The 57671-nt window shown below is 27.5% G+C and carries 47 protein-coding genes (2 of these 47 only partly in view); 30 read left to right on the top strand and 17 right to left on the bottom strand.

Annotated features, from left to right (window positions below; genetic code table 11):
* Positions 1-2322, top strand: the 3' portion of a protein-coding gene (locus AMRN_RS06540) for a M14 family zinc carboxypeptidase (protein WP_099311238.1). Its footprint begins 267 nt before the window's first position; only the last 2322 of its 2589 coding nucleotides appear in the window; its start codon lies beyond the left edge, outside the window; the stop codon is at positions 2320-2322.
* A 61-nt stretch (positions 2323-2383) separates the two neighbouring features.
* Entirely contained in the window at positions 2384-2884 is a 501-nt protein-coding gene (locus tag AMRN_RS06535) for a gamma carbonic anhydrase family protein (protein WP_099311239.1), read from the top strand.
* A 17-nt stretch (positions 2885-2901) separates the two neighbouring features.
* Here the strand turns inward: AMRN_RS06535 and AMRN_RS06530 are convergent, their stop codons facing one another.
* Both AMRN_RS06530 and AMRN_RS06525 read right to left on the bottom strand, forming a co-directional pair.
* Positions 2902-3483: a response regulator transcription factor gene (locus AMRN_RS06530; protein ID WP_099311240.1), complete on the bottom strand. Its 582-nt coding sequence runs from the start codon at positions 3481-3483 to the stop codon at positions 2902-2904.
* Between the two features lie 53 nt (positions 3484-3536).
* A complete protein-coding gene (locus AMRN_RS06525) occupies positions 3537-4292 on the bottom strand; it encodes a response regulator transcription factor (protein WP_165772842.1) in 756 nt (251 codons plus the stop codon).
* An 85-nt stretch (positions 4293-4377) separates the two neighbouring features.
* Here AMRN_RS06525 and AMRN_RS06520 point away from each other — a divergent pair, with 85 nt between their 5' ends.
* Positions 4378-5433 (top strand): PAS domain-containing sensor histidine kinase, encoded by a 1056-nt coding sequence (locus AMRN_RS06520; RefSeq protein ID WP_099311242.1) that lies wholly within the window; start codon positions 4378-4380, stop codon positions 5431-5433.
* On the opposite strand, the gene AMRN_RS06515 is transcribed toward AMRN_RS06520, so the two are convergent.
* Genes AMRN_RS06515 through AMRN_RS06495 form a run of 5 tightly spaced genes read right to left on the bottom strand, consistent with a single transcriptional unit; the run spans position 5423 to position 10479 of the window.
* Entirely contained in the window at positions 5423-6262 is an 840-nt protein-coding gene (locus tag AMRN_RS06515; RefSeq protein WP_099311243.1) for a GGDEF domain-containing protein, read from the bottom strand. The two genes, AMRN_RS06520 and AMRN_RS06515, sit on opposite strands and share 11 nt — an antisense overlap.
* Positions 6255-7793 (bottom strand): bifunctional GNAT family N-acetyltransferase/carbon-nitrogen hydrolase family protein, encoded by a 1539-nt coding sequence (locus AMRN_RS06510; RefSeq protein ID WP_099311244.1) that lies wholly within the window; start codon positions 7791-7793, stop codon positions 6255-6257. The genes AMRN_RS06515 and AMRN_RS06510 overlap by 8 nt, the downstream gene beginning before the upstream one ends.
* A gap of 39 nt (positions 7794-7832) precedes the next feature.
* On the bottom strand, positions 7833-8756 hold the full coding sequence (locus AMRN_RS06505) for a dUTP diphosphatase (RefSeq protein WP_099311245.1): 924 nt from the start codon (positions 8754-8756) through the stop codon (positions 7833-7835).
* Between the two features lie 10 nt (positions 8757-8766).
* Positions 8767-10266 carry a PAS domain-containing sensor histidine kinase gene (locus tag AMRN_RS06500; RefSeq protein WP_099311246.1) on the bottom strand — a complete coding sequence of 500 codons (1500 nt, stop codon included), beginning with the start codon at positions 10264-10266 and terminating at the stop codon, positions 8767-8769.
* A 42-nt stretch (positions 10267-10308) separates the two neighbouring features.
* Positions 10309-10479, bottom strand: a complete 171-nt coding sequence (locus AMRN_RS06495; protein WP_099311247.1) for a uracil-DNA glycosylase — start codon at positions 10477-10479, stop codon at positions 10309-10311.
* Between the two features lie 92 nt (positions 10480-10571).
* On the opposite strand from AMRN_RS06495, the gene AMRN_RS06490 reads away from it, so the two are divergent.
* Together AMRN_RS06490 and AMRN_RS06485 are read left to right on the top strand one after the other, a co-directional pair.
* A complete protein-coding gene (locus AMRN_RS06490; protein WP_118897388.1) occupies positions 10572-11969 on the top strand; it encodes a methyl-accepting chemotaxis protein in 1398 nt (465 codons plus the stop codon).
* An 11-nt stretch (positions 11970-11980) separates the two neighbouring features.
* Positions 11981-12379 (top strand): PAS domain-containing protein, encoded by a 399-nt coding sequence (locus tag AMRN_RS06485; protein WP_118897352.1) that lies wholly within the window; start codon positions 11981-11983, stop codon positions 12377-12379.
* A 138-nt stretch (positions 12380-12517) separates the two neighbouring features.
* Here AMRN_RS06485 and AMRN_RS06480 read toward each other — a convergent pair whose 3' ends face one another.
* Positions 12518-12907, bottom strand: a complete 390-nt coding sequence (locus AMRN_RS06480) for a winged helix-turn-helix transcriptional regulator (protein ID WP_099311885.1) — start codon at positions 12905-12907, stop codon at positions 12518-12520.
* A gap of 133 nt (positions 12908-13040) precedes the next feature.
* Between AMRN_RS06480 and AMRN_RS06475 the strand changes: the two genes are divergently transcribed.
* The 3 genes from AMRN_RS06475 to AMRN_RS06465 are packed head-to-tail and all read left to right on the top strand — an operon-like array spanning position 13041 to position 15828.
* The gene (locus tag AMRN_RS06475; protein ID WP_099311883.1) at positions 13041-13700 is read left to right on the top strand and encodes an NAD(P)H-dependent oxidoreductase; all 660 of its coding nucleotides are present in this window, start codon (positions 13041-13043) and stop codon (positions 13698-13700) included.
* Between the two features lie 9 nt (positions 13701-13709).
* Positions 13710-14699 carry an L-dopachrome tautomerase-related protein gene (locus AMRN_RS06470; RefSeq protein WP_099311881.1) on the top strand — a complete coding sequence of 330 codons (990 nt, stop codon included), beginning with the start codon at positions 13710-13712 and terminating at the stop codon, positions 14697-14699.
* A 28-nt stretch (positions 14700-14727) separates the two neighbouring features.
* Positions 14728-15828, top strand: coding sequence for an alkene reductase (locus AMRN_RS06465; protein ID WP_099311879.1), 1101 nt, complete (start codon positions 14728-14730; stop codon positions 15826-15828).
* A 142-nt stretch (positions 15829-15970) separates the two neighbouring features.
* On the opposite strand, the gene recR is transcribed toward AMRN_RS06465, so the two are convergent.
* Positions 15971-16543 (bottom strand): recombination mediator RecR, encoded by a 573-nt coding sequence (recR, locus tag AMRN_RS06460; RefSeq protein WP_099311878.1) that lies wholly within the window; start codon positions 16541-16543, stop codon positions 15971-15973.
* 71 nt (positions 16544-16614) lie between these two features.
* Here recR and dnaJ point away from each other — a divergent pair, with 71 nt between their 5' ends.
* Positions 16615-17742, top strand: coding sequence for a molecular chaperone DnaJ (dnaJ, locus tag AMRN_RS06455; RefSeq protein ID WP_099311877.1), 1128 nt, complete (start codon positions 16615-16617; stop codon positions 17740-17742).
* Between the two features lie 30 nt (positions 17743-17772).
* Here dnaJ and AMRN_RS06450 read toward each other — a convergent pair whose 3' ends face one another.
* The gene (locus tag AMRN_RS06450; RefSeq protein WP_099311876.1) at positions 17773-18294 is read right to left on the bottom strand and encodes a nucleoside/nucleotide kinase family protein; all 522 of its coding nucleotides are present in this window, start codon (positions 18292-18294) and stop codon (positions 17773-17775) included.
* A 153-nt stretch (positions 18295-18447) separates the two neighbouring features.
* Between AMRN_RS06450 and trpB the strand changes: the two genes are divergently transcribed.
* On the top strand, positions 18448-19665 hold the full coding sequence (trpB, locus tag AMRN_RS06445) for a tryptophan synthase subunit beta (RefSeq protein WP_099311875.1): 1218 nt from the start codon (positions 18448-18450) through the stop codon (positions 19663-19665).
* Positions 19666-19687: 22 nt separating this feature from the next.
* Here trpB and AMRN_RS06440 read toward each other — a convergent pair whose 3' ends face one another.
* A complete protein-coding gene (locus AMRN_RS06440) occupies positions 19688-20506 on the bottom strand; it encodes a ferritin-like domain-containing protein (protein WP_099311874.1) in 819 nt (272 codons plus the stop codon).
* A gap of 76 nt (positions 20507-20582) precedes the next feature.
* On the opposite strand from AMRN_RS06440, the gene AMRN_RS06435 reads away from it, so the two are divergent.
* Genes AMRN_RS06435 through AMRN_RS06425 form a run of 3 tightly spaced genes read left to right on the top strand, consistent with a single transcriptional unit; the run spans position 20583 to position 23133 of the window.
* Entirely contained in the window at positions 20583-21176 is a 594-nt protein-coding gene (locus tag AMRN_RS06435; RefSeq protein WP_099311873.1) for an MBL fold metallo-hydrolase, read from the top strand.
* A gap of 10 nt (positions 21177-21186) precedes the next feature.
* Complete coding sequence (locus tag AMRN_RS06430) at positions 21187-22149, top strand: GGDEF domain-containing protein (protein WP_099311872.1); 963 nt, start codon at positions 21187-21189, stop codon at positions 22147-22149.
* 9 nt (positions 22150-22158) lie between these two features.
* On the top strand, positions 22159-23133 hold the full coding sequence (locus AMRN_RS06425) for a GGDEF domain-containing protein (protein WP_099311871.1): 975 nt from the start codon (positions 22159-22161) through the stop codon (positions 23131-23133).
* Here the strand turns inward: AMRN_RS06425 and cmoB are convergent.
* The gene (gene cmoB, locus AMRN_RS06420; protein WP_099311870.1) at positions 23130-24044 is read right to left on the bottom strand and encodes a tRNA 5-methoxyuridine(34)/uridine 5-oxyacetic acid(34) synthase CmoB; all 915 of its coding nucleotides are present in this window, start codon (positions 24042-24044) and stop codon (positions 23130-23132) included. The two genes, AMRN_RS06425 and cmoB, sit on opposite strands and share 4 nt — an antisense overlap.
* A gap of 181 nt (positions 24045-24225) precedes the next feature.
* Between cmoB and ccsA the strand changes: the two genes are divergently transcribed.
* Positions 24226-26994: a cytochrome c biogenesis protein CcsA gene (ccsA, locus tag AMRN_RS06415; RefSeq protein WP_099311869.1), complete on the top strand. Its 2769-nt coding sequence runs from the start codon at positions 24226-24228 to the stop codon at positions 26992-26994.
* A 31-nt stretch (positions 26995-27025) separates the two neighbouring features.
* Here the strand turns inward: ccsA and AMRN_RS06410 are convergent, their stop codons facing one another.
* A complete protein-coding gene (locus tag AMRN_RS06410; RefSeq protein WP_099311868.1) occupies positions 27026-29797 on the bottom strand; it encodes a sensor domain-containing phosphodiesterase in 2772 nt (923 codons plus the stop codon).
* Positions 29798-29965: 168 nt separating this feature from the next.
* Here AMRN_RS06410 and AMRN_RS06405 point away from each other — a divergent pair, with 168 nt between their 5' ends.
* Positions 29966-31255: a M20/M25/M40 family metallo-hydrolase gene (locus AMRN_RS06405; protein ID WP_099311867.1), complete on the top strand. Its 1290-nt coding sequence runs from the start codon at positions 29966-29968 to the stop codon at positions 31253-31255.
* A 10-nt stretch (positions 31256-31265) separates the two neighbouring features.
* Here AMRN_RS06405 and AMRN_RS06400 read toward each other — a convergent pair whose 3' ends face one another.
* On the bottom strand, positions 31266-31994 hold the full coding sequence (locus tag AMRN_RS06400; protein WP_099311865.1) for an IclR family transcriptional regulator: 729 nt from the start codon (positions 31992-31994) through the stop codon (positions 31266-31268).
* Between the two features lie 431 nt (positions 31995-32425).
* Between AMRN_RS06400 and AMRN_RS06395 the strand changes: the two genes are divergently transcribed.
* From AMRN_RS06395 to AMRN_RS06360, 8 genes are all read left to right on the top strand, one after another.
* Positions 32426-33559: an HpcH/HpaI aldolase/citrate lyase family protein gene (locus AMRN_RS06395; RefSeq protein WP_099311863.1), complete on the top strand. Its 1134-nt coding sequence runs from the start codon at positions 32426-32428 to the stop codon at positions 33557-33559.
* A gap of 15 nt (positions 33560-33574) precedes the next feature.
* On the top strand, positions 33575-36094 hold the full coding sequence (locus AMRN_RS06390; RefSeq protein ID WP_099311861.1) for an aldolase/citrate lyase family protein: 2520 nt from the start codon (positions 33575-33577) through the stop codon (positions 36092-36094).
* Positions 36095-36104: 10 nt separating this feature from the next.
* Positions 36105-37163, top strand: a complete 1059-nt coding sequence (locus AMRN_RS06385) for a MaoC family dehydratase (RefSeq protein ID WP_099311859.1) — start codon at positions 36105-36107, stop codon at positions 37161-37163.
* A gap of 141 nt (positions 37164-37304) precedes the next feature.
* The gene (locus tag AMRN_RS06380; RefSeq protein WP_099311857.1) at positions 37305-38288 is read left to right on the top strand and encodes an HpcH/HpaI aldolase/citrate lyase family protein; all 984 of its coding nucleotides are present in this window, start codon (positions 37305-37307) and stop codon (positions 38286-38288) included.
* Positions 38289-38332: 44 nt separating this feature from the next.
* Positions 38333-39823, top strand: a complete 1491-nt coding sequence (locus AMRN_RS06375) for a fumarate hydratase (protein ID WP_118897386.1) — start codon at positions 38333-38335, stop codon at positions 39821-39823.
* 155 nt (positions 39824-39978) lie between these two features.
* A complete protein-coding gene (locus AMRN_RS06370) occupies positions 39979-40815 on the top strand; it encodes a DUF5718 family protein (RefSeq protein ID WP_099312441.1) in 837 nt (278 codons plus the stop codon).
* Positions 40816-40884: 69 nt separating this feature from the next.
* Entirely contained in the window at positions 40885-42282 is a 1398-nt protein-coding gene (gene fumC / locus AMRN_RS06365; RefSeq protein ID WP_099312443.1) for a class II fumarate hydratase, read from the top strand.
* 119 nt (positions 42283-42401) lie between these two features.
* Entirely contained in the window at positions 42402-44825 is a 2424-nt protein-coding gene (locus tag AMRN_RS06360) for a methyl-accepting chemotaxis protein (protein ID WP_165772870.1), read from the top strand.
* A gap of 42 nt (positions 44826-44867) precedes the next feature.
* Here the strand turns inward: AMRN_RS06360 and AMRN_RS06355 are convergent, their stop codons facing one another.
* Positions 44868-46874, bottom strand: a complete 2007-nt coding sequence (locus AMRN_RS06355; protein WP_191282179.1) for a BCCT family transporter — start codon at positions 46872-46874, stop codon at positions 44868-44870.
* 109 nt (positions 46875-46983) lie between these two features.
* Positions 46984-47547 (bottom strand): flavin reductase family protein, encoded by a 564-nt coding sequence (locus tag AMRN_RS06350; RefSeq protein ID WP_099312447.1) that lies wholly within the window; start codon positions 47545-47547, stop codon positions 46984-46986.
* A 133-nt stretch (positions 47548-47680) separates the two neighbouring features.
* On the opposite strand from AMRN_RS06350, the gene AMRN_RS06345 reads away from it, so the two are divergent.
* The 6 genes from AMRN_RS06345 (at position 47681) to AMRN_RS06320 (ending at position 53857) form a co-directional block, all read left to right on the top strand.
* The gene (locus AMRN_RS06345) at positions 47681-48385 is read left to right on the top strand and encodes a class I SAM-dependent methyltransferase (protein ID WP_099312449.1); all 705 of its coding nucleotides are present in this window, start codon (positions 47681-47683) and stop codon (positions 48383-48385) included.
* A gap of 59 nt (positions 48386-48444) precedes the next feature.
* Entirely contained in the window at positions 48445-50391 is a 1947-nt protein-coding gene (gene ligA / locus AMRN_RS06340) for an NAD-dependent DNA ligase LigA (RefSeq protein ID WP_099312498.1), read from the top strand.
* Between the two features lie 10 nt (positions 50392-50401).
* Positions 50402-50884 carry an acyl-CoA thioesterase gene (locus tag AMRN_RS06335; protein WP_099312451.1) on the top strand — a complete coding sequence of 161 codons (483 nt, stop codon included), beginning with the start codon at positions 50402-50404 and terminating at the stop codon, positions 50882-50884.
* A gap of 115 nt (positions 50885-50999) precedes the next feature.
* Positions 51000-51473: an acyl-CoA thioesterase gene (locus AMRN_RS06330; protein WP_099312453.1), complete on the top strand. Its 474-nt coding sequence runs from the start codon at positions 51000-51002 to the stop codon at positions 51471-51473.
* Positions 51474-51504: 31 nt separating this feature from the next.
* Complete coding sequence (locus AMRN_RS06325; RefSeq protein WP_099312455.1) at positions 51505-52338, top strand: alpha/beta hydrolase; 834 nt, start codon at positions 51505-51507, stop codon at positions 52336-52338.
* A 61-nt stretch (positions 52339-52399) separates the two neighbouring features.
* Positions 52400-53857, top strand: a complete 1458-nt coding sequence (locus tag AMRN_RS06320) for an autotransporter domain-containing protein (protein ID WP_118897384.1) — start codon at positions 52400-52402, stop codon at positions 53855-53857.
* A gap of 43 nt (positions 53858-53900) precedes the next feature.
* On the opposite strand, the gene AMRN_RS06315 is transcribed toward AMRN_RS06320, so the two are convergent.
* Positions 53901-55487 carry an ABC-F family ATP-binding cassette domain-containing protein gene (locus AMRN_RS06315; RefSeq protein ID WP_079578959.1) on the bottom strand — a complete coding sequence of 529 codons (1587 nt, stop codon included), beginning with the start codon at positions 55485-55487 and terminating at the stop codon, positions 53901-53903.
* A gap of 176 nt (positions 55488-55663) precedes the next feature.
* Here AMRN_RS06315 and AMRN_RS06310 point away from each other — a divergent pair, with 176 nt between their 5' ends.
* Positions 55664-57671, top strand: partial view of a response regulator gene (locus tag AMRN_RS06310; RefSeq protein WP_099312457.1) — the 5' portion only. The gene runs 1982 nt beyond the window's last position; 2008 of the gene's 3990 nt are visible here — the first part of the coding sequence; it begins with the start codon at positions 55664-55666; the stop codon falls past the right edge of the window.

The raw sequence follows: 57671 nt of genomic DNA, 5'->3' as shown, positions 1-57671 counted from the left end.
CCAACTTTAGAAGCATTTTTAGATAAAGCAACAGTTTATATGGTTCCTTGTGCAAATCCTGATGGTTTTGTTTACTCACAAACACATTTTAGTTTTTGGAGAAAAAACAGAAGAGTAAATATGGATGGAACTTATGGCGTTGATTTAAATAGAAATTTTAGTGTTGGTTTTACTAAATCAACTCTAAGCTCTTCAAATATATATTCTGGACCTGAACCTTTTAGTGAGCCTGAAACAAATGCATTGAAAAAGTTTATTCAAAATCACCCAAATATTACAATTGCATTAGATTATCATAGCCAAGGAAATGTATTTTTCCCTGCCCATGATTTTAGACATGAAGATAATATTGATACAACTGATTTAAATACACTTTGTGCAAATATGGCAGATAAAATAAAAAAAATATCAGATAGAGAATATGGTATTCATCAAGGGAAACCTCCAGCAAATCTAATTGGTGGAAGTGGTAGAGAGTTTTATTATTCAAAAGGTATTTTAGCTACTGTTGTAGAAGTAGGAACTAGAAATATAAGTGATTATTTAGATGATATGAATGAGCATATAAGAGAGCATATTCCAGCACTTATTGAAGCAATAAAAGAAGTTCCAAATTATAGTAAAGAAAATCCAGTTAAAAAAGTTGAGAATTTTGAAGTTGAAAGTATTGGTTCAAACCATGTAAAATTAAAATGGGAAGCAAAAACATCAAAGGATATCTCTTTTGAAATATATAGAAGTAAAAGAGATAAACTTTATTGTAAAGAAACAAATCTTATTGCTAGAACTCAAGCTTTAGAATTTACTGATATTAATCTTCAATCAAATACAAACTACTACTTTAATATAAGAGCTATAAACAAAAAAAAGAGATTAAAATCACCTTTTGCTGCTCAAATAAAAATAAGAACCAATGTTGAATATGATGAATACTCTAGAACTTACTATGCAAATGCAAATCAAACAGGATATATAGCTGAAAATCTAAATAATAATCATAAACATTTTGGTGTAAATTCTTTATTTGTTGGAGTAGATGAAAACAAGGGAGTTTCTTATTCTATTATTAGTATTGACTTAAAAACTATTCCAAAAAATGCTGTTATTAAATCTGCTTGTTTAAATTTATATCCCATAAATAGAGTTTCAACTACAATAGAAAAATTCGGAGAATGGAATGTAGGAATAGTTGAACAAGATTCAATAAGTGATATTACTGATTTTGATGAGGTAGATAATGCAAAAATAATTAGTTATATTGGTCAACCAACAAAAAGTGATCAATTAACACAAGGAATATGGAGAAAATGGGATTTTTCAGGAATGCAAGCTTCTGTACTTACAAAACAAATAGAAAAAGAAAAAGTTATATTAAGAGTTGAGGGACCAAAAGAATTAAAAGTAGGCAGAAAATCTCAAATGATGCAATGGGATATTGGTTATGGAAAATTTGGTTTTGGATTAACTTATAGACCAAGATTAGAATTAACTTATACTATTGAACCAACAATAGTAAGTTTATATGCAAAATCAATACATACAATTAGTAAAAATAAAGTTGTTAAAGATGAGATAAGTTCTGGTTTTGATGAAAGTGGGAAAAAGATATATAGTGCATTAGAGTTTAATTTATCATCATTGCCCTCTTATGAATATACTATAATTACTAATGCTTATGTAGAATTAAACTCTACAAAAACTTATTTAAAAGATGACATTAGATTCCATTTAGAGTTTGTTGATAATAATATCAAAAGAAATCATAAAGATTTTGAAAATAGAAAAATAATTCAAAATATAGGATATGATATAAGTGCAAATGATTTAAAAAATAATCAAACTCAATATTTTGTTTTTGATTCTTTTGCAAAAATAGAATTAAATGAAAAACTAAAAGATAAAACTGATATTTTACTTGCATTAAAACCCACTTCTTCTAAAAAAGCTATAAAAAATAAAAAAGTATTTTGGGAAGTAAAAGATAGTAAGCTTAGTGCAAAACTAATTATAGAATATATTTCTAAAAGAAGATTTGCATTACCACAAGTAACAAATGCCAAATTTGAGCTAGAAAATGGGAAGATTAGAATCTCATGGCAAAATCCAAAAGATGAAGATTTTGTTGGAGTAAAAGTAATTAAAAACCCTTTTAGAAAACCTTTAAGTTCACAAGATGGACAAAAACTTTATGCAGGAAAAGACAACTACACATATGATGATTTTGGAGCATTAGATAAAAATAAATATCTTGCAATATTTACATATGATGATGTACCAAACTATTCTAAGCCCGTTATTTTAGAGTATAAAGCACAAATTTAATATTTGCATTTTTTATTTTTTGAGGATATAATATTTTACTTTTAAATTAAAGGGGAGAGAAATGATTTTAAAGTTTAAAGAATTTTATCCAAGAATTCATAATAAAGCATGGATTGCTCCAAGTGCAGATTTAATAGGAGACATAAAAATAGGTAAAAACTCATCTGTATGGTTTGGATGCGTGTTAAGAGCAGATGTAAATAAAATAAGAATTGGTAAAAAAACAAATATACAAGATTTATCAATGATACACACAGATACAAATACTCAAACTATTATTGGAAATAATGTTACAATCGGACATAAAGTTATGCTTCATGGCTGTACTATTGAAGATAACTGTTTAATTGGTATGAGTGCTACAATATTAGATAATGCAGTAATTGGTGAGGGTTCAATAGTAGGAGCAAATTCACTTGTAACTCAAGGGAAAAAGTTTCCACCAAGAAGTTTAATCTTAGGAAGTCCAGCAAAAGTAGTAAAAGAGCTTAAACAAGAAGATGTAGAAGGTCTTATAAAACATGCAGGACATTATGTAGATTATAAAAACGATTATTCTTAGATTAGGATAGAAGAGTTTTATCTTCTATCTAACATCTGTATTATTTCACTAAAAAGGGTAAGTTTTGTTTTATAATCTTTATCTTCTTTTTCTAGTTCTTTTAACTCTAAAGGCTCAATATTAGAATTAAAAATTTTAGATAATTGCTCTATTTCTCTATTTCTTTGAGACAACTCTTTTACATAATAAGTTGACAAATAAGACTTCTCTACTTCTTTTAACAAAGTATCTATTTTAAAAGGTTTTAAAATATAGTGATTTACTCCATAATTAATAGAATCAAGTAAATACTGTTTATCTGAATATGCTGTTGTAATAAGACAAGCAACTTTTGGATTGATATTTTTGATTAATTTAATCATTTCTATTCCATCAATATTTGGCATATTAATATCAGTGATTACTATATCAATTTTCTCTTTATGTTTTTTAAACTTTTCAAAACCATCTTTACCATCTACAGCAACATATGTTTTTTTAAAAAGAGGTTCAAAGCAACTTAGAAGGTTTTTTCTTATAACAGAATCATCTTCAACATATAAAACAGTCAACTCTTCGATGAAGTTAATATTAAAACTACTATTTTCTAGCTTTTTCATAATAATCTCCTATAAGAAAATTATACTTATAAATAGTATTATAAAAGTGTTAATTATTCAAAATATCTAATATTTATTTTATATCCAAAACCATAAACATTTTCAATATCTAATTCTGGAACTTTTTTTCTTAATCTTGAAACGATATTTTTTAGGTTTGTTATATCTGCACTTGACTCATAATCACCTTCCCATAATATTGCTATTATTTCTTCAACAGGATGGGTTTTTTCAATTGTTTTTAAAAGTAACTCAATTAATAAAAACTCTTTTTTTGTTAATTTTATTGCTTGATTATTTCTTAATAATTGTTTAGTTTGTTTATCCCAAATTAAAATATTATTTAACACTATTTTTTCAGCTTTAAAATTATTTCGTAACTCATTTTGATCATGTATTTCTTTTGTAATATTAAATATTACAGTAATAAACTCATCATAATCTAAAGGTTTAACTAGAAAGTAAGAAATTCCAATATTAACAAATTCCAAAAGATATTTTGTTTCACTATGTGCTGATAAAACTATGATTTTTTGGTCAGGATTTTCTTTATATATAAGTTTTGTAAGTTCTAAACCATCGATTTTGGGCATTTTTATATCACTTAATACAATATCATAATGTTTTTGATTTATATTAAAATACTCTTTATATTTGTCTAAGCCCTCTTCTCCATTACTTGCAACATCGACACAAGTAAAAATCTCCTTTAAAAGCTCAGTTGTTTCTTTTTTTATAGACTCATCATCTTCTATAAAAAGTATAGATATATTTTGACAATACTCTTCAAGTAACACATAGTCAATCATAAGCCCTCCCATATCAATAGTAAATAAGAATAAAAATTATACAATACTAAAACTGCTTATAAGTTTAATTAATTTTGGAATTTACATGAAAAAACAAATAGATAATGACTCAGAAAATATAAATACAATATTAAACTCAACTATTGAAGGTATTTTAATAATTAAACAAGGATTTATTGTAAATGCAAATGATGCATTAGTTCAAATTTTGGAGTATAAAACAAAAGATGAATTAATAGGCAATTTAGCAACAGGTGTATTGATTCCATCAACAACACAGAAATTTTTAGAATTTAATAGACATCTATTTCAAGAAGTCACTCTAGTTTCAAATAATGGAGTTTTAATCCCAGCAATAATCAAAATAAGTGATATAAAATTAAGTGGTGAAAAATATAAAATAGTTTCTTTAATTGATTTAAGAGAGATAAAAGAGAATGAGAATTTACTTTTTAGACAATCAAAACTTGCAAGCTTAGGAGAAATGATTTCTATGATTGCCCACCAATGGAGACAACCTTTAGCTTCTGTTGGTTCAATTATGGCTAAACTTAGATTTAAAACAAAAAAAAATAGTGTAATAAAAAATGAAGATTTAATAAAAGATGTTTTAAGTGTGCAAGGCTATTTAAAATATATGTCAAAAACAATTGATGATTTTGCAAATTTTTTCAAAGATGATAAACAAAAAGAGTATATAGATATTATTAAAACAACTATACAGGCAAAAGAGCTTATTCAACCTAGTTTAGAAATTACAAATATAAATTTAGAAATAAATAAAATAGATATTGAAAAAATATATACTTATAAAAATGAGTATATTCAAATTATTTTAAATCTAATAAATAACAGCATTGATGCAATAACTGAAAGAGAAATTAAAAAAGGAAAGATAGATATAAGTTTTGTTAAAAGTGAGAATTATTTGAGAATCAAAGTAAGTGACAATGCAAAAGGCATACCACAAGATATTATAAATAGAGTTTTTGATCCTTATTTTTCTACAAAACATGAGAAAAATGGAACAGGATTAGGTCTTTATATGTGTAAGGTTATTCTTGAAAAACATTTTAGTGGAACAATTGATGTTAAAAATACATCACAAGGCGCTTGCTTTAGTATTGATATCAAAATTTGAATTTAACTACTTGATTTTTACCTTTTTCTTTTGCAAGATAAAGTGCTTTATCAGCACAAGAAACTATTTTTTCTGAATCTAATATTTTATCACTTGTTTGACTAAGTCCTATACTAACAGTTATAGAAAAACCATCAAACTTTAGATTTTCTATTTTTTTTCTAACTCTATTTGCTATTTTATAACCTTGTTCTAATTTTGTGTTAGGCATAACTATACTTAACTCTTCTCCTCCATATCTAGCAGCAAAATCCATTTGTCTTATTGAATCATTTAATATCTTTCCAATTTTTGATAATACTTCATCACCTTTTTGATGTCCAAAATTATCATTTACTTTTTTAAAATCATCAATATCAATTAGTGCTAAAGTTATAATAGTATTTTTTCTTTTAGCTAAATCTATCTCTTTTTTAAGAAAAACATCAAAAATATCTCTTAAATAAAGATTTGTTAAACCATCTTTTGTTGAAGAATCAGTTAAAAAATCACTTTTCTTTTCTTCCATTATTGTTGGTTTGTAAATTTCATTTTTTATATTATATAAATAATCTAAAGTAGCCAAACAAACTCCACCATCTCTATGTAGTCTCTTTTCTAAAAAAAATTTATGTTTAAATATCTCTTTACAAAATTGTTTTGCTTCTTTTTTATTAAAAGATTTATGGCTTAAGGTTAATAAAATAAGTGAGTATAACTCATCATTATATATTTCATAATAATATTTAAAATTCTGTCTATTTTTTATTAGTTTTTCAATATCAGAAATATATAACTGTGAATTTTTTATATCAATAGTATCTGATACTTGTGTTTGTTCTTCATTCATTTAAATTATTAGTTCTTTTTATATCATAAATATCTAAACGTCTATCTTTTAAATTATTTACACTACCAAAACTATGCAACTCTTTTAATAAGTCTAAATCAACATCAGCCACTAAAATCATTTCAGTATTAGGAGTTGATTCAGCTTTAACACCATTAATAGAAAATGCAAAATCACATGGAGTAAAAACAGCTGACTGAGCATATTGAATATCCATATTATGAACTTTTGGTAAGTTTCCAACACATCCAGCTATTGCTACATAACACTCATTTTCAATAGCTCTTGCTTGAGAACAAAGTCTCACTCTTGAATAACCATTTTGAGTATCAGTTAAAAATGGCACAAAAAGAATTTGCATCCCCTCATTTGCCAAAATTCTACTTAATTCAGGAAACTCTGAATCATAGCAAATTAAAACACCTATTTTCCCACAATCTGTATTAAATGTTCTAATTTCATTAGAACCATTTAATCCCCAAATTTTCTTTTCATCAGGAGTCACATGATTTTTTGCATACTTTTCAATAGTACCATCACGCTTACATAAAAAACCAACATTATATAAATGCCCATTTACTAGTTCAGGCATACTTCCAGTTATAATATTAATATTATAACTTATTGCAAGTTTTGAAAACTCTTCTTTAAATGTATGTGTATATTTAGCCAATTCTCTTATTGCATCAGCTTCATTTAAATGATTATATTTAGCCATTAAAGGAGCATTGAAAAACTCAGGAAAAAGTGCAAAATCACTTCTATAGTTTGAAACAGCTTTAATAAAATATTCTGCTTGTTCTAAAACTTCTTCTATATTTTTGTAAGGTCTAACTTGCCATTGTACTAAACCCAATCTTACAATTGATTTTTGTGTTAAAGGTTTCTTTTTTAATTTTGTATAATAAATATTGTTCCAAGCTAATAATGCTGCATATTCTTGACTTTCAACATCACCTTCAAGATAGTTTTTTAAAACTCTTTTTACATAAAAATCATTTGATAACTGAAAATTAAGAACTGGATCATTTATTTTTTTATATTTAACCTTTTGAATATACTCTTTAGGAGTTAATTTTTGTGCATATTTTCCATAATTTGGTAATCTACCTCCAAATATTATGCCTTTTAAATTTAAATCTTCACACAACTCTTTTCTATAATCATATAATCTTCTACCAAGTCTTAAACCTCTATATTTTTTGCTAATAAAAATATCTACACCATAAAGCATATCGCCTAATGGGTCATGTGTATCAAAAGTATAATCAGCTGTAATTTCTTTATAGTTATGATTATCATCAAAAAGTGAATAATCAACTATAATACTAAGTGCAAACCCAGCTAATTCTCCATCTATTTTTATTCCCACTTGACCTTTTGGAAACTTATCAAGTAAAGCACTTAACTCTTCATACTCCCAAGTAGAATCTTTAAGATGTTTATATTCATCTTTCATTAATTCACAAATGGCTAAATGATCCTCTTTTTGTAAAAAAGTAAGTTCAATTTTATCAATATTTTGTTTCATAAAAGCCCCTTTAAGCGATATGTGTAATCAAATAATATTTTAAGCTAAACTATTATAGAAATCCTTAAGTTTGTTATATAACTCATCAAAACTTACATTTTCCATAGAATCAAGAATATCAACCATAATTACATTATCTTCTTTACCATTCCATGTTTTTTTATAAGTTCCTTCTTTATAACCATTATCTTGTCTAAATTTATTTAAACAATTTTTACCAATATATAGTTTTTGTAGCCATGTAAAAGATAATCCAGAAATTTTACAACATCTAAAAAATTGATCAATAAATCTTTCAATTCCACTAAATGATGGCATATTATTTGTTTGAATTGCTAAAGCAATATAACCTAACTTCTCAGCTTCTTTTACCATAGCTTTTACATCAATTTGTTCATTTGCTTCATAAATACAATGAGTATTAACTAAAGATACAGCTTTTGGAACATTTGTTTCTTGTAAAATATAAGACATTAAAAAATGCCAAATATCTACTAACTCAACATGAATATTCTTCATATCAGGTTGTGAGTTAATATTTTTCCAATGTTTCCATGGAGTTGAATCAATTAACTCTGCAACTTCCATATGTATACATCTTAGCCAGTTAATATCTTTATCAAACTTATTTACACCAAGTTCCCAATTTTTACCATTAGTTGAGTCATTTAACTCTTTTTGTAATAAAAACATCTCTTCAAGCTTATGAGGGAAAGAAGAAGCTTCTTCTAAAAGTGTTGCCAAAGGTAAACACTCTTCAACTAAATTATCTAAAGTACTATTGTTTGGTAAAGATTTTTCACCTTTTAAAAGATGAATAATAAGTGAAATTGTATATGGTACTTCATCTTTTTCTTCCCATTTTAAAATATCTTTTGGTGTAACACCAATATATTTTGCGAAATCTTCTATTGTTAAAAATCCTAATGACTTTGTAACTATTTTTAAATCTTCATATAACAAATTTATTCTCCTAATTTATTGGTAATTCTATTTTAAATATTGCCCCTTTACCTGAGTTAGATGCACTTAATCGACCATTACTATGTTGTTCAATTATTGTCCTACTCATATAAAGACCTAATCCTGTACCATTTTTATTTTTTTTAGTTGAAAAATATGGTTCAAAAATTCTATTTATAATATTTTGAGGAATTCCTCCTGCGTTATCTTCTACTTCAATAATTGCAAAATCCTCATTTTTATAATATTTTATACTTAGTTCTCTTTGTTCTTTTTGCATACCATCATTTTTCTCAACCATAATATCTCTTGCATTTTTAATTATATTTATTAATACTTGCACTACTTCATTTATATGCACTTTAACTATACAATCATCAATTGCGTATTTATTTAATTTTATTGTATCAACTTTTAGCATATAAGCTAAAAAATCAATTGCTTTTTCAATTAATCTACTTAATTTTATCTCTTCTTTTTCTTTATCTGGTTTAAAAAAATCTCTAAAGTCATCAATCGTTTTAGACATGTATTCAAGTTGGTTTCCTATATCTTCAACAACTTGATTTAATATCTCATCGCTTATTTCACCTTCAATCATCTTCATTAAAGGAAGTTTTTGAATCAATATTGATACAGCTTGAAGTGGTTGTCTCCATTGGTGGGCAATCATTGAAATCATCTCACCCATTGCTGCTGATTTTGATTGCTCTACTAAAATATTTTGTTGTTCCTCTACTTCTTTTTTAGAGGTAATATCTTGTCTTATCGCATAAAAACCAGTAATTTCTCCCTTTGTATTAAAACTTGGTTCAATAGTTGCATAAACCCAATATGCATGTCCACTCTTTTTTTGATTTTTAATTTCACCTTGCCAAACTTTCTTATCAAGAATAGTTTCCCAAAGATTTTTAAAAACATATTGATTTGTATCTGGGTGTCTTACAATATTATGGGATTGTCCAATAAGTTCATCTCTACTAAAACCAGAAATATCACAAAAAGCATCAGAAACTTCTTTAATGATTCCTTTTTTATCAGTTTTAGACATAATCACATATTTATTAACTATTGCAACAGTTTTTCTTAATTTATTTTCAACATCTTTAACAGTTTTTGAATATTTATTAAGAACTGCAGCAAAGTTTCTTTCAAAAATATAATCAACTTCAGATATAACTTCAAAAGAATCTATTTTTAAATCATAAATATTTTTAACTAGTGCAATTTTAAAACCAGAGCATATTATAAAAAGCTCATCACTACTTAGATCTTTTGACTTCAAATAATCTAATAAATCATTTATTACAGGGCAATCACCAATCTCTTTTTTATCATCAATAACGTCAATATAATAATCAATTACAAAACTTGCATATTTTTTTACAAATGTAATTTTATCAAGTTTATAAGAGTCTAAAATTTCAACTACTCTTTTATTTGATAACCAATATTTTATTATAGTTTTTTTATTTTGTTTGAGTTGATCAACATAATTGTTTAATGTCATTATTACCCTAATTTAAATGATTAAGAGATATTTTACTATTAGTTATCTTTGTTTTGGATTATAAAATGAGCAAGGTTTTCCACTACTATTTTTTACAACAATAGAAGGAATTAATTGAGACTTAAAACCATAAGCCTTACATCCATGAGGTCGCTCTTTTTCCCATGTAACATAATAATAAAGACACTTTTGACATACGATTCTTTCTTCCATGAAATAATATTAGCAAAATAATATAAATATTCATATATAATTAAGAATAATTTCATTAGAATTTACTTTTAATGATAACAAAGGTTAGTACAATGTTTAAAAATATACACACTAAGTATAAAATACTTCTAAATATGATTGTTACGCAAATTGCATTTGCAATTATAAGTATTACTGCAATAGTGTCAGCTTCTGATATAATTGCAATTTTGTCAATAAATATCCTTTTTGGTATTATTGTAGCTTATACAAATTTTGCGGCTATGAAAAGAATTGTTGGAGGGATAGATAGACTAAGAGAATATCTTGATGATTTTATGCAATATGCCTTTATGAAATCTAATAAAATACGAAGAGCAGAATATATAAAGAAAGATGAAATAGGTCAAATTCTTGAAAGCTTCAATGAATATTTTGACTCATTTGATAAAATAAGAAAAGATGATATGCGAGTATTAGGAGAAATAGTACTTGTTATGAATAAAGTAGAACAAGGTATTTTTAGATGTAGAATTAATTCTAGTACTGAAAATCCAATGATTATGACTCTAAAAAAAACAATCAATAAAATGCTTGATACACAAGAAGATAATATGAAAGAGTTGGAAAATACACTAGAATCATACTCAAATGATGACTATACAAAACAAATATTAATATCACCAAAATTAAAAGAAAGAATGTTGTCAGTAATGAAAGGAGTAAATGCCTTAGGAGAAGCATTAACAACAACAGCAAAAACAAATCTATCAAATGGAACAATGCTAGAAAGAAACTCAGATACAATGAGAGGTTCAATGAATAACTTAGCAGCAAAAGCCAATGAACAAGCAGCAAGTTTAGAACAAACAGCAGCAGCAGTAGAAGAGATTACATCAATAACAAGAAATAATGCAGATAATGCAAATAAGATGGGAGAGCTAAGCTCAACTGTAAGAGGTTCAGTAACAAAAGGAAGAGATTTAGCAAGTAAAACAGCTGGATCAATGGATGAAATTAATACTCAAGTAAGTTCAATAAATGAAGCAATAAGTGTAATTGATCAAATAGCATTCCAAACAAATATACTTTCATTAAATGCAGCAGTAGAAGCAGCAACTGCTGGTGAAGCTGGAAAAGGCTTTGCAGTAGTAGCAGGAGAAGTGCGAAACTTAGCAAATAGAAGTGCCCAAGCTGCAAAAGAGATAAAAGATTTAGTAGAGGATGCGACAAGTAAAGCAAGTGAGGGAAAAGTAATATCAGATGATATGATAAAAGGTTATGAAGAGTTAAATAACCATATCAATGAAACAATACATATAATAGAAAATGTAAGTGCAGCCTCAAAAGAGCAAATGACAGGAATCGAACAGATAAATGATACAATAACAATGCTAGATAGAGTAACACAAGAGAATGCAAGTGAAGCAACACAAATATCAAATATAGCATCAGATGTATCAAAAATGGCAAAAGAGTTAGTAAATGATGCCAAAAGTAAACAATTTTAACGGAGCTAAATATGGCAGCAGGACAAGAAACAGTACTAGATGAATATGCATTTTTAGTAAGTGAAACAAATGAAAAAGGTATAATATCATTTGCAAATGACGATTTTTGTAAAATAGCAGAGTATAGCTTGGAAGAATTGATGGGACAACCACATAATATGGTAAGACATAAAGATATGCCAAGAAAAGCATTTAAAAGTTTGTGGGAGACTATACAAAGAGGAGATATTTGGACAGGATATGTAAAAAATGCGACAAAAACAGGAGGGTATTATTGGGTATTTGCCACAATATATCCATTTGAGAGTTGCGATGGTTCAAAGGGATATTTATCATGCAGAAGAAGAGCTTCTGAAGCTGAAATTAAATCTGCTCAAGAACTTTATGCAAAATGGAAAAATGAAGAGTAAAATTTTTTAATATCATTTTTCTATTTTTAAATACAAAATAGTTTGACTTTCACTTTTATTTTAAAATATTGAAGAATCTTGTGAAGATATTTTAAATATATCCAACAAAAATTCTTCTTATATTAAAATTAACTATTATTATTTAAAACCAATTTTTTCTGAAATGGCTACTTCACAACAAGCTTCGTCTTCTGTAATCTTTCCATGCTCTTGGGCATAAGAAATTCCCCATTCATACATCTCTTTTAATACAGGTCTTAATTTTTTTCCTGCTGATGTTAATGAATATACAACTTTGGGAGGAACTTCTGGAAAAACTTCTCTATTTATTATATTCTTTTCTTCTAACTCTTTTAGTTTTACTGTTAATGTCTTTTGAGTAATCTCTGGAATACTCTCATGCAAGTCTTTAAATCTTTTATCTTTTTCTAATAAGTGCCATATAATAGACAATTTCCATCTATCATTAAAAATATCTAAAGTTACTGCCACTGAACAGCTATATTCTTTATTATTTACTATATACATAAAATTAATCCTTTTGTAAAATTATTATACCATAAATATATTTAATTCCATTACTTACCTAAAGTAAAGTAAGATACATTTAAGTTTATAAAGTCTATAATTCTCAGTAATAAAAGTTTTTAGGAGTAAAAGAATGAAAGAGAGTTTTTTAAATGCAATGAAATTCAGACATGCTTGTAAAGTATTTGATGAAGATAAAAAAATTCCAGATGAGGATTTTGAGTACATATTAGAAACAGGAAGATTAAGTCCTAGTTCATTTGGTTTTGAACCTTGGCAGTTTTTAGTTGTTCAAAATAAAAATTTAAGAGAAAAATTAAAAGAATTTACATGGGGTGGCAAAAGTCAATTACCAACTTGTAGTCATTTTGTAATTATTCTTTCAAGAAAAAGAAATTCGATGATTTATGACAGTGAATATATTTCATATATGATGAAAGATATTCAAAATTTACCTGAAAATATCATTGAGTTAAAAGGTGGTTTTTATGAAAAATTTCAAAAAAGCGATTTTGATTTATTTAACAATGACAGAGCAATATTTGACTGGGCAACAAAACAAACATATATTGCCTTAGGAAATATGATGACAGCTGCTGCTTACATTGGTGTTGATTCATGTCCTATTGAAGGTTTTGATATGGAAAAAATGAGAATTTTCTTAGAAGAAGATTTAAATATTAATTCCCAAGAATTTGGTGTGTCTTGTATGCTTGCTTTTGGATATAGAAAAGAGAATCCAAGGGAAAAAACTAGACAAAATATTAATAATATATCAAAATGGTATAACTAAGGAAAATCAATGAAAAAAGTATTATTAACATCAATAATATTAGTATCAGCACTCTTTTCTAATAGTGTTGATGTAGTAAAAACTGTTGCAACTTTTGATGAAAGACCTGCAAATTTAACTATATCAAAAGAAGGTAGAATTTTTGTATCTATGCATCCTTTGATTAATCCTACTATTAAATTAATTGAATTAAGTGCAATGGGAAGTAAAAATGTATATCCAAATAAAGAATATTCATTGGGAAACAACTCAATTATTGGTGCAACTATTGCTGTAAAAGTAGATAGTAAAGGTAATCTTTGGGTATTAGATTTAGGAAAAAAACAGTTTATAATATGGGATACAATGAAAAATAAATTAAAAAATATTATTAAAATCCCTTCTAATGTTCTTACAAAAGCTAGTTTTTTACAAGACTTTGTTTTAGATGAGAAAAGAAATAGAGCAATTATTGCAGATATGACTCAAGGTGATTTAAAAAGTAAACCTGAACCTGCATTTGTAGTTGTTAATATAAAAACAGGTCTTTCAAAAAGATTTGCTCAAGGTCATAAATCTATGATGCCTGATTTTGATGGTGGTTTTGCATTAAATCCAATAGCAATCGATCCTGAATTTAATTGGGTCTATTATGGAGCAATTCATGGTAAGAAAATATATAGAATTCCTGCAAATAGTTTTGATAGTGAAAAAAATGTAATAAAAAATATCAAAGAATATGCACCAAAATCATATAGTGATGGAATTGCTGTTGATAAAAATCAAAATGTATATATAACTGATATCGAAAAACAAGCAATTGGGGTATCAAATAAAAATACTTATAAAATAATCGCTAAATTACCAGAAAATCAAACATGGCCTGATGGTTTAGCCATTGCAAATGATGGATATGTTTATGCAACTGTTAATCAACTTGATAAAACGGCAGCTTTAAATAATAAAAAAGAAGAAGGTGTTTCTCCATACTTAATAGTTAAAACTAAATTGGAAGACTAATTAAAATAAATATCTAAAGGGATAAATTATGAAAAATATTTTCGAATCATACAAAATGAATAATATTCATTTAAAAAATAGAGTTTTAATGGCACCAATGACAAGATCAAGAAGTGCTAAAGGTGAAGTTCCAACACAAATGAATGCAAACTACTATGCTCAAAGAGCAAGTGCAGGTATTATTATAACTGAGGCAACACAAATATCTAAGCAAGGACAAGGTTATGCAGATACTCCAGGTATTTATACAAAAGAGCAAATTGAAGGTTGGAAAAAAGTAACTAAAGCTGTGCATGATAAGGGTGGAAAGATTATTTTACAACTTTGGCATGTAGGAAGAGTTTCAAGTTCAAAAGTAAATAAACTGCAACCAATTGGTCCATCACCACTAATAGCAAAAGATACACAAGTATATATATTTGATACACCTGAAAGTAAAGATGCAACAATGATACCAGTTGAGCAACCAAGAGAAATGACTACAGAAGATATATCTCAAGTAATTGAAGAGTTTACAACTGCAGCAGAAAATGCAATTGAAGCAGGTTTTGATGGTGTTGAAATTCATGGTGCGAATGGATATTTAATTGATCAATTTCTAAGAAGTAACTCAAATATTAGAGATGATAAATATGGTGGAAGTAAAGAAAATAGAATAAATCTATTGCTTGAAATAACAAAAGCAGTAATTGCAAAAATAGGTTCTGAAAAAACAGGTGTAAGATTGTCTCCATTTATTAAGTTTAAGGATATGGATGATCCTGAGATGTTAGATACTTTTATGTTAGCAGCAAAAGAGTTAAATAAATTAGATATTTTGTATATTCACCTATGTGAAGCTGATTGGGATGATGCACCAAAGATTCCTGAAAGTTTTAGAAATGAACTTAGAAAAACTTTTAAAAATACAATAATTGCAACAGGTGGTTATACTTTACAAAGAGCTAATGATGTAATAAAAAAAGATTTAGTTGACTTAGTTGGTTTTGGAAGATATTTTATTCCAAATCCTGATTTAGTTAGTAGACTAGAAAATAATTACCCATTATCTGAAATCAAAGATTCACATACTCTTTTTGGTGGTAGAGATGAGTATGGTTATAGTGATTATTCTTCGTACAAAGATTAATTATTAAATAGTAGAGTAGTATAACTATTCTACTATTTTTTTAACAATGTTTTACACTTATGAGCATATAGTTTTATATTATAAAAGATAGAGTGAACTATTTTATAATAAAGAGTTATATATTCCCAATAAATAATCTAGTTTAAATAACAACTTTACTCTCAATTGCTTTTGAAAGAGAAATTAAATCAACATTTTCTAAACTAACACCTGTTGGTACACCTTGTGCGATTTTCATAAAATTAATATCGAAATTTTTTAATTTATCTTCAATAAATAGTATAAAAGCATCATTTGCAAGTGATGGAGTAATAGCAAAAAGTATATCACTTACTCTATTTTCTCTTACTAAATCTATTAATTTATCAATACTTTGTTCATCTAAATCTTCAATTACAAAATATAATCCATCAAATTTTTTAGACTCTTCGATTATAAAAATATCTTTTGCACTTTGAACTATACAAAGAATTTTTTCATTTCTACTATCATCTAAACAAAACTCACAAATTTCATGTTCACTCATAGAACCACATCTTGTACATTTAGTTATATTCTTTATAGCATTTTCAATGCTATGAGCTAATTTTATACCACAATAGTTATCATTCATTACTATATGATAAGCTAATCTTAAAGCTGATTTTTTTCCAATAGTAGGAAGAGACTCAAAAGCCTCAACTAATTCATAAAATTTTTCTAATCCTTTTTTCATAAGGCGGATTATATCAAAGATTTATCATAATTTAGTTAAAATCGCGTAAAATTAAGTTAGGAGTACTAATATTGACTGAATTAGATTATTATGAAGTATTAGAAATTAGCAAAAATGCTGATAAAAGTACAATAAAAAAAGCCTACAGAAAAATGGCGATGAAGTATCACCCTGACAAAAACCCTGATGACTCAGAAGCAGAAGATAGATTTAAAGCTGCTAATGAAGCTTATCAAGTTTTAAGTGATGATGAAAAAAGAGCTATTTATGATAGATATGGTAAAGCTGGCCTTGAAGGACATGGCCAAGGTGGAGGATTCTCAAGTGCAGGATTTGATGACTTAAGTTCAATTTTTGAAGAGATGTTTGGCTCTGCATTTGGTGGAGCTGATTTTGGTGGTGGAAGAAGACAAAGAAAATCATACAATTACAATTTGGATATTGGTATTGAAGTTGAAGTTGAATTCAATGAAGCTATCTTTGGTGTAACAAAAGATGTAACTTATAAATACAAAGATGCTTGCGATACTTGTAAAGGGACAGGAGCAAAAGATGGAAAATTATCTACTTGTTCTACTTGTCAAGGTCAAGGCCAAGTACACATAAGACAAGGATTTATGACTTTTGCACAAACTTGTCCGCATTGTCAAGGAACAGGAGAATCAAAAGCTCAAAACTGTAAAAAATGTAGTGGTACAGGATATCATGAAAAAGAAGATAGTTTTGAAGTAAGTATCCCTGAGGGTATTAATGATGGAAATAGAATTAGAGTTTCAAACAGAGGGAATATTGCACCTGATGGAACAAGAGGTGATTTATATATTCAAATTTCTGTAAAAGAGGATTCTCATTTTATTAGAAATGGAGATGATATTTATATTGAAGTTCCATTATTCTTTACTCAAGTTGCCCTTGGTGGGAATATTAAAATACCTAGTTTAAGAGGTGAAGTTGACTTAGAGATTCCTGCTGGAACTAAAGATAAAGAACAATTTAAATTTAGAGGTGAAGGTGTAAAGTCTGTACAAGGATATGGAAAAGGTGATTTAATTGTTCAAATTAAAATAACTTACCCAAAATCATTAAATGCAGAACAAAAAGAACTATTAACTAAACTTCAAGAGAGTTTTGGAATAGAGAGTAAACCACATGAATCAAGCTTTGAAAGTATGTTTGATAAAGTTAAAAAATGGTTTTAATTAAAGTTAGGGACTAACTCCCTTGCTTTATTACTTTAAACTTATTATTAACTCTTTTAACTTTTTTGCTGATTCATTTATACTCTTATCATTACAAAATTCCAATAAATTTTTAGCTTCTATTTTAGTATAAGTTCTATTTAATCTATTTTCTATTTGTGTTAATGTTTCTCTATTTCTTTTAATTAATCTTTTCTTTAAAGTATCTTTATCTAAAACTATATTTATAGTAAAAACATTTTCAAACTCTTTTTCAAATTCTTGAATTACTGCTCTTGAAATAGAAATTATATTAATACTATCATCTTTAATACAGTTTTTAGAAATTCCATAGAAATTTCCATGAGCACTCCAAGATGATATAAAAAAAGAGTTTTGTTTTAATATAATAAAAGCTTCTTTTGAAAGATAATAGTTTGTTTCATTAATATCTGGTATTCTTGTTATATACCTTTTTATAAAGTTTGCATCTAATATTTTTTTCAATTCATTTAATAAAGTATCTTTACCAACTCCGCTAGCACCAACTACTAAAACTATTTTTTTATTCATTTTTCATCTTTTTAAAAAACTATAGAATTATTTTATTTAGTTTTACTTTAAAAAATCATCATATTTTATAAAGACAAGTCCTATAACTAGCTTATAACAAATTTTTAAATATAATACTTTTAAAAATGCTATTTATTCAAAAGGAAAACATATATGCAAAAACCGTATTTAAAATCATATCCAGATGAAAATGGATATTTTGGAAAATTTGGAGGTTCGTTTATACCTCCACAACTTGAAAAACCTTTTTTAGAGATTATAAAAGCCTATGAAGAGATAAAAAATTCAGATAAATTTATTGAAGATTTAAAATATGTAAGAAAACATTATCAAGGAAGACCTACTCCTATAAGCTTTGCAAAAAATTTAACTAATTATTGTAATGGAGCAAAAATATATTTAAAAAGGGAAGATTTAAATCATACAGGAGCCCATAAATTAAACCACTGCATGGCAGAAGTTATTTTAGCAAAACATTTAGGTAAAAAAAAGGTTATTGCTGAAACAGGAGCGGGACAACATGGTGTTGCATTAGCTACTGCAGCTGCTTATTTTGGCTTAGAGTGTGAAATACATATGGGTGAAGTTGATATAGAAAAAGAGTATCCAAATGTCGTTAGAATGAAAATTTTAGGTGCAAATATTATCCCTGCAACACATGGATTAAAAACTTTAAAAGAAGCAGTTGATTCAGCATTTGAAGCATATTTAAATGATACAGATAATTCAATTTATTGTATTGGCTCTGTCGTAGGGCCACATCCTTTTCCTATGATGGTAAGAGATTTTCAAAGTATTATTGGACTTGAAGCAAAAGAGCAGTTTTTAGAACATGAGACTAATCTACCTAATAATGTTGTAGCATGTGTTGGTGGAGGAAGTAATGCAATGGGAATTTTTTCAGGATTTATTGATGAAGATAATGTAGAGTTATATGGAGTAGAGCCTATGGGAAAAGGCAATGTAATTGGTGAACACTCTGCTTCATTAACTTATGGGGAAGAAGGTATAATGCATGGATTTAACTCAATTATGTTAAAAGATAAAATGGGTGAACCTGCACCAGTTTATTCAATAGGAAGTGGTATTGATTATCCATCAGTTGGCCCTGAACACGCTTTTTTAAAAACACAAGGTAGAACAAAAGTAGGTTTATGTGATGATAAAGAAGCAGTTGATGCATTTTATAAATTATCTCAATTAGAAGGTATCATTCCTGCGCTTGAATCAGCTCATGCAGTTGGTTTTGCAATGAAACTAGCTAAAACTTTAGCAAAAGATGAAACAATACTTATAAATTTAAGTGGTAGAGGGGATAAGGATATAGATTTTGTTATAAAAAACCACCCTATTCCAAATAGTAAGTTTTAAAAGAATTTTCTTTTAAAACTTATCATTTACAATCACTTTTTTTTGATAAAAACTTTAACTCTTCACATGAGAAACCTGCTTGTTTTCTTGCTTCAAAATTAATAATATATTTTTTACTTGTACTTCCAGGGTATACTTCTTCTAAAATTTTAAAATAAGTTTTTTCTGGGGCTAAATTCAATCTTTTACATTCATATTTAAACCACTTATCACCCTTGGTTACATGATCAATCTCTTCATTTAAAATAGTGTCTAAAGCTAAGAGTATTTTTTTATTAAATTCATCAGGATTTGATTTTAATTTTTCCATTATTTTTGGATTTTGTTCTAAGCCATTTGCTTCTAAGTATCTTGGAACAACAGCCATTCTACTTAATAAAGTTTGAGTAATTTTCATTGCTTCAAAAAGATTTGTATGAACTTCTAAATCACCATACTTTGCATCTAGTTCATGTAAAAGACTCTCAATCATTTTAAAGTGTCTTATCTCATCTTCTGCAACTTCTAACCAATCTTCATAATATTCTCTTGGTAAATTCTCAAATCTTAAAGCTGCATCTAATGCTAAATCTATTGCACTATACTCTATATGTGCAATAGTATGAAGAAGTGATATTTTTCCTTCTTTTGTATCAAAATATTTTCTTATTTTTATATCTTTTGCAGGAACAATTTTCAAAAAATTCTCATAAGAAGGCTTAATTATCTCGCAAGCTTCATTATCATTTTTAAAAGAAAATTGTGACACTTTAAAACTTTCATAAAACTTTTGGAATAATTCAAATTTTTTATTTGGTTTTTTTTCAACGAATACCTCTTCTAAGCTTTTAAAATAATCCATTTTTTACCTCTGTATTGCTATAATGTATATATATTATAAAAAATTAATGAATTCTATCTAAGTAAGGTTTAAAATAATGGAAATACTTAAACAACCAATGGGTGATTATCAGACTAACTGTTATATTATTATAATTGATAACAAAGAATTAATCATTGATCCAGGAGTTAATGCAACAGCATGGGTAAAATATCATGTAAAAAACCCAATTGCTATTTTAAATACTCATGGTCATTTTGATCATGTTTGGTCAAATAAAGAGTTAAGTGATGATTTAAATATAAAAATTTATTGTCCTAAAGATGATAATTTTATGTTAGAAAAAGATCCATATGCTTTAGGGATGACTCCCTCATGTGCAGATGTTTTAGTAGAACCTGATCAAGAGTTTGAATTTGAAGGAATAAAAGTTAAATTTCATCATTTCCCAGGTCATACACCTGGATGTTCAGCAATTGAAATTGAAGATAACCTTTTTTCAGGAGATTTTATTTTCAATAACACAATTGGAAGATGTGACTTTCCTTTTTCAAGTCCACAAGATATGAAAAAAAGTATAAATAAAATTTTAGAATGGGATAGAAATATTAGAATTCATCCAGGACATGGACCAAAAACAACATTATTTCAAGAAAAAGATTCGTTAAAAACGTGGTTAAATTATCTATAAAAGGGTATTTATGAGTAATATAATGGTAAACTCATTCCGACAAATTTTAGAAGACCAACAAAAAAATATTGAGCATGCTGAATTTACAATTAATGAAGATAAAAAAATTGTAAAACTTTTTGTCGACTCATTAAGATATCTTGCTATATCACTAAGCAATAGCCACAATGTGAAAAATTTAAAAATTTTATTTAAAGATTCTATTAATAATTATAATGAAATTATTTTTGAAACAAAAAATGGTACTTTTAATCCAGACTTTAAGCTTACATATTTAATTAATTTAAGTCAAAATGTAATAATAACTTATGAAATATATTGTAATGACGAACAACACTATCATAATTTAGAGATAAATAATGACGCTTTAGTTACTACATTTGACATTATCTCTCAAACTCTTTATAATAAGTATTTAGAAGAGTGCATAAAAGAGCTTTCACTAAAGGATCAAATTACTGGACTTTATAATAGAAAGTATTTAGAAAACTACTTAGAAATGGTAATTTCTCTTTCAAAAAGAGAAAATAAAAAGATTGGTTTTTTAAAGATTGGTATTGATAAATTTAAAGCTGTGATTGATGAATTTGATTATAATATTGGAGATAATGTATTAATAACTTTAGCAGAGTTACTAAAAGATACAGTAAGAAGTTCTGATATTGTAGCAAGAATTGATGGAGATGAGTTTTTAGTAGTATTACAAAACGTAAGAAGTCAAGAAAATGCAATAATGATTGCAAAAAAAATAATTGAATCTTTTAGTAAAAAGGAGATTTTAGTAAATGAGAAAACAGGTCAAACTTTATTAAAGACAATTTGCATTGGTATTTCTTTATTTCCTGATAACGCAAAAACAATTGAAGAGATATTAAATAGCTCTGATAATGCTTTATATGAAGCAAAAAATAAAGGAAGAAATGAGTTTTTTGTCTATAATGATAGTCAAATGCATACAATAGATCTATTTTAGGATATTAATTTGAGACACAATATATTAAATTTAATAAAATCAGCTGGCACTAATGAAAGTGACTATAAGGCTTTAGAAGACATATTTACTCTGTATGACCAATTACAATTTGCTTCAGATATAAAACAAATGTCAGGAGATATTTTCAATTGGTTAAATGTAACTTTTAAAATAGATAATGTAAGTATTGCTTTATTTGATATTGAAAAAAACAATAGAGAAGATATTTTAATACATGGAGATCAATTTTTCTTAGATGATAGTTTATCATTCTTTTTTATTATAAATACCCATACAAACTTAAATGCAATTGTATCATTTTGTGCTACTTCTAAGGCACATTTTGACTTAATAAATAAAAATTACAATATTATTGAATCAGCTTTTTTCCAAATTTCACCAATTATTCAAAATGGTATAATTAAAAAGAACTTTATAGAATCACAATCATTAGATTCAGTAACTAATGTTTTTAATAGACATTATTTAGTAGAAAACTTGAATAAACAAATTTTATTATCAGGAAAAGAGTATAAACAAATTTACTTTTTAATGGTTGGTATTGATCACTTCAAGGCTGTAATTGATGAGTTTGATTATGATATTGGAGATAGAGTTTTAGTTGAACTTGCAAAAGTTATTCATGCAAATATTTCAGAGTTTGATATGGTAGCAAGACTTACAGGAGATGAGTTTTTAATCTCTGTTTTAAGTTCTTCAAACGAACATGATATTATTAATATTGCAAATAAAATAATTGAAGACTTTTCAAAAGTTGAGATTAAAGTTTCATTAATTCCTGAGCAAGTATTAAAAAAGACGGCTTGTATTGGATATGATGTTTATACATACAGTGATGAAAAATCAATTGATACAACCATAAAAAATGCAGATATTGCACTATATGAAGCAAAAAACAAAGGTAGAAGTCAGGTTTTTAATTTCAATGATATGAAAGAAGAAGATACTATAGATCTTTTTTAATTCTTCTTTCTAGCTTTAACATATACTCTTTTAGGTGCAGGATAACCTTCTACAGTTTTGTTTTTGTCATCTTTATCTAAAAAATCTTCTAAACTTTGATCAAAACTCCATTGTGTTTTTCTTTGTTCTTCTTTTGTAGTCGTAGTAACAGCTAATATTTCAATATTTTCAAAACCTGCACGACTTAACCAGTTTTTTAAAGCTGAAATTGTTGGTATAAAATAAATATTTGGTATTTTTGAATATCTTTTATTGGGAGTTAATGCAACTTCTTGCTCTCCATCAATCATAAAAGTATCAATTAAAACTTCTCCATTTTTGTTTAATCCTTTTGCTAAAGATTTTAAACACCCAACAGGATCAGCTCTATGATATAAAACTCCTAGCATAAAAATAAAATCGAATTTATGATTGTAAAGCTCAAGATGTTCAACTCCTAGTTTTTCATAAATAATATTAGTTTTTGCAAAATGGTTTATAAAATCAAACTGTAACATAGTTAGTGCACTTGGGTCAAAACCTATTAGTCTTTTTGGTTTATCTTCAAGCATTCTAAACATATAATAACCGTTGTTACAACCAATATCAGCCACAACTTTATCTTTTAAATTAAAGTGTGGTCTTATTAGGTTATATTTAATATTACTTTGCCATTCACTATCAATTTCTAAACCAAAAATTTTAAATGGTCCTTTTCTCCAAGGGATTAAAGTTTTTGCTGTTTTTTCAATTAGTTCAAACTCTTCCTTTGTTAAATCTTCTTTTTTACCAACACTAAACCAGTCACTATTTTCAATATTTATATTATCTTTTTTTATTGAATAAATCTGTTTTAATTGTTCATACCAAGGTTTTACATTTTTCCATTCAAGACATTTTTGTCTTTCTTTTTTCAACTCTTCTAATTTCATAACGCGATTATATTAAATATTTGTTAAAAAACTGTTTTAATAAATATTTGTTTAATAAAACTAAAATTGATTTTTGTTATACTTCAAACTTATGAATTTGCTAGTGTTTATATACTACTACACAAAAAATTCACATAAATTTAACTATAATATTTGGATATTATAAAATAAAGGATTAGCTTTGAAAAAAGTTATAGATGTCTTATTCTCCTTTAAGACTACATTAATACTATTTGCAATTCTTGCCATTGGTGCAGCAGTTGCAACATTTATCGAAAATGACTATGGAACTTCTACGGCTAGAGTTTTAATATACAATCACATATGGTATGAAACTATTTTAGTTTTAATTACACTTAATTTATGTGCAATTATATATAAATATAAAATGTGGAAACACCCTGCAAGATTTATATTTCACGCATCATTTGTAATTATACTAATTGGAGCTGGAGTTACTAGATATATCGGTTATGAAGGAATTGTTCATATTAGAGAGGGACAAACAGAAAATAGAATGATTTCACTTGAACCTTATTTACAAGTAAAAATCAAAAAACAAGATGCCACATATTATAAAGAGTATCAAAAAGAGTTTGCAAGTTTTTGGAATGACAAATTTAGTCATGATATTAAATTTGACAATGAAACATTAAACGTAAAATTTAATAATTATATGTTTGCAAAAAAAGGAAATGCCTCAATGGGTATTTTAACTGTTGATGTAACACTTGATGGTGAAACTAAAACTGTTAAATTACCAGGGAAAAGAGGTCAAAAAGGTGTAACGAAAATTGAAGATTTTGGAGATACAATTGTAACTTTAGAGTATGGTGCTAAAGTTTTAGAACTTCCATTTAATATTAAATTAAGAGATTTTCAACTTGAAAGATACCCAGGAAGTATGGCTCCATCTTCTTATGCTTCTGAAGTTACCGTTATAAAAAAAGATGGTAAAAGCTATGATTATAGAATTTTCATGAATAGAACTTTGCATGAAGGTAATTTTTTATTTTTCCAAAGCTCTTATGACCAAGATGAAAAAGGAACAATATTGTCTGTTAACAACGATCCTGGTAAATGGCCAACATATTTAGGTTATTTCTTATTATCTTTAGGATTAATTTGGAATTTATTTGATAAAAAAAGTAGATTTTGGAAATTGACTAAATTTTTAAAAAATAGAACCGCTGCATCATTTTTACTTGCCTGTCTTAGTACTTTTGCATTAACAACGGATGTAAAAGCAAATGAAAATATGCCTAATATTTCAACTACTCAAAACTCTATTGTTACTTATATGAATGGCTTTAAAGAAGATTCAAAAGCTACTGCTGAAAAATTTTCTTATTTAGTTACTCAAAGTAATGCTGGAAGGATGAAACCAGTAGCAACTTTAAACAAAGAAATTTTACATAAAATTTCTTCAAGAAGTGCAATGTTTGGTATGAATGCAGATCAAATCGTTCTTGGAATGCTTACAAGACCTGAGTTTTGGAGACATGTAAAGATGATAAAAATCAAAACTCCAAAACTAAAACAAGTTTTAGAAATTGATGAATCAAGAAAATATATCTCTTTTGCAGAAGTTTTTACAAAAGAAGGTAAATATAAACTTGAAGAAGAAGCTAAAAAAGCATTTAGAAAAAAACCTACAGAAAGAGGAACTTACGAAAAAGACATTTTAAAACTTGATGAGAAACTAAATATATCTTATATGGTTTACAATGCAAATCTTTTTAAAATCTTCCCTAGAATTCATGATGGTAGAATTGATGATAATCACAAATGGTATAATCCTTTAGATGCATTTAGATTTTTCCAAGGTAAAAATAAAGCTGCTGTTGAAACAATGATTCGAGGTTTTATTAACTCAGTTATTACAGAAGATTATGAAAATGCAAATAAATTTATTGATATGATTCAAATCTATCAAGAAAAAGTTGGTTCAAATATTATTCCAAGTAAATCTCAAATAGAGAATGAAATATTATTTAATAAACTAGATATCTTCTTTAAATTAACACTTGCCTATTTATTAACTGGTTTAGTAATGTTAATCGTAGCATTTATAGTAATTTTTAATCCTAAAATCAAACCAGAAAAAACAACAAAAGTATTTTTTGCAGTACTTGCTATACTATTTGCAGTTCATACATTTGGAATGGGCTTTAGATGGATTATTTCAGGACATGCACCATGGTCAGATACATATGAATCACTTCTTTATATCTCTTGGTCAGCAGTATTTGCAGGAGTAGTTTTCTTTAGAAGATCTTTACTTGCACTAAGTGCCTCTGTTATTGTTGCTGCTATTTTTATGTTTACAGCACATTTAACAAATATTGATCCGCAAATTACAAACTTAGTTCCTGTTCTTAAATCATATTGGTTAACAATACATGTTTCAGTATTAACAGCTTCATATGGATTCTTTGGATTAGCTGCTATATTGGGTTATATGGCACTAATTATGTTTATTTTTAGAAAAAATAGACCTCATTTAGATGATAATATTAAAAGTATAACTGCAATATCTGAAATAGCTTTAATTATTGGTTTAAGTGCAATTACTATTGGAAACTTCCTTGGTGGTGTTTGGGCAAATGAATCATGGGGTAGATATTGGGGATGGGATCCAAAAGAGACTTGGTCTTATATCTCAATTATTGTTTATGCATTTATTCTTCATATGAGATTTGTTAAAAGCTTAAATAACCCATTTACATTTAATGTTGCAAGCACAGTTGCATTTAGTACAATTTTAATGACATACTTTGGTGTAAACTTCTATCTATCAGGAATGCACTCATACGCTACAGGTGATCCTGTGCCAATTCCTATGTGGGTTTACTATACAATAGCAATTGTGACAATTACAATTGCCTTAGCTTATAAAAACAGAGATTTAAAAGATACTGTTTGTCATGCTAAAAGTCAAAAAGATTAAGAGTAACACTCTTAATCTTTTAATCTATTCTTTACAAAATATCTTCTAAAGCTTTTGGCTTATCTATGTAAAATCCTTGTGAATAATCAATATTAAGCTCATTTACTAAATCAAATATCTCTTTTGAAGAAACAAATTCAGCAACAGTTTTTAAACCTTCTTTTTTTGCAAAAACTATCATTGCTTCAACTATATTTCTACTAAAACTATCTTTTAAAATATTTTTAATTAGTGAGCCATCTATTTTTAAAATTGTTGGTTCAAAATCTAAAAGTCTTTCAAAGTTTGAATATCCAGAACCAAAATCATCAATTGCAATATTTCCATTAAGCTCTTTTACTTTTTTTATGAACTCTTTTACTATTGAAAAATCTTTAATGTTTTCATCTTCTAATAATTCAAAAGTTACTTTACTAGCTAAGGTTTTGCATTCATTTAACTTTGCAAAGATTTTATTTCTTATCATTTCATCTTCAATATCAATAATAGAAATATTTATAGTTACATCCATGTTAAGCTGCTTCATTGCTAAAAAAGAATTATCAATAACAATACTTGTAATTTGTTTATAATATCTTCCTTTTTTTGCAATATCTATAAAGAAAAAAGGTGATATAACTTTTTCATCATCTGATATAATTCTTACTAAAGACTCATATTTTTCTATTTTTTTTGTTTTGTTATTATATATTGGTTGATAATATGAAATAATTTTATTATCTTGAATTGCTGTTTTAATCATTTTGATAGTTTCAATATTACTTTTTGCAATTTCACTTAAATTTGAAGTGAGCCCTTGTGCATATATAAAATCTTTTTTTGTTCTATATAGTTGTTTCAATCCTTGTTTTGCCTCAGCATAACTTCTTTTTTTATCTGTACTTATACTTAAAACTACACTTATATCAAATTCAAATTTATCAAACTGTAAAGTACCTCTTTTTACATTTATTTGAAATTTTTTTAATAATAATATTTCATGCTCAATAATATCAGGGTTGAAATTTTCCAACTCTTTTAAGAAAGCATACTCCCCATCACCCAAAGAATAAAACTTTTTATATCCTGAATTTAAAGGAAAAAAATCTAAAATTTCAAATGAGAACTTATCTTCGATTTGATGAATAATCTCTTCTTCATAAAAATCTTTTAATATTTCAAAATCTTCAATTTTTACAATTGCTAAAAATGGATATTTGACAGTTTTAACTTCTGCTTTTAATTGAATTTTCTGATTAACAAAAGCTGTAATATCATGTCTTAATCCCAAATATTCAATAATATTGCCTTTTTTATCTAAAATTGGTTTTATTATTGTATCTACAAAATATGGTTTCTTATTTTTTGACATATTTTTTATCGTTCCTTGAAAAACCTCTTTTTTTTGTATAGTTTTCCACATTTTTCTAAAAATATCTTTTGATGCTTCTGGATGTCTTATAATATTGTGAGATTTCCCAATTAATTCTTCTTTGCTATAACCAGATATTTCACAAAATTTGCTATTTACTTCTGTAATTAAACCTTTTTTATTTGTTTTTGATACAATTGTATGCTTATCAATTGCATTTTTATATTGATTTAAATAATTTAAGTTTTCATCTAACTCATTTTGAACTGTATTTACTAAATTTATTAAAGCTGTTAAAGAAGAATACCTTTTACTTTTAATAGGACAAGAGCTAAATTTTCTTAAAATATCATTTTCAGATAAAGTAATAGCTGTTGTGGTAATATTCATATGTGTAAGTTTTTTACCAATTTGATAAAACTCTCCTTGTGTGAAAATTCCAATACTTGAAGCTACTTGTGAAATTGCATTTAACTCAACATCTAATTTATTTGATAAAAAGTGATCTCTTTTTTTGCATGAATAAAAGTATATAGCTTCAACAGGTTTAGATGCTAATTGATTTTGTAATTGAACAGAATCATCATATACTTCATCTAAATTTCCAATAGCAAATCTTACTTTATCTCCTTCATTTAAATTTCCAGCATAAGTAAAACTATTATCATCTTCAACTTTTATGATACTTCTTGCTATATCAACACCTAAAACAGTTTTTACTAAGGGAAAAGAGATTAGAGATTCATTTAGATTTAAGCTTAGTTTATCACCAAAATATTTTTTATAAAGCTTTAAAACAGGCATATTATCTATTTCATAAACTCTATTTTTATTTGATTTTGTAATAGTCATCTCTTTGCCAACTTTTGACCAGTTAAAAGTAAAGGTATTTGAAACAAGTAAATCTTTTGAATCAATTGCTACTAAAACAATTCCATTTTTATATATTTTTTGATCTTCTATTATAAAGGCTTGTTCATAATCAAAAGTTGTAGTTGAATTTCCTCCAACAAGTATTGAATTTTTTAAATTATAACTAATAGCTTCTAGAAAACTTTCAATATTATTTTTTGCATCACTATTAAATAAAATCAATACTTTAGAGTCATCTTTTATAAACTCTTGTGATAATTTTATTGAGTTTGATATACTTAGATTTTCAATATATTTTGTTCTTATAAAACTTTTTTGAAAGATTGAAAAACTAATAACAATCTTCTTATTTACTTTTTCATTATTTATACATACATTTTTAGAGCTAGAAGAACCTACAATTTTGCAATTTGGAAGTTGCTCTTTTATAACTTTAATAATACTTTTAATCTTATCTTTTTCATAAACCGTGGAAAAAAGTTGTATCAAAATATCGGATTTTTCTTGGGGAATAATTTTATTATCAATATATAATTTTAATTCATTTAAATCTTTATAAATATAGTTTTTTAATTGCAATTTTAACCTTTTTACATTTATACTAAAAGTAATTATTATATCTTTTTTAAATTATTTTTTCAAACTAATTTTATATTTTAATTTAAAAATATAAATATAAATTGCTTAAATAAAATATAAATACATAAATAGATATAATCTTCAAATTTTAATAAAAAAGGAACTATTTTGAGCCAAATAATAGAGATTTTCAAAAATATAACAAATATTCCTAGATGTAGTGGTACACATAAACCTTTTATAGATTATATTCAAAAGTTTGCAAAAGAGTATGAGTACTTGTGCTTAGTTGATAAAACAAATAATATTTTATGCAAAAAAAATAACTCAAAAGCAAAACTAAGTTTTCAAAGTCATTATGACATTGTATGTCTAAGCGAAAATTGTGTTCCAGAGATTATTCAAGAAGGTGATATTTTAAAAGCAAAAGATTCAACACTTGGAAGTGATAATGGCATTGGATGTTCTTATATGCTGTATCTTATGAGTCAAAATTATGATTGTGAATTTTTGTTTACAAGTGACGAAGAGATTGGACTTATTGGAACTAATAACTTAGATTTAGATTTACAATCAAAATATATGCTAAACCTTGATAGTGAAGAAGAAAGTGAAATATGTATTGGATGTGCGGGTGGAGTTGATATATTTGCAGAAAATTTCAATAAACAAATTATTGAAAACAAAGATAAATTAGAACTATATGAAATATCAATTACAAACTTACAAGGTGGACATAGTGGAGTTGATATTGATAAAAATATTCCAAATGCTATAAAACTACTTGCAAAAACAATAAAAGAGTGTAATGGAAAACTTCTTGATATTTACGCAGGTGAAAGAATAAATTCAATTCCTGCTAATGCAAAAGCTATAATTGCTACAAATCAAAAACCTATTGCTTCACATGTAAATATGCAAATTGATAGAATTGATACTGCTTCAGAACACTTAAATATTTTTGATGAAAAAATAGTTGATTTTTTATATACATTTGCAAATGGAGTTAGAGGATATGATAAAAATCTAGGTGTAGTCCTTAATTCAATAAATCTTGCAAAAATAGAGACTTCAATTGATAGTATAAAAATTGAGTTAAGTGCAAGGTCTATGCAAAATGATGAGTTACAAAGAATAAAAGATGAAACTGTTGTTTTATTACAAAACCATAATTTCGAAGTAAAAACTGATGGAAAATATCCTGCTTGGAAACCAGATATAAATGAGTTTACAAATATAGTTTTAGAAATCTATAAAAAGTATAATGAAAATGCTAGTTTGGAGGCTATACATGCTGGTTTAGAGTGCGCAATTTTCAAAGATAAGTTTCCAAATATAAAAATTGCATCAATTGGGCCAACAATAAAATTTCCCCATTCTAAAAAAGAAGAAGTTAGTATAAAATCTGTTGAAAATGTATTTGAAGTAGTAAAGCAAATAGCAAATAAATATGTATAAAGAGTTTTCTTTATACATATGGATTAACTAACTTAAATATTTTTTGTCCATATTCATGAAGCTTTTGTTCATCCATTCTTACTGTAAGTCCAGAAACTCCAACAGTTCCTACAAACTCACCTTTTTTATTAAAATAAGGAACAGCAACAGAGCATAAACCAAATTCATGTTCTTCATTTCCTATTGCATACCCTCTTTCTTTTATTAATTCTATCTCTTTTTTTAATTTTGTTATACTAGTAATCGTATTTGAAGTAAATTTTTTAAGCTCAATTGTTTCTAAGTTTATATCTTCTTTAAAAGCCAATATAGCTTTTCCAAACCCATTAGTATGAATTGGAGCATGAAGACCAACTGAATTTCTAGTTTTTAAAACTCTTTTTGACTTATCAACTTGATTTAAATATAACACAGAATTATTATCAAAAATCCCAATATAAGAGCACTCTTCTGTTAAATAGAAAATCTCATCAAGCAATCCACTTGTTTTTTCTACTATTTTTTCCCTATCATCTTTATGAATTATCTTCTTTAATATATCACTTAAAATAATCTCTTTTGTACTACTTTTATACTCTATAAAATCTTCATTCATTAATGTTGTAATCAATCTTGACATTGTACTTTTATCAATTTGTAACTTTTGGCATAATATATTTGCTGTCAAAGGTTTAGTACTTGCCATTATTTGTTTTAAAACAATTAAGCCTTTTGATAGTGATTTATTTTGTTTTTGCACCCTACTCTTCTTTTGTTATTTATTATTTATTATATTACCAAGCTTTTATTTAAAGTGAATTTATATACCAGTTTATTAACCATTAAAATAGTTTTGTGTTACAAAAACGTAAATTTTTTAAAAAAAAATATTTTTTTTTTAAAGTTTTTATTTTAGTATATGAGAAGAAAAAAAAATATTTTCTCACTATATGAAACTATATTTTCAAAACCTTTTCAAAAGCCTATTTAATGGTCTCTGTAGAATTTATAAATTTTTTCTTAAAATATTGTTTATATGTAAAAATTATGTTATAGTTTATTTTACATATGGATTAATTACATTCAAGTTACAGAAACCCTGTAATTTTATTAAATTTTATTAAGTGAAATCCAGTTAATAAAATTTTTGAAATAAGTTAAAATAATAAATTACACAAAAAGGTAAAAGTTATGACATCATCACACATAGATTTATCAAAATTAACAGCAAATGATGACTTAACGCCAGTTCTTGGTGGTTACTGGCCTGGTATTCAAATATACTATCCCCCTATTAAGTTCAATCCATTGGACGGTACATATGAAAGTATGGAACAAGCAAAATTAAGACTACAAAAACATGCATATAAGACAAAAGCACATACTGTACTTTTTGACTTAGAAGATGGTTGTAGACAAAAAGCAATGAGTAGAGAACTTTTAATTCAAGAGTTACCAAAGTTTCCAGAAAGAAATTTTCAAATTGCAGTAAGAATTAATCCTTTTAGAACTGATGAGTATGAAGAGGATTTAAAGATGTTAAAACAAATACATAAATATATTGATGTAATTGTTTTAGCAAAAGCTGGAGAAGTTTATGGAGATGCAGAGATTAGAGACTTATCTTCTTGGTTAGTTTCAATTAATGCAAACCTTACAATTCAACCAATTATTGAGCACCCTAAATCACTTCAAATTGCATCTGATTTAATGGACTACTCAACTGTAAAACATGTTGTATTTGGTATTCATGACTTTTCTAAAGCAATGGCTTATAAGATTACTCCTGAGGGATGGATTGATGAGTTAAAAACTTTCTTTAATATTCTTACGATGGAAGCAAGAATTAAAGGTGCTGGTGTTATTGGTGGAGTTGAAGTATTACTTACACCTAACTCTTTACCAGATTCATGTTTAGAAAAAAAAGATATTAGACGATGGCTAGATTTACATGGAGATGATGCTTCAAGACATGTATATGCACATGCAAGGAAAGAATGTGCAATGGGTCTTACAGGAAAACAAGTAATTACACCAAATCATATAAATGTATGTAAAGTTGCATTTACTCCAAGTCCTAAAGAGATTGAACATGATGTAGCAGTATTAAAAGCAGCAATTGAAGCAGATGCACTTTTAAGTGGTGCTATTAGATATAACGGAGAGATGTTAGATCCTCCAATGTTTGGAAAAGCATTACAAAATATATTAAGAGCTTATGCACTTAGAAGCTTAAGCCCAGAACACCAAGAGTTTGCATTGACTGTATTAAATAAAATGCCAATTCATACATTTAGAGAAAACTGGCCATACGGTCAAATATAGTAAGGAGTAAATACTATGAGTTCAACTATTAAAATTGAAGTACCTGAATTTTTAAATATTGGTGTAGCTTGTACTTCTGCTCACGTAGGAACAGAAAACGAAAATAATACAGCAATGATAATTGAGGATGACAAATTAGGAACTGATGAGATTTCATACAAAGAGTTAGCTGAAAAATCTGATCAAATTTGTAATTTTCTTACTGGAATTGGACTTGAAGCTAGAGATAGAGTTTTAGTATGTTTAAAAAACTCTTTGGCTTATCCTATTTCATTTTTTGGTGCTATTAAAGCAGGTATAATTGCTGTTCCAACATCTACACTATTAAGTGGTTCAGAAGTTAAATATCTTGCTGAAGATTCACAAGCAAGTGCTATTGTAATGTCAGCTTCTATGTATGAAAATTTAGTTCCATATTTAGAAAATATAGATAATTTAAAAACTATTATTGTTGCAGGAACAAATAGCGTTGATGATTATAAAAAACCAAAAGGTATTAATGTATATGCATTAAATGAAATCTTAAACAATGCAGATAAAACAGCTAATCACTATAATTCAAAAGCTGGTGAGCCTGCATATTTAGTATATACATCAGGAACTACTGGTTATCCAAAGGGAGTTTTACACTCACATAGATCATTAGTTGGAAGAACTCCTGCTACTGAGTATTGGTTTAATTTTAAAAAGAATGATAGAATCATGCATTCTGGAAAATTTAACTGGACATATGTTTTAGGTTCTGCATTAATGGATCCACTATTTAATGGTCATACAGTTATTGCTTATGAAGGAGCAAATGATGCTTCAACATGGATTGATTTAATAAAAAAACATAAGTGTACTATATTTATTGGAGTACCAACTATATATAGACAAATCATTCAAAAAACTAAATTTACAATAGATGATTGTCCAAGTTTAAGATATTGTATGAGTGCTGGGGAACATCTTTCAACTGAGATGATTGAAGCTTGGAGAGATAGATTTAAACAAGATATTTATGAAGCTATTGGAATGAGTGAATGTTCTTATTATATTTCACACTCTATTAATAATCCAATAAGACCTGGAAGTGCAGGATTTGTTCAACCTGGTCATATTGTTAAACTACTTGATCCTGAAACATTAAAAGAAGTTGATGTTGAAGAAGAAGGTATGATTTGTATAGGAGAAGATGATCCTGGATTGTTTATTGAATATTGGCAACTAGAAGATGAAACTGCAAAAGCAAGACATGATGGATACTTCTTTACAGGAGATTATGCAAAAAGAGATAAAGATGGTTATATTTGGTTTATTGGTAGAAAAGATGACATTATCAATACATTTGGATTTAGAGTATCTCCTCATGAAATAGAAAGAGTTGTAAAAACTCATCCACTTGTAGCAGATTGTGTTGCATTTGGATTAGAAATTGCAAAAGATAAAACACTTGTAGCAATTGCTGTAATTGGTCATGAAAACTTAACAAAAGAGCAAGAAGAAGAAGTTTTAACATTTTCTCAAGCTAATTTAGCAAAATACAAAGCTCCAAAGAAAATTTTTAGTATGAAAGATTACCCAAGAACTAAAAATGGAAAAGTTTTAAGAAAACAGCTTGTTAAAAATCTTCATGATTTAGAAGATGCAAAAACAAAAGGTGAAGAAGTTGTTGAATACAAAGCAAGAAGATCTATGCTTTTTATTCCAGCATATAATAAACACAATGTAGAAAAAGCAAAATCTGTTTTAGCTGATACTGTAATTTTTGATTTTGAGGCTATTTTACAAGAACAAAGAGAAGTAGGAAGAGATGTTTTAAGAACTGTCTATAAAGAAAGTGGTTCAAAATTTGGAGATTCTGAAAGAGTATTTAGAGTAAATAATTTTAAAACAGAAGATTTAAAAAAAGACTTAGAATTAGCGAAAGAGTTAGAAATAGATGGACTATTGTTTTCTAAAATACAAACAAAAGAAGATGTATTAGAAGCAGTTAAACTAATTGATGAAGTTGATACAAATTTAACATTGATGATTATGATTGAAACACCACTTTCAGTTTTAAATATTCAAGAGATTTGTAGTGCAAGTTCAAGAGTTGAAGTTGTAGTTGTTGGTTCAAATAAATTAGCAAATAGGCTTCAAATCGATATTAAAAAAGGTTCTAAAGCGATGTTTAATTACTTATCGCAAATTGCACTTGCTGCTAAAGCATATGGCAAAACAGTAATTGATGGACCATATTATGATGTACATGATGAATTTGCTTGTGAAGATTCAACAAAAGATGCATATAACTTAGGATTTGATGGAAAATCATTGATTCATCCAGTTCAAATTGAATATATCAATGATATTTTCACACCAAAACAAACAGAAGTGAAAGCATATGAAGAGATGATATCTAAATATGAAGAAGCAGCAAAAGATGGTAGAGAAGTTATTGTATATAATAATAAACTTGTTGATAGTTCAAAAATCAAATGGGCTAAAAAGATGATTTCATTATATGAAACATACAAATCTTTAGGTCAAAATTTATTTGGTAAATAAGGAGTCCATTTTGTCTAAAATTAATTTAGGAAACTTTTTTGAAGATTTTAAAATCGGACAAAAAATAATTCATCCACTTCCAAGAACAATAACAGATGGTGATGTATCTTTTTACATCGCCTTAACTGGAAGTAGATTTGCACTGCACTCATCTGATGTATTAGCACAAAAGATGGGTTATAAGAAAAAACCTCTTGATGATTTATTGATGTTTCATTTAACATTTGGAAAATCTGTTCAAGATATCTCTTTAAATGCAATTGCAAATTTAGGTTATGCAGAAGTTTCTTTTCCTAATCCTGTATTTGTAGGAGACACAGTTAGACTTGAAACAGAAATTATTGGATTAAAAGAGAATTCAAATGGTAAAAGTGGAGTAGTTTATGTTCACTCAATTGGTTATAACCAAGATGAACAAGAGGTTCTAAACCTTAAAAGATGGGTTATGGTTCATAAGAAAAATAAAAATGAAATGAGTAATATTAAAGATATTCCAACATTTGAAAAAACTCAAGCTATTGCAAAACAAATTAATATACCAATACAAAATAATATTGATATTGATACAACTGGAGGAGAATTTTTCTTTGAAGATTACGAAGTTGGTGAAAGATTAAACCATACTGAGGGTATTACTATTGATGATAGTGATCATACACTTGCAACAAAACTTTATCAAAACAATGCAAAAGTACATTTTGATGATTTTATGATGAAAAGTACACCAATGGGTCAAAGATTGATGTATGGAGGTCACATAATATCAATTGCAAGAAGTATCTCTTTTAATGGTTTACAAAATGCACAATGGATTTACTCTATTAATAGTGGAGCACATGCAAATCCTACATATGCAAAAGATACTATTTATGCATACACGGAAATTTTAGAAAAAATCAATCATGAAAGAGATGATATTGGTTTATTAAGATTAAGAACTGTTGCTGTTAAAAATCAAAAATCTGAAGAGATAAGTAATCCAAAAGATGAAGATGGTAAGTACTTGAAAAATGTAGTACTTGATTTAGATTACACTGTAATCATTCCAAAAAATAAAACAAAAAAATAAGTTATAAGATAAGAGTAACTCGTTACTCTCTTTAGGTTTTCTCCAAGAGAGTTTAACAACAGGCTACTTAATGAGTAGACGAAGAAAACAAGAAATCCCTTTTTAAATTTAGGGATAAAATTTATTAAAAAGGAAACTATTATGACACATCCAAATAAAGCACTATTTGAATCAGGAAAATCTTTACCAATAATCCCTTCTTGTGAACACTTTGCAGGAAGTGAAAAATTAATATTAAAAGCATTTGAAATGCAAAAGAAATTAGGTCCAGTTTTTGATATTACTTGTGATTGTGAAGATGGAGCAGAAACAGGAAAAGAAGTAGAACATGCGAATATGATTGTAAAAGTTGTTAATTCAGATGCAAATCCTTATGATATGGCAGGAACAAGAATTCATGACTTTTCTCACCCAGATTGGAGACAAGATGTTGATATTTTAGTTCCAGGTGCTGGTGAAAAATTAGCTTATATTACTCTTCCAAAATCAACTTCTTTTGAAGATGTAAAGACTCAAGTTGATTATATTCAAGCAAAATGCAAAGAAGTAGGAATAACAAGAGAAATTCCAATTCATATTTTAATTGAGACACATGGAGCTTTAAATGATGTAGAAAAAATTGCTACTTTACCTTGGTTACAAGTATTAGATTTTGGTCTAATGGATTTTGTTTCTGGATATCAAGGTGCAATTCCTGCAATTAACATGAGAAGTCCTGGTCAATTTAATCATAGACTAATTGCAGCTGCAAAAACAAGAGTTTGTCAAGCAGCAATTCAAAATCATGTAATACCTTGTCATAATGTAACACTTGATTTAAAAAATCCATATCAAACTTACAAAGATGCTGAAATTGCAAGAAATGATTTTGGATTTATGAGAATGTGGTCAATTTATCCAACACAAATTCAAGCAATTGTAGATGCGATGAAACCAGACTTTACTGAACTTCAAGCAGCTCAAAATATTTTACTTGCAGCACAAGATGCTGAATGGGGACCAATTCAATATGATGGTGAGTTACATGATAGAGCAACATACAGATATTTTTGGGAACTTGTGCAAAGAGCACACTTTTCTGGACAAAAACTTCAAGAAGAAGTGACAAAAAGATTTTTTTCATAAAGAAATTTGTATAATATTGTCACTTTTTAAGTGAAAGGAAAAGAATGAGCGTTATAAAAGAGCAAGATATAATAGACAGTATCGCCGGAGCCTGTCAATATATATCATATTATCATCCAGAAGATTTTGTAAAAGGAATGGTAGAAGCATATGAAAAAGAGGAGTCAGAAGCAGCAAAAAATGCGATAGCACAGATTCTAATTAATTCAAAGATGTGTGCAATGGGACATAGACCATTGTGCCAAGATACAGGGTCAGTAAATATTTTTATCAAAGTAGGTTTAAATGCAAAACTAGAGTTGTCAAAAGAGCTAGAAGAAGTATTAAATGAGGGAGTAGCAAAAGGATATACAGACCCAGATAATACATTAAGATACTCAGTAGTAAGTGACCCAGCAGGAGAGAGAAAGAATACAAAAAATAATACTCCAGCAGTAATACATTATAGTGTAGATAACTCAGATAAAGTAGAGATAACAGTTGCAGCAAAAGGTGGAGGAAGTGAGAATAAATCTAAGTTTACAGTGCTAAATCCATCAGATTCAATATATGATTGGGTAATGGAGAATGTAAGACAAATGGGAGCAGGATGGTGTCCACCAGGAATACTAGGAATAGGAATTGGAGGAAACCCAGAGAAATCAATGCTACTAGCAAAAGAGTCTTTAATGGATCATGTAGATATACATGAATTAAAGAAAAGAGGAGCAAAGAATGCAGTTGAAGAGTTAAGATTAAGACTGTATGAAGATATCAATAAAATAGGTATAGGAGCACAAGGACTTGGAGGCTTAACAACAGTATTAGATGTAAAGATATTAGATTACCCATGTCATGCAGCTTCAAAACCAGTAGCAATGATACCAAACTGCGCAGCAACAAGACATATACATTTTGAACTAGATGGAAAAGGTGCAGCAAAATTCGAGAAACCAGATTTGGATATATGGCCAGATTTAGAGATACCAATGGATAGTGTAAAAAGAGTAAATATAGAAGATTTAACAAAAGAGAATTTGTCACAGTTTAAATCAGGGGATACATTACTATTGTCAGGGAAGATTTTAACAGCAAGAGATGCAGCACATAAAAAAATTGTAGAGTATAAAGCAGCAGGGAAAGCATTACCAAATAATTTAGATTTAAAAGATAGATTTATATATTATGTAGGACCAGTAGATCCAGTAAGAGATGAGAAAGTAGGACCAGCAGGACCAACAACATCAACAAGAATGGATAAATTCACAAAAGAGATGATGGAAATAGGAATATTAGGGATGATAGGGAAAGCTGAAAGAAAGCAACCAACAATAGATTTAATAAAAGAGTATAAATCAACATACCTAATAGCAACAGGTGGAGCTGCATATTTAATATCACAATCAATAAAAGATGCGAAAGTAGTAGCATTTGAAGAGATGGGTATGGAAGCAATATATGAGTTTGAAGTCAAAGATATGCCAGTAACAGTCGCTGTTGACACTGAGGGTGTATCTATTCATACAACTGGACCACAAAAATGGAGAGCTATTTAATTACAAAGGCTTAGGCCTTTGTAAAACTCTCATTTAAATCCTTTTTAATACCCTCACTTACACACTTAATCAAATAAAAATACACTATGTTTATGAGTTTAAAATACTATCTTGTATTTTATTTAATATTTTATAAGGAATAATAGGAACAAAAAATGATATTAGAAGAGTATAAAGACTATTTAGGTTTTGCAGTTGCTGGGAATTTTGCAAATCATTTAGGGGAAGCTGGAGAAGCTGATGAATTTTCTATAATTAAAACAGAGAAAAAAGATGCACCAAAAGGAATTTTTCCTTTTTATATAAAAAACCATGAAAGTTTTTTAGGTACATTTCCTTTATGTGATGATACTATATTAAGCCATGGAAAGCAAAATGAAAACCTTCAAGTTGAAGCAGAAGTTGCTTTAATATGTGATTTTGAATATAAAGATGGAAAAATTACAGATATTATTCCAAAAAGTTTTTCTGCATTTAATGATTGCTCAATTAGAGTAAATGATGGTAAAAAATTAAGTACTAAAAAAAACTGGGGCGAGAGAACAAAAGGAATGTCTCAAGATATTATAAAAATTGATAACTTTAATGAAGAAAATTCAATATTAGCAAAATATCATATTGCATCTTTTATAAAAAGAGATGGAATTGTATATGATTATGGAACAATCTCAGCAGTAAAATCATATAGCTACTTTTTTACACAATTAAAAGATTGGATGATTGAGAAGTTTAATACACAAGAAGATTGTGGACCATTAGAAGAATTAACTCCCTTTTTAAAAAATGCAAATAAAGCAAAAGGTATGATAATTGCAGCTGGAGCTACTGCATATACGGAGTTTGGAAAACATAATTTTTTACAAAAAGGTGATGAAATTTTTGTATATGTATATAACGCACACGTACATAGTTTCCAAGATATTATGAATGATATGAGTGGAGTTGATTTATTCTTAGGACAGTGTTCGAAACTTCATCAAATTGTAAAATAGTTTTTGATATCCATTCTCATAATTTAACTTTTGTGGTATAATATTTACAAATGTAAAAAGGAGTAAAGGATGGATTATAGAATAGAAAAAGATACTATGGGAGAGATGAAAGTACCAAATGATAAGTATTGGGCAGCACAAACACAAAGAAGTGTTGAAAACTTTCCTATAGGAACTGAAACTATGCCAAGTGAAGTTATAAAAGGTTTTGGATATTTAAAAAAAGCTTGTGCATTAGTAAATAACAAATTAGAAAGACTTGATGATAATAAAACACAAGCTATTATAAAAGCTTGCGATGAAGTTTGTGAGGGATCACTTGATGGTAACTTTCCTTTAGTTGTTTGGCAAACAGGAAGTGGTACACAATCAAACATGAATATAAATGAAGTAGTAGCTTCAAGAGCAACTGAAATTTTAGGTGAAGACTTTAGAGTAAATAAACTTGTTCATCCAAATGATGATGTAAATAAAGGACAAAGTTCAAATGATACATACCCTACTGCAATGAGAATTGCATTTGTATTAGAGTTACAAAAACAACTTTTTCCTGCAATAAAACTTTTAAAAGATACCTTTACAAAAAAAGTAAAAGAGTTTGAGAACTTAGTAAAAATAGGAAGAACTCACCTACAAGACGCTACTCCTCTTACGTTGGGGCAAGAATTAAGTGCTTATGTTGATATGTTACAAAAAGCGCAAAATCAACTTGAAGATAGTATGAAATATATTGTTGAACTTGCTATTGGAGGAACTGCTGTTGGAACTGGATTGAATTCACATCCAGACTTTTCAAGTATGGTAAGTCAAATGTTAAATGAAAAAACACAAACAAAATATAAGTTTGTTTCTCACCCAAATAAGTTTCATGCACTAACTTCTCATGACGGAGAGGTATTTTTAAGTGGTGCATTAAATGCATTAGCATCAAATCTTATGAAAATAGCAAATGACATAAGATGGTTAGCTTCAGGTCCTAGATGTGGAATTGGAGAGCTTAGTATTCCTGAAAATGAGCCAGGAAGTTCAATCATGCCAGGTAAAGTAAATCCAACGCAAAGTGAAGCTATGACAATGGTTGCTGTTCAAGTTATGGGAAATCATACAACTGTTAGCATTAGTGCTAGTCAAGGTAATTTTGAACTAAATGTATTTAAACCTGTAATTGCTTATAACATATTACAATCAATTAGACTTCTAAGTGATACAATAGTGTCATTTAATGACAAGTGTGCCATTGGTATTAAAGCAAATAAAGAAAATATAGATAAGTATTTAAATGATTCACTTATGTTAGTTACAGCATTGAATCCATATATTGGCTATGAAAATGCTGCGTTAATTGCAAAAACCGCACATAAGAATGGTACTACACTTAAAGAAGAAGCATTAAATTTAAAACTTTTAAGCAAAGAAGAGTTTGAAAAATATGTAAAACCTGAAGAAATGACTTATCCAAAAAAATAGTATTTATGTGGTATACAGAAGCATTTTATATACTTCTGTATATTTTTTAACACTTTTGTCTTTGTTGTGTAACTTTTATGTGCTATAATAATTTATATATAATATTATGGAGAATTATTATGAAAAAAAGTTCAAGTTTTGGTAATAAATTACTATTACAAGTTTTAAGTGTTACTATCCTAACTTTTGGATTAACAATGTTTTTTGTATCAAAATACTCTTATGAAACTGCACAAGATGATGCAGAACAATATGTAGTAGAAGTTGCTAGTAAATATGCTTTAGAAGTCCAACAAAATATTACTAACTCCTTAACTGTTACAAGAATGCTTTCTTCAAAGTTTGAACAAGCCTTAGAAAATGATGTAAGTCTTCATAAGAAAGAGACAATTGAGTTTTTTAAGTCTATATTAAAACACAATCCTGAGATTATTGGAGTTTGGTTTAAAATAAAAAATAAAGGTCAATTTTTTGATACAGTTCCTGAAAATAGTAATATAGAAGGACATGATAAAACTGGTCAATTTAACCCTTATGTAGTAAGAGGGGATGGAACATATAAAATTCAAACTGGTTCAGTTTATAATGAACAAACAGAGTGGATTGGCGGGCCTAAAAGAACAGGTAAAGACTATATAACAAAACCTTATTTATATCCGGTAAATGGTGTAGAGGTGCTTATGACAACTCTTGCAGTTCCAATGTATTTTAAAGGAGAATTTTTAGGAACAATTGGTGTTGATATTGTACTAGATACTTTTGCAGATATGACTAAAAAGATAAAAATATATGATAGTGGATATACTTTTATTTTAGACCATTATGGAATTATGTTAGGACATCCAACAAAAGAGTTTTTAGGTAAAAATATTTTAGATATAGTTAAAGAAGATCAAGATAATTATAAAAAATCTTTACAATTAGCAAAAGAAGGTAAAGACTATGCTTTTAATAAAGTATCTACTGTATCAAATCTTGAATCATACTACTACTCAAAAAGTTTTAAAATAGGTAATACGGGTAATTATTGGTCTTTTATTGTAACTGCACCCGTAAATGAGTATTTGGCTCCTGCATTTTTTATTAGAAATTTTTCAATTATTGCAGGAATATTTGCTCTTTTAATTATTGCAGTAGTTATATACTTCTCAATTAGAAAGCTAAATAAAAACTTATCTTCTATTTCACTTGGTTTAGACGACTTTTTTGAATATTTAAATAAAAAAAGTTCAAACCCAAAAGAGATTATAATTAGTAGTAACGATGAGTTTGGAGTGATGGCAAAAAGTATAAACTCTAATGTAAAAACAATTCAAAAAGGTATAGAAGAGGATAATACATTAATTGAAGAAGTAAAAACTATTGTAAATACAGTAGGTCAAGGATATTTAGATAAAAGAATTCAAAAAAACACTTCAACAGACTCTTTAAATGAATTGAAAAAACTTTTAAATGATATGCTTAATAATCTTGAAATATTAGTTGGAAAAGATTTAAATAAAATCAGTCAGACTTTGGAAAAATATTCAAATAGAGATTTTACAGCAAAACTTGATAGTAGTACATGTGGTAAAATTGGAAATGAAATAATTCAAATGAATAGAATGGTTACACATATGCTTCAAGATAATCAAAAAGATGGTAAAGCTTTACAAGATAGTTCAAAAGAGTTGTCTTCTAGTGTAAGTACGTTAAGTAATAATGCTACAAGTCAAGCTTCATCTTTAGAGCAAACAGCTGCATCAATTGATGAAATCACAAGTAATATTGAGCAAACAAGTCAAAAAGCACAAGAGATGTTAAATATCTCTAATGAAACTAGAACTTCTGCATCAGATGGTAAAGGATTTGCAAATGAAACAGTAAAATCTATGGATGAAATAAATGATACTGTTACAAATATCAATGAAGCAATAAGTGTAATTGATCAAATAGCATTTCAAACAAATATACTTTCATTAAATGCAGCAGTAGAAGCAGCAACTGCTGGTGAAGCAGGAAAAGGCTTTGCAGTAGTTGCAGCAGAAGTAAGAAATCTAGCAAGTAGAAGTGCAGAAGCTGCAAAAGAGATAAAAGCACTAGTTGAAGACGCAACTTTAAAAGCTAATAGTGGTAAAAATATAAGTAGTAAAATGATAGAAGGTTTTAGTCAATTAGAAGAAAAAATATTTAATACAAGTAAACTAATTGATGATGTTACAAACGCTGCAAAAGAACAAAGTATTGGTATGACACAAATTGCAGATGCAGTAGGACAACTAGATCAATTTACACAAGAGAATGCTGCAATTGCTGATAAAACAAATGATATTGCACAAAGAACTAATAAAATTGCAATAGAAGTAGTTGAAAATGTTAATAAAAATAGCTTTGATGGAAAAGGAAAAGTTGAAGTAGTAAAAGATGAACCTGAACTTAGAAGTTCTTATAAACCACAAAAAGAAGAAATTAAAACTTCTACAACAATAAAAAAACATTCGCCTAAAAGTAGTGAACCTATAAAAGCACAAAATTCAAAAGATGATGAATGGGAAAGTTTTTAAAAAGCTCTTAGATTTAAAAGCAAGAGAAAACTCTTGCTTTTTTTAATCTATTGGAATAACAGGATTTAATCCTGAAGTAATATGTAAGAAATGTCTGTGTTTTTCAAACTGATCAATAATATCACTAGCAACAACATCAGATTCATAACCATATATATCATATGATTTATTTCCATCTTGTAAATGTACTTCTGCTCTTGCATATTTTTTCTGTTCATGATTTGGATTTATTGATTCTGGGAATGCATATGTTGGCATATCGTATCTTCTAAATCTCACTTCATAAACAAAATCAAGATCACCATTATGTTCTACTGTTAAAATTGAAATACCTTTTTCTTTGTCATTTGCAACTTCAACATTCCAACCATGTTTTTCAAGCTCTTCTTCAACAATATGCATTGAATTAACAACATCTTCATTAATATATCTTCTTGTTTCACTTGAATCTGGAAATTCAATAAGTCTGCTTAACCTATTTTGCCAAGTACCACTTATCTCTCCATGTCGTCCTGCATTCATATGATGTTGAAGGGAATCGTATCTAATAGCTTCTAAATGTAAAGCTTTATAAAGTCCCCAAGAAGCAATTATCATAATTACAGCAAAGGGTAAAGCAATGGCAATAGAAGCAGCTTGTAAGGCTTCTAACCCTCCTGCAACTAATAATGCTGCTGCAACAACACCCTCAAGAACTGCCCAGAAAATTCTTTGCCAAACTGGATTATTTTCTCTTCCTCCACTTGAAATAGTATCAACTACTAATGAACCTGAATCAGAAGAAGTTACAAAAAATGTAATAACTAAAATAATTGCAATAATAGAAATAATACTTGAAAAAGGAAAATGTTCTAAAAATTTAAATAAAGCTGTTGAAACATCAGCTGATACTGCTGAACTTAGTGCTGTAAAGCCTTCATTCATAATAGCATAAAGTGCACTATTTCCAAAAACAGTCATCCATATAAATGTAAATCCTACAGGAACAAATAAAACACCAAGAACAAACTCTCTTATTGTTCTACCTCTTGATACTCTTGCAATAAACATCCCTACAAAAGGTGCCCAAGCAATCCACCAAGCCCAATAGAAGAAAGTCCACCATCCCATCCATTTTGTATCTTCATAAATATATTGATTAAATGTCATTTGCACAACATGAGTTAGGTAATTACCAATATTTTCAACTAATGCACCAAGTAGAAAAAATGTAGGTCCTACTAAAAAAATAAAAGCAACAAGTGCAATTGCTAAATAAAGATTTAGTTCAGATAATCTTTTGATTCCGCCATCAAGTCCTAAAACAACAGAAACAGTTGCCATAGTTGTAATAATAGCAATTAGTATAATTTGTGTTGTAAGACCAACAGGTATATCAAAAATATAGTTTAAACCTGCATTAACTTGTAAAACTCCAAGACCTAATGAAGTAGCTACACCCAAAATAGTTCCAAGTATTGCAATTGTATCAACAGTATGCCCTACTTTTCCGTAGATTTTATCTCCAATCATAGGATAAAGTGCAGATCTTATAGAAAGTGGTAAACCATGTCTAAAAGAGAAGTAAGCTAATACCAATCCAACTACTGCATAAATTGCCCATGCATGTAAGCCCCAGTGAAAAAAAGTAATTCTCATAGCTTGTTTAGCAGCTTCTATTGTTTCTTTATCCCCAGTTGGAGGCGCACCATAATGCATAACAGGTTCAGCTACACCCCAAAACATTAAACCAATACCCATACCAGCACTAAAAAGCATTGCAAACCATGAAGCATAAGTATATGCTGGTTTAGACTGGTCAGGTCCAAGTTTAAATCTACCAAAAGGAGAAATTGCTAAAAATACTGCGAAAAGACTAAATATACCTACACTTAACATATAAAGCCATCCGAATTTTTCCGCAAGAAATCCTTTTACACCATTAAAAACTTCACCTGCAACTTGTGGTACCATCACTGCAAATATTACAAGAACTGCAATTACTATTACTGATGGATAAAATACAGGTTTTAAAATTGTTGAGTTAATTTTTTTATTACTACTACCCATTTAATTTTTATCCTTTTTATTAAATTAGTCTCCTATTATACATAAAAAGTATAAAAAGTGGCAAAAATTTTGTCTAATTGAAAAATACTCAGTATAAAATAATTTTTATTTATAGATTTACCATTGCTTTAAAATAAGCTCCACATCTTCCTACATTATCAACATTAACATGGAATTTTTCATCTATTCTATCATCTTCAATAAATTGTTTTTTAATTTCTAAAATCAATGGAGTAGTTTTTCCAGGGATATTGATAGTATCATATAGTTCGCAAAAAAGTGCAGTTTGTGAAGAGCTAATCATTGCTGGATATTCTTCTAAGACTTTTTGAACGTTTATTTCAAATTTATCTATTTCACTCTCATTTTTTTCTAGTGATAATGCAGATTGTTTTACCTCTTCTATATTATTCTTATTTACAAAACATATTGTTGCTTTTTTACATTTTAAGATATTTGCTAAAGTATCTTTTGGTACTCCTGGTTCTTTTTGACCAATAGAAACAATTAGTGTTGCTGGGTTACTAGAAATTGGTATAAAGTATGAAAAAGGTGCTGCATTAATCACCCCTTCATCTTCTGTAACTATCCATGCAATTGGTCTTGGAACAACAGTATCTGACATTATTTTATATCTATTTAAATCTTCAACATCTTTATAATCAATAATCATTATATTCTCCCATCATTAAATATACATAATATTAATATAATCAACTAACAAAAAGCTTAAAACAAATTATATTATTTTTTTTATTATTAAATTATATTTTTAAAGTATAATAAATTTTTATAAAGGAAGTTTAATGCAGTTAATAAAACAGAATATAGAACAAGTAATAAATGAGTCTTATTTAATTGAAACTTTAAATCTTGATAATAAGACAATATTAGAACTTGGTTGTGGAAAAGCAAAAATGACTAAACAGTTAGCACAAACAGGTGTAAATAGAAAAATTATTGCATGTGAAGTAGATGAAGTTCAACACAAAAAAAATCTATTGCTTGATATTGAAAATATTGAGTTTAAACTCTGTGGTGCTGAAAATATTGAATTAAATGATGAAAGTGTTGATATGGTTTTTATGTTTAAATCTTTTCATCATATTCCAGAAGATTTAATGATTAAAGCACTAGATGAAATAAAAAGAGTATTAAAACCAAATGGTTTAGCTTATATTAGTGAACCTTTACATCAAGGAGCACAAAATGAACTAGTAGCAATGTTTCATAATGAAGAAGATGTAAGAAAAAAAGCCTTTGAAACAATAAAAAATAGTGTAGATAAAGAACAGTTTAAACTCTTTAAAGAGATATTTTTTAAAACAGAAATAACATACTTAAACTTTGAGGATTTTGAAAAAAAACAGATGAATCTGTCATATAATGATACCCAAATAACAGATGAACTAAAATACAAAATCAAAAAGAAATTTGACAAATATAATAGTGGAAAAGAAACAACTTTTTATAAACCTTTTAGGGTTGATATACTTCAAAAGATTGTTTAGAAAACTTAGGTATAATCTTTAAAATTTTAAATATGAAAGAATATTATATGATGAAAATTATGACAAAAGAAGATTACAACAAAAATATACAAACACTTATAAAATGGGCAAATGCTTATTATGTTGAAGACAATCCTATTGCAACAGATGAAGAGTATGACAAGCTTGCAAGAGAATGTTTAGCATTTGAACAAACTTACCCTCAAGACTCACATCCAAACTCTCCAAATAAAAGAGTAGGAGGAAAAGTTTTAGATGGATTCACAAAAGCAAATCACTTAAGTAGAATGTGGTCTCAAGAAGATGTTTTTAACACTCAAGAACTTGAAGATTGGATAAATAGAGCTAAAAAAGTAAATGAAAATCTAGAATTTTATTGTGAACCAAAGTTTGATGGAGCTAGTTTAAATCTTATTTATGAAAATGGGATACTAAAACAAGCAATTACAAGAGGAGATGGTTCTATAGGTGAAGATGTTACAAACAATGTAAAGACAATCTATTCTATTCCTTTAGAGATAAAAGAGAAATCACTACTTGAAATAAGAGGTGAAATTGTAATCAAAAAAAGTGATTTTGAAAAAATCAATGAACAAAGACTTAAAGATGAAGAAGCACCTTTTGCTAATCCTAGAAATGCAGCAGCAGGTAGCTTAAGACAACTTAATCCAAATGTAACAGCAAAAAGAAAACTATTTTTTAATGTTTGGGGTATTGGAGAAAATAGCCTAAATCAAAAAAAACATAGTCAAATGATGGATTATATATATTCACTTGGCTTTTCAAAACCTCCTTTACAAAAAGTTTGCAAAGATGTAAAAGAGATTGAAGAGCTTTATCACAAAATCATAAAATCAAGAAATGATATAGAAATGATGCTAGATGGAATGGTTATAAAAATTGAGGATTTAGAAACTCAAGAAGAGCTTGGACATACAGTAAAATTTCCAAGATATTCATGTGCATATAAATTCCCCGCAGTTGAAAAAACAACAAAAATAAAAGATATTTTATTACAAGTTGGAAGAACAGGTGTTGTCACTCCTGTTGCAGCAGTTGAACCAACACTAATTGATGGTTCAACTGTTGAAAGAGCGAGTTTACATAATTTTGATGAAATAGCAAGATTAGATTTAAGAATAAATGATGAAGTAATTATTATAAAAAGTGGAGATATTATTCCCAAAATTACTAAAGTTTTTCATGATAGACGAGATGGAACGCAAGAAGAGGTAAAAAGACCTACAAACTGCCCTAAATGCAATAGTGAACTTTTAGATGAAGGAACACTAATAAAGTGCCAAAATCTTGATTGCCCTAGTATTGTAACAAACTCTATAATTTATTTTGCTTCAAAAAATTGTATGAATATAGATGGATTAGGAATAAAAATAGTAGAAATTCTAGTAGAAAAGAAAAAGATTTATGATATTTTAGATTTATACTCTTTAAAATATGAAGATTTGCAAGAGCTTGAAGGATTTAAAGAAAAAAAAATAAATAATCTTTTAAATGCCATTTCAAAAACAAAAGGAAGTGAACTTCATAGAGTTATCAATGCTTTAGGAATTGAGCATATTGGAGAAGTAGCTTCAAAACAAATATGCTTAGAGTTTGGACTAAATGCTATTAACATTGATTTTGATTCTCTTGTTGCTCTTGATGGTATTGGAGAACAAATGGCAAACTCTTTTGTTGAGTTTATGCGAGTAAATAGTGAACTTGTTACAAAATTAATTGAGATAATTGAACCAAAAATTGAAGAAAAAATAGAAGTAAATGACAATCCATTTAAAGGGAAAACAATTGTTCTTACAGGAACAATGAGTGTAAGTAGAGGTGTAATAAAGAAAAATCTTGAAAGCTTAGGTGCAAAAGTAAGTTCTAGTGTTTCAAAAAAGACTGATTATGTTATATATGGAGAAGATGCTGGAAGTAAATATGATAAAGCAATAAGCTTAGGAGTTAAAACTTTAACACAAGAACAAATGGATAGTATGCTATAAAGGATAAATAATGGAAGAAAAAATAAAAAGAGAATTGCCAACAAAGATAAAACTTAGTATGTTGATGACTCCAAGTATGGCAAACTTTTCAGGAATCAATGTCCATGGAGGAGAGATTTTAAGGCTACTTGATCAAGTAGCATATGCTTGTGCAACACAATATTGTAAAACTTATGTTGTAACATTATCTTCTGATATGGTCTTATTTAAAAATCCAATAAAAGTTGGTTCATTAGTTACATTTAAAGCAAAAATAAACTACACAGGAACTACTTCAATGGAAGTAGGAATAAAAGTTGTTTCACAAGATGTAAAAACAAAAGAAAAGGTACATACAAACACTTGTTATTTTACTATGATTTCAGTTGATGAAAATATGAAACCAAAGCCTGTTCCTAAATATGAACCTATTACAAAAAAAGAAAAAAGAAGATATAAAAAAGCTATAAAAAGAAGAAACTTTAGAGATAAAATGAAAAAGAAGAAAAAGTAATATTTTAAAATGTTACTTTTTCTCTCTTTTAGATAATTTTTTCTTTACTAAGTTACAAAGTTACTCTCATGCTATTAAACTGCTTTATAATCATAAAAAAATAAAGGTAAAATTTATGATTCAAAATGTAAAGCGTGAAAAATCACTTACAATGACTATGTTAATGACTCCAGACAAAGCAAATTTTACAGGAAAGAATGTACATGGTGGAGAGATTTTAAAGATGCTTGATCATGTTGCATATGCATGTGCAGCTAGATATACAGGGCATTTTGCAGTTACACTATCTGTTGATATGGTATTATTCAAAAATCCAATTAAAGTAGGTTCATTAGTTACATTTCATGCAAGTGTAAATTATACAGGAAGAACTTCAATGGAAATAGGAATAAAAGTAATATCAGAAGATACAAGAGACAATTCAATAAAAAATACAAATGTATGTTATTTTACAATGGTTGCTGTTGATGAAGATGGAAATGCAAAGACAGTACCACAATTAGAGCTTGTAACTGAAGATGACAAAAGAAGATATAGCGATGCAATTAAAAGAAAAGAGTTAAGAATGATGGCTACAAAAAATAAATAGTTTTTTTATAATTTACTAAAAAGAGTCATTTATGTATAAAAATATTCTATTATTAATTATCGTTAGTTTTCTTTTTATTGCTTGCAGTTCTAAGTCTTACTCTTTAGAACAAAGAGTTAAAATTATGCAAAAAGAGTTAAAAAAAAATAAAAATATACAAAAAGTTATTTATAAAACTGATAGTTTTGATATTTTTTCATTAGAATATAAAACAAATAAATGTAATAACTTAGATGTTTATATTGAAGGAGATGGTTTATCGTGGATAAGAACAGATAAAATATCTTCTAACCCTACTCCTATTAATCCTTTAGCAATGAAACTATTTTTAAAAGAAAAAAATGAGTGTAGTATCTATCTTGCTAGACCTTGTCAATATATTTTTAATAATAAATGCAAAAAAAAGTATTGGACTAGCCATAGATTTTCAAGTGAAATTATAAAAGCATATAATGAAGTACTTAATAAAATTGCTAAAAATAAAAGTATAGAATTTACTCTTATAGGATATTCAGGTGGAGCCACTATAGCTTCACTAGTAGCTATAAAAAGAGATGATATAAAGCTTTTAATATCAATTGCAGGTAATTTAGATACTGATTTTTGGACCTATACAAACTCATATACTTCACTTTATGGTTCTTTAAATCCTGCAAACTATACAAAAAAGCTTGAACATATTTCTCAAGTTCATTTAATAGGTAAAGATGACAATATTGTAAGTAAAGAAGTCTTTTTTTCTTACTACAATAAATTTAAAAATAAAAAAAATATTGACTTTATGCTTTTAGATGGTTTCACTCATTCAAAAAAATGGCTAGATAATTGGAATAAAATATTGAAAAATATTAAAAAAAATAGATAATGAGACTTTTGTGCGACTTTTAAAAGATAAAATTACTTTTATATTATACTTAAGGAAATATATGAAAAATAGAACATATTTAAAAGTTTTTGCAATTTTGCTTATTTGCTCTTCAAACCTTATGGCAATGCAAATTTTTGTTAAAACATTAACTGGAAAAACAATTACTCTTGATGTAGAAGCAAGTGACAGTATAGAAAATATTAAAGCAAAAATTCAAGATAAAGAGGGAATACCTCCATATTCACAAAGAGTAATTTTTGCTGGTAAACAATTAGAAGAAGGAAGAACCTTATCTGATTATAATATTCAAAAAGAGAGTACATTGCATTTAGTTTTAAATAAGCCTAAACCTAATGAAGATAATTCAAAAACAATAAAAAAATCAATAGATAATGCTGATAATAAAAATAGTAAGAATAATAAGAATAGTAGAAATGCCGCAAGGGTTTTAGATAAGATAAAAGATAAGGGAAATGATTTAGGTGGATTTATCTCTTCACTTAATACTAAGACTGATAAAGAAGTTGCACAAGCTGTTAAGGAAACAACTCCTGTTGTTGCTACTGCTTTAGCTAATAGTTCTAATCAAGTTCAACAAACTATTGGTAGTGTTGTTTCTGGAAGACAACTTGGTATTAGAGGTATTTCTACTTTAAGAGGTGCTAACTCTGGTGATGATATGCTTTCTAATGATAATGCTTGGTATAAAGCTTTTGTTTCTAAGGCTTCTCAAGATGATAAAGATGGCTATGATGGTTATGATTTTGACTCTTATGGTTTTGCTATTGGTGCTGATAAAGAGTTTGGAAATAATAGTAGATTTGGATTGGCTTTTGTTTATGCTTCTGGGGACATTGATACAAATAATGTATCTCAATCTAGTGATTTAGATATTTATAATCTTGTTGCTTATGGTAGTACTCCTATTTTTGACAAAGATACTTTTTTGTTTTATCAATTAAGTTTAGGTATTCAAGATACTAAAACTTCTAGAAAAGAACATACTACTAATACTACTGCCACTTCTGATTTTAATGGTAAAATTGCTTCTGCTTCTTTAAGGCTTATTAAGAATATGCAACTTAATGATAATCTTCTTTTTGTTCCAACTATTAGAGGAATGTATACTTATATGAAAAATCCTTCTTATAAAGAAAGTGGTGCAAATGCTCTTAATTTAAAAGTTGATAAATTTTCTACTAGTTCTTTTAAGCTTGGTATTGGGGCTGATTTTGAATATAAATTAAATAACTCTTTTACTCTTTTATCAAATGCTATGATTAACTATGATTTAAAACAAAGTGATAATACTTCTACCTCTTCTTATGCTGGTAGTTCTGATTTAGCTTTTACTACTAAGGGTATGGATTTATCTAAGTTTTCTTATGAAGTTGGTATTGGCTTTAAAACTAATATCTCTGAAGATGTTGATTTTAGATTTGAGTATAATTATGAAGGAAGAGACAGCTCTTTTTCTAATCAAACTTTATCTGGTAAAATCTCTTGGAAATTCTAACTTTGAACGAAGATTTTTTTATCTTCGTTCAATTTTAAATACTCTATTTAGCTTCAAGATACTCTTCATAAGTACCTTTAAAATCAAAAATTGTTCCATCACTTTGAATTGCTAAAATTCTGTTTGCGTATGCATCAAGTAGTTCCCTATCATGTGATACACAAATTACTGAACCCTCATATGTATGAAGTGCTTCACCAAGTGCGATAATAGCTTCAAGGTCTAAGTGGTTTGTAGGCTCATCTAAAACCATAAAATTTGGCTGTTCTAACATGATTTTTGAAAGCCACATTCTATGTTTTTCTCCACCTGAACAAGACTCAACTTTCTTTTCTTGTTCTTCACCATTAAATAGCATTCTTCCTAAACAGTTTCTAATTTCATTGATATCTGCATCTCTATCAAAGTTTCTCAACCAATCATAAAGTGTCATATCTCCTTTAATTACATCTGTTGCATTTTGAGGAAAGTATCCATTTTGAATTGTTGCACCCCAATGAACTTCTCCACTATCTGGTTTGATTTCACCTACTAAAATTTCACAAAGTGTTGATTTTCCAATACCATTTGGTCCAATAAGTGCAATTTTATCATCTTTTTCTACAGTAAATGAGATATCATTTAATACTAATTTACCATCATAAGATTTTGAAATATTTTTAACCATTAGAAGCTCTTTTCCAACTTCTCTTTTTTGTTTAAATACAATTGATGGGTCTCTTCTACTTGAAAGTTGAATTGAACCAACATCAAGCTTCTCAAGCTGTTTTTGTCTTGAAGTTGCTTGTTTTGCTTTAGAAGCATTTGCACTAAATCTTGCAATAAACTTTTCTAATTCTTCTTTTTCTTTTAACTTTTTATCTCTATTTGCTTCATGTTGTTTAGAAAGCAGTGTTGAAGCTATATACCAATCATCATAATTACCTGAGAACTCTCTAATTTGTTTATAATCAACATCTAAAATATGAGTACACACTGCATTTAAGAAGTGTCTATCGTGAGAGATTACAACCATTGTTCCATCGTGATGTTGTAATTGATTTTCTAACCAACCAATTGTTTCGATATCAAGGTTATTTGTTGGCTCATCTAAAAATAAAACATCTGGTTTTGGATATAAAACTTGCGCTAATAAAACCTTGAATTTATCTCCACCTGTTAATGTACTCATCAAATCACTTTGTTGAGATGATGGGAAACCTAAATCTTCTAAAATTTTTGTAATTTTTACATCATATTCATATGTAGGATCTTCTTCACAACAAATTATTTCTAATTCACCTAATCTGTTATTTACCTCATCAGTGAACTCTTCTGACATATAAAGTTTTTCTTTCTCTTTGATTGCATTATATAATCTTTTATTTCCTAAAAGTACCGTGTCAAAGATTGAATACTCTTCATATGCAAACTGATTTTGAGAAAGTGTTCCTACTTTTTTACCATTTTGTATTTGTATGTCACCCTCAGTTGCGTCTTCTTCACCTGAAAGAATTTTCAAAAAAGTAGTCTTACCAGCACCATTTGCACCAATAAGTCCATATCTTTTTCCTGTATCTAATTTTAAATTTATATCTTGAAATAAAACTTTTGAACCAAAAGCTTTTTTCAAATTAACTACTTGTACCATATAAAACTAACTCCAATATTCATAATCTGTCGCGATTATAACGAAATGTTTCTAATTTGAAAGTTAGAAAAGCAAAAGAAAAATAATTTTTGCAAAAGCAATATTTTTTTAGCCACTTTTTTACAATAATAATCTTATATGTGTTAAAATATTGAACTATTAAAAAAAGAGGCATAATGAAAAATCTATCTATCAAATTAAAACTAATAATAATCTCTATTTTATCATTAGTTTTTCTTTCTTCTATTTTAGGGTTTATATCTATTAAACAGACTAAACAAACATTAATTGAACAAAAATATGAAGCTTTAACTTCAACTAGAGATTCAAAAGTAAAACAGTTAGATGAACTATTTAAACTATATACTAAACAAGCACACCTTTTAGCAGATACTTCTTATGCAAAAGATTTAACAACTGAATTTGAAAAAATTGAGAAAGAATTAAATATTGATCAGTATGGAGAATTTCCAACAGATAAGAAAGTAGTTGAAGATGCCTATGAAAAGTGGGATAAATTCTATAAAACATATACAAATACTTACCCTTTTACAGATGTTTTATTAATTTCAAAAGATAATGGACATATTTTTTATACTTTTAAGAAAAAATCTGATTTTGGTCAAAACTTAAGAACAGGAAGTCTAAACAAATCTAATTTAGCAAAAATCTGGCAAAAAGTAAAAAGAACAAGAAAAGTTTCATATATTGATATGCAATCTTATGCTCCTGATAATTATAAACCAGCTATGTTTTTAGCTAGTCCTGTTTATGTAAATGGTAATTTTAAATCTGTTTTAGTACTAAAACTTGACACAAATAGCATACAAAATATTATGGCTTTTAGAAGTGGGTATTCAAAAACACATGAAGATTATTTAGTAGGAGAAGATTATCTTATGAGAAGTGATAGTCATATCGCTCCTACTACGCACTCCGTTCTAGCCTCATTTAAAAATCCAAAAGTTGGTATTAATAATACAGTTGCAGTAAAAGAAGCTTTTAAAGGCTTTACAAATACAAAAATTATAGAAGATTATCGAAATAAAGAAGTTTTATCTTCTTATACTTTATTTAAAATAGATGATAATCTTTCTTGGGCAGTTGTATCTGAAGTTGAATTAAGTGAAGTTTTAAAAGTTCCTAATGAACTAACAAATACATTAATTATCATTAGTTTAATAGCCTTTATTATTGTTTTTTCAATCTTATACTTTGTAATTCAAAAATATATTATAAACTCATTAAATAGCTTTCAAGATGGTTTATTGAATTTTTTTATGTATTTAAATAGAGAAACAAATGATATTCAGCTACTTGAAGATAGTTCAAAAGATGAAATAGGACAAATGAGTAAAGTTGTAAATGCAGGTATAAAAAGAACAAAACAGAGCATAACAAAAGCAGATATTGAAAACTGGATAAAAGATGGTGTTAATCAGTTAAATCAAATTTTAATTAATCTAAAAGATTTAAAAGATGTTACAGATGAATCTATAAACTTTATTAGTAACTATATAAATGCAGGTGTTGCAGTACTTTATATCTATGAAGAAGAGAACAAAAAGCTAAAACAATACTCTAGTTTTGCCCATGTATCAAGAGATGAGTTATCAAATGAATTCTCATTAGGACAAGGAGTAGTTGGACAAGTTGCTTTCCAAAAAAAACCAATACTTTTAAAAAATATCAAAAAAAATGAAGCATTAATTACAACTGGAACAGTTACTCAAAATGCTTACAATACATACACTTTTCCTCTAATATATAATGATGAGATTTTTGGAGTAATAGAAATTGGCTCTTTTGAAAAGTTTGAACAAAAAACTTTAGATTTTTTTGAAAATATTAATAGAACTATTTGTATTGCAATTTCTAGTGCAATTAAAAATAAAAAAGTAAAAGAGCTTTTAGAACAAACAAAACTTGCAAATAAAGAGTTAGAAATAAACCAACAAAAGCTTGAAGAAGCAAATGCTAATATGGAAGAGCAACAACAACAACTTGAAGAAGCAAATGTTAATATGGAAGAGCAACAACAACAACTTGAAGAAGCAAATGCTAATATGGAAGAGCAACAACAACAATTAAAAATTTCAGAACAAAACTTAAAAGAACAAAATAGACTTTTAGAAGAGACAAAGAAAGATATTGAAACTAAAGCAGAACAACTAGAACAATCGG

It is taken from the genome of Malaciobacter marinus, assembly GCF_003544855.1.
Taxonomy (GTDB): domain Bacteria; phylum Campylobacterota; class Campylobacteria; order Campylobacterales; family Arcobacteraceae; genus Malaciobacter; species Malaciobacter marinus.
This window is presented reverse-complemented; position numbering and strand designations above follow the sequence as displayed.

What these genes read in the sequence shown, in the direction of transcription:
- AMRN_RS06535 (WP_099311239.1), top strand. Translation starts at nt 2,384, where the DNA reads ATGATTTTAAAGTTTAAAGAATTTTATCCAAGAATTCATAATAAAGCA.
- AMRN_RS06530 (WP_099311240.1), bottom strand. Translation starts at nt 3,483, where the DNA reads ATGAAAAAGCTAGAAAATAGTAGTTTTAATATTAACTTCATCGAAGAG.
- AMRN_RS06525 (WP_165772842.1), bottom strand. Translation starts at nt 4,292, where the DNA reads ATGATTGACTATGTGTTACTTGAAGAGTATTGTCAAAATATATCTATA.
- AMRN_RS06520 (WP_099311242.1), top strand. Translation starts at nt 4,378, where the DNA reads ATGAAAAAACAAATAGATAATGACTCAGAAAATATAAATACAATATTA.
- AMRN_RS06515 (WP_099311243.1), bottom strand. Translation starts at nt 6,262, where the DNA reads ATGAATGAAGAACAAACACAAGTATCAGATACTATTGATATAAAAAAT.
- AMRN_RS06510 (WP_099311244.1), bottom strand. Translation starts at nt 7,793, where the DNA reads ATGAAACAAAATATTGATAAAATTGAACTTACTTTTTTACAAAAAGAG.
- AMRN_RS06500 (WP_099311246.1), bottom strand. Translation starts at nt 10,266, where the DNA reads ATGACATTAAACAATTATGTTGATCAACTCAAACAAAATAAAAAAACT.
- AMRN_RS06495 (WP_099311247.1), bottom strand. Translation starts at nt 10,479, where the DNA reads ATGGAAGAAAGAATCGTATGTCAAAAGTGTCTTTATTATTATGTTACA.
- AMRN_RS06490 (WP_118897388.1), top strand. Translation starts at nt 10,572, where the DNA reads ATGTTTAAAAATATACACACTAAGTATAAAATACTTCTAAATATGATT.
- AMRN_RS06485 (WP_118897352.1), top strand. Translation starts at nt 11,981, where the DNA reads ATGGCAGCAGGACAAGAAACAGTACTAGATGAATATGCATTTTTAGTA.
- AMRN_RS06480 (WP_099311885.1), bottom strand. Translation starts at nt 12,907, where the DNA reads ATGTATATAGTAAATAATAAAGAATATAGCTGTTCAGTGGCAGTAACT.
- AMRN_RS06475 (WP_099311883.1), top strand. Translation starts at nt 13,041, where the DNA reads ATGAAAGAGAGTTTTTTAAATGCAATGAAATTCAGACATGCTTGTAAA.
- AMRN_RS06470 (WP_099311881.1), top strand. Translation starts at nt 13,710, where the DNA reads ATGAAAAAAGTATTATTAACATCAATAATATTAGTATCAGCACTCTTT.
- AMRN_RS06465 (WP_099311879.1), top strand. Translation starts at nt 14,728, where the DNA reads ATGAAAAATATTTTCGAATCATACAAAATGAATAATATTCATTTAAAA.
- recR (WP_099311878.1), bottom strand. Translation starts at nt 16,543, where the DNA reads ATGAAAAAAGGATTAGAAAAATTTTATGAATTAGTTGAGGCTTTTGAG.
- AMRN_RS06450 (WP_099311876.1), bottom strand. Translation starts at nt 18,294, where the DNA reads ATGAATAAAAAAATAGTTTTAGTAGTTGGTGCTAGCGGAGTTGGTAAA.
- trpB (WP_099311875.1), top strand. Translation starts at nt 18,448, where the DNA reads ATGCAAAAACCGTATTTAAAATCATATCCAGATGAAAATGGATATTTT.
- AMRN_RS06440 (WP_099311874.1), bottom strand. Translation starts at nt 20,506, where the DNA reads ATGGATTATTTTAAAAGCTTAGAAGAGGTATTCGTTGAAAAAAAACCA.
- AMRN_RS06435 (WP_099311873.1), top strand. Translation starts at nt 20,583, where the DNA reads ATGGAAATACTTAAACAACCAATGGGTGATTATCAGACTAACTGTTAT.
- AMRN_RS06430 (WP_099311872.1), top strand. Translation starts at nt 21,187, where the DNA reads ATGAGTAATATAATGGTAAACTCATTCCGACAAATTTTAGAAGACCAA.
- cmoB (WP_099311870.1), bottom strand. Translation starts at nt 24,044, where the DNA reads ATGAAATTAGAAGAGTTGAAAAAAGAAAGACAAAAATGTCTTGAATGG.
- AMRN_RS06395 (WP_099311863.1), top strand. Translation starts at nt 32,426, where the DNA reads ATGACATCATCACACATAGATTTATCAAAATTAACAGCAAATGATGAC.
- AMRN_RS06390 (WP_099311861.1), top strand. Translation starts at nt 33,575, where the DNA reads ATGAGTTCAACTATTAAAATTGAAGTACCTGAATTTTTAAATATTGGT.
- AMRN_RS06380 (WP_099311857.1), top strand. Translation starts at nt 37,305, where the DNA reads ATGACACATCCAAATAAAGCACTATTTGAATCAGGAAAATCTTTACCA.
- AMRN_RS06375 (WP_118897386.1), top strand. Translation starts at nt 38,333, where the DNA reads ATGAGCGTTATAAAAGAGCAAGATATAATAGACAGTATCGCCGGAGCC.
- AMRN_RS06370 (WP_099312441.1), top strand. Translation starts at nt 39,979, where the DNA reads ATGATATTAGAAGAGTATAAAGACTATTTAGGTTTTGCAGTTGCTGGG.
- fumC (WP_099312443.1), top strand. Translation starts at nt 40,885, where the DNA reads ATGGATTATAGAATAGAAAAAGATACTATGGGAGAGATGAAAGTACCA.
- AMRN_RS06360 (WP_165772870.1), top strand. Translation starts at nt 42,402, where the DNA reads ATGAAAAAAAGTTCAAGTTTTGGTAATAAATTACTATTACAAGTTTTA.
- AMRN_RS06355 (WP_191282179.1), bottom strand. Translation starts at nt 46,874, where the DNA reads ATGGGTAGTAGTAATAAAAAAATTAACTCAACAATTTTAAAACCTGTA.
- AMRN_RS06350 (WP_099312447.1), bottom strand. Translation starts at nt 47,547, where the DNA reads ATGATTATTGATTATAAAGATGTTGAAGATTTAAATAGATATAAAATA.
- AMRN_RS06345 (WP_099312449.1), top strand. Translation starts at nt 47,681, where the DNA reads ATGCAGTTAATAAAACAGAATATAGAACAAGTAATAAATGAGTCTTAT.
- ligA (WP_099312498.1), top strand. Translation starts at nt 48,445, where the DNA reads ATGACAAAAGAAGATTACAACAAAAATATACAAACACTTATAAAATGG.
- AMRN_RS06335 (WP_099312451.1), top strand. Translation starts at nt 50,402, where the DNA reads ATGGAAGAAAAAATAAAAAGAGAATTGCCAACAAAGATAAAACTTAGT.
- AMRN_RS06330 (WP_099312453.1), top strand. Translation starts at nt 51,000, where the DNA reads ATGATTCAAAATGTAAAGCGTGAAAAATCACTTACAATGACTATGTTA.
- AMRN_RS06325 (WP_099312455.1), top strand. Translation starts at nt 51,505, where the DNA reads ATGTATAAAAATATTCTATTATTAATTATCGTTAGTTTTCTTTTTATT.
- AMRN_RS06320 (WP_118897384.1), top strand. Translation starts at nt 52,400, where the DNA reads ATGAAAAATAGAACATATTTAAAAGTTTTTGCAATTTTGCTTATTTGC.
- AMRN_RS06315 (WP_079578959.1), bottom strand. Translation starts at nt 55,487, where the DNA reads ATGGTACAAGTAGTTAATTTGAAAAAAGCTTTTGGTTCAAAAGTTTTA.